Source organism: Metasolibacillus sp. (assembly GCF_025291715.1).
GTDB classification, from domain to species: domain Bacteria; phylum Bacillota; class Bacilli; order Bacillales_A; family Planococcaceae; genus Metasolibacillus; species Metasolibacillus louembei.
The window spans coordinates 1-49,166 of the sequence record NZ_JAMBIZ010000031.1; the positions used below are offsets into that span (position 1 = coordinate 1).

The 49,166-nt window shown below is 36.4% G+C and carries 47 protein-coding genes; 2 read left to right on the plus strand and 45 right to left on the minus strand.

From position 1 onward, the window contains the following. Nucleotides 1–119: 119 nt before the first annotated feature. The 7 genes from M3Z76_RS15840 to M3Z76_RS15870 form a co-directional block, all read right to left on the minus strand. Nucleotides 120–1,373, minus strand: a complete 1,254-nt coding sequence (locus tag M3Z76_RS15840) for a murein hydrolase activator EnvC family protein (RefSeq protein ID WP_363319877.1) — start codon at nucleotides 1,371–1,373, stop codon at nucleotides 120–122. A 19-nt stretch (nucleotides 1,374–1,392) separates the two neighbouring features. After that, the gene (gene ftsX / locus M3Z76_RS15845) at nucleotides 1,393–2,289 is read right to left on the minus strand and encodes a permease-like cell division protein FtsX (protein WP_293926764.1); all 897 of its coding nucleotides are present in this window, start codon (nucleotides 2,287–2,289) and stop codon (nucleotides 1,393–1,395) included. Beyond that, the gene (ftsE, locus tag M3Z76_RS15850) at nucleotides 2,279–2,965 is read right to left on the minus strand and encodes a cell division ATP-binding protein FtsE (RefSeq protein WP_293926767.1); all 687 of its coding nucleotides are present in this window, start codon (nucleotides 2,963–2,965) and stop codon (nucleotides 2,279–2,281) included. The genes ftsX and ftsE overlap by 11 nt, the downstream gene beginning before the upstream one ends. Before the next feature lie 259 nt (nucleotides 2,966–3,224). Further along, nucleotides 3,225–4,424, minus strand: coding sequence for an SHOCT-like domain-containing protein (locus M3Z76_RS15855; RefSeq protein ID WP_293926770.1), 1,200 nt, complete (start codon nucleotides 4,422–4,424; stop codon nucleotides 3,225–3,227). A gap of 84 nt (nucleotides 4,425–4,508) precedes the next feature. Beyond that, nucleotides 4,509–7,376 (minus strand): excinuclease ABC subunit UvrA, encoded by a 2,868-nt coding sequence (uvrA, locus tag M3Z76_RS15860; protein WP_293926773.1) that lies wholly within the window; start codon nucleotides 7,374–7,376, stop codon nucleotides 4,509–4,511. 7 nt (nucleotides 7,377–7,383) lie between these two features. Beyond that, entirely contained in the window at nucleotides 7,384–9,366 is a 1,983-nt protein-coding gene (gene uvrB / locus M3Z76_RS15865) for an excinuclease ABC subunit UvrB (protein WP_293926776.1), read from the minus strand. A 190-nt stretch (nucleotides 9,367–9,556) separates the two neighbouring features. Beyond that, nucleotides 9,557–9,817: an IDEAL domain-containing protein gene (locus M3Z76_RS15870; RefSeq protein WP_293926779.1), complete on the minus strand. Its 261-nt coding sequence runs from the start codon at nucleotides 9,815–9,817 to the stop codon at nucleotides 9,557–9,559. Between the two features lie 184 nt (nucleotides 9,818–10,001). Here M3Z76_RS15870 and M3Z76_RS15875 point away from each other — a divergent pair, with 184 nt between their 5' ends. After that, a complete protein-coding gene (locus M3Z76_RS15875; protein ID WP_293926782.1) occupies nucleotides 10,002–10,496 on the plus strand; it encodes a competence protein ComK in 495 nt (164 codons plus the stop codon). Nucleotides 10,497–10,567: 71 nt separating this feature from the next. On the opposite strand, the gene prfB is transcribed toward M3Z76_RS15875, so the two are convergent. The 26 genes from prfB to M3Z76_RS16005 form a co-directional block, all read right to left on the minus strand. After that, nucleotides 10,568–11,672 (minus strand): peptide chain release factor 2 gene (prfB, locus tag M3Z76_RS15880; protein WP_293926951.1). Its coding sequence is split into 2 segments (ribosomal slippage): nucleotides 10,568–11,599 and nucleotides 11,601–11,672, totalling 1,104 coding nucleotides; the frame shifts between segments, so codons are not numbered across the junction. A 74-nt stretch (nucleotides 11,673–11,746) separates the two neighbouring features. Continuing rightward, nucleotides 11,747–14,254: a preprotein translocase subunit SecA gene (gene secA / locus M3Z76_RS15885; protein WP_293926785.1), complete on the minus strand. Its 2,508-nt coding sequence runs from the start codon at nucleotides 14,252–14,254 to the stop codon at nucleotides 11,747–11,749. A 187-nt stretch (nucleotides 14,255–14,441) separates the two neighbouring features. After that, nucleotides 14,442–15,347 (minus strand): nuclease-related domain-containing protein, encoded by a 906-nt coding sequence (locus tag M3Z76_RS15890; protein ID WP_293926788.1) that lies wholly within the window; start codon nucleotides 15,345–15,347, stop codon nucleotides 14,442–14,444. A gap of 59 nt (nucleotides 15,348–15,406) precedes the next feature. After that, complete coding sequence (hpf, locus tag M3Z76_RS15895; protein ID WP_293926790.1) at nucleotides 15,407–15,952, minus strand: ribosome hibernation-promoting factor, HPF/YfiA family; 546 nt, start codon at nucleotides 15,950–15,952, stop codon at nucleotides 15,407–15,409. 107 nt (nucleotides 15,953–16,059) lie between these two features. Beyond that, nucleotides 16,060–16,455, minus strand: coding sequence for a PilZ domain-containing protein (locus tag M3Z76_RS15900; protein WP_293926793.1), 396 nt, complete (start codon nucleotides 16,453–16,455; stop codon nucleotides 16,060–16,062). Between the two features lie 207 nt (nucleotides 16,456–16,662). Beyond that, the gene (gene fliS, locus M3Z76_RS15905; protein ID WP_293926796.1) at nucleotides 16,663–17,067 is read right to left on the minus strand and encodes a flagellar export chaperone FliS; all 405 of its coding nucleotides are present in this window, start codon (nucleotides 17,065–17,067) and stop codon (nucleotides 16,663–16,665) included. A 98-nt stretch (nucleotides 17,068–17,165) separates the two neighbouring features. Further along, nucleotides 17,166–17,708 (minus strand): competence protein ComK, encoded by a 543-nt coding sequence (locus tag M3Z76_RS15910; protein WP_293926798.1) that lies wholly within the window; start codon nucleotides 17,706–17,708, stop codon nucleotides 17,166–17,168. Nucleotides 17,709–18,050: 342 nt separating this feature from the next. Further along, nucleotides 18,051–18,443 carry a flagellar export chaperone FliS gene (fliS, locus tag M3Z76_RS15915; RefSeq protein WP_483310181.1) on the minus strand — a complete coding sequence of 131 codons (393 nt, stop codon included), beginning with the start codon at nucleotides 18,441–18,443 and terminating at the stop codon, nucleotides 18,051–18,053. A 27-nt stretch (nucleotides 18,444–18,470) separates the two neighbouring features. Continuing rightward, the gene (gene fliT / locus M3Z76_RS15920) at nucleotides 18,471–18,830 is read right to left on the minus strand and encodes a flagellar protein FliT (protein WP_293926803.1); all 360 of its coding nucleotides are present in this window, start codon (nucleotides 18,828–18,830) and stop codon (nucleotides 18,471–18,473) included. Nucleotides 18,831–18,842: 12 nt separating this feature from the next. Then, entirely contained in the window at nucleotides 18,843–21,209 is a 2,367-nt protein-coding gene (fliD, locus tag M3Z76_RS15925; RefSeq protein ID WP_293926806.1) for a flagellar filament capping protein FliD, read from the minus strand. Between the two features lie 26 nt (nucleotides 21,210–21,235). Further along, nucleotides 21,236–21,631: a flagellar protein FlaG gene (locus M3Z76_RS15930; protein ID WP_293926809.1), complete on the minus strand. Its 396-nt coding sequence runs from the start codon at nucleotides 21,629–21,631 to the stop codon at nucleotides 21,236–21,238. Between the two features lie 159 nt (nucleotides 21,632–21,790). After that, nucleotides 21,791–22,732, minus strand: coding sequence for an NAD-dependent epimerase/dehydratase family protein (locus M3Z76_RS15935; protein WP_293926812.1), 942 nt, complete (start codon nucleotides 22,730–22,732; stop codon nucleotides 21,791–21,793). An 18-nt stretch (nucleotides 22,733–22,750) separates the two neighbouring features. Continuing rightward, nucleotides 22,751–23,887 carry a glycosyltransferase family protein gene (locus tag M3Z76_RS15940; RefSeq protein WP_293926815.1) on the minus strand — a complete coding sequence of 379 codons (1,137 nt, stop codon included), beginning with the start codon at nucleotides 23,885–23,887 and terminating at the stop codon, nucleotides 22,751–22,753. Between the two features lie 22 nt (nucleotides 23,888–23,909). After that, nucleotides 23,910–25,019, minus strand: coding sequence for an N-acetyl sugar amidotransferase (locus M3Z76_RS15945; protein ID WP_293926818.1), 1,110 nt, complete (start codon nucleotides 25,017–25,019; stop codon nucleotides 23,910–23,912). A 103-nt stretch (nucleotides 25,020–25,122) separates the two neighbouring features. Next, entirely contained in the window at nucleotides 25,123–25,797 is a 675-nt protein-coding gene (locus M3Z76_RS15950) for an acylneuraminate cytidylyltransferase family protein (RefSeq protein ID WP_293926821.1), read from the minus strand. Further along, entirely contained in the window at nucleotides 25,794–26,840 is a 1,047-nt protein-coding gene (locus M3Z76_RS15955; RefSeq protein ID WP_293926824.1) for a nucleotidyltransferase family protein, read from the minus strand. Before M3Z76_RS15955 ends, M3Z76_RS15950 begins: the two co-directional genes overlap by 4 nt. Before the next feature lie 4 nt (nucleotides 26,841–26,844). Then, complete coding sequence (locus M3Z76_RS15960; RefSeq protein WP_293926826.1) at nucleotides 26,845–27,471, minus strand: acetyltransferase; 627 nt, start codon at nucleotides 27,469–27,471, stop codon at nucleotides 26,845–26,847. After that, the gene (gene neuB, locus M3Z76_RS15965; RefSeq protein ID WP_293926829.1) at nucleotides 27,461–28,537 is read right to left on the minus strand and encodes an N-acetylneuraminate synthase; all 1,077 of its coding nucleotides are present in this window, start codon (nucleotides 28,535–28,537) and stop codon (nucleotides 27,461–27,463) included. Before neuB ends, M3Z76_RS15960 begins: the two co-directional genes overlap by 11 nt. Further along, a complete protein-coding gene (neuC, locus tag M3Z76_RS15970; protein WP_293926832.1) occupies nucleotides 28,534–29,661 on the minus strand; it encodes a UDP-N-acetylglucosamine 2-epimerase in 1,128 nt (375 codons plus the stop codon). Before neuC ends, neuB begins: the two co-directional genes overlap by 4 nt. A 3-nt stretch (nucleotides 29,662–29,664) precedes the next feature. Further along, nucleotides 29,665–30,819, minus strand: coding sequence for a LegC family aminotransferase (locus M3Z76_RS15975; protein ID WP_293926835.1), 1,155 nt, complete (start codon nucleotides 30,817–30,819; stop codon nucleotides 29,665–29,667). Beyond that, nucleotides 30,816–31,853 carry an NAD-dependent 4,6-dehydratase LegB gene (locus M3Z76_RS15980; protein WP_293926837.1) on the minus strand — a complete coding sequence of 346 codons (1,038 nt, stop codon included), beginning with the start codon at nucleotides 31,851–31,853 and terminating at the stop codon, nucleotides 30,816–30,818. Before M3Z76_RS15980 ends, M3Z76_RS15975 begins: the two co-directional genes overlap by 4 nt. Beyond that, complete coding sequence (locus M3Z76_RS15985) at nucleotides 31,837–33,054, minus strand: motility associated factor glycosyltransferase family protein (RefSeq protein ID WP_293926840.1); 1,218 nt, start codon at nucleotides 33,052–33,054, stop codon at nucleotides 31,837–31,839. The genes M3Z76_RS15980 and M3Z76_RS15985 overlap by 17 nt, the downstream gene beginning before the upstream one ends. Continuing rightward, entirely contained in the window at nucleotides 33,054–33,401 is a 348-nt protein-coding gene (locus M3Z76_RS15990; RefSeq protein WP_293926843.1) for a hypothetical protein, read from the minus strand. The genes M3Z76_RS15985 and M3Z76_RS15990 overlap by 1 nt, the downstream gene beginning before the upstream one ends. Then, entirely contained in the window at nucleotides 33,398–35,125 is a 1,728-nt protein-coding gene (locus M3Z76_RS15995) for a motility associated factor glycosyltransferase family protein (RefSeq protein ID WP_293926846.1), read from the minus strand. The genes M3Z76_RS15990 and M3Z76_RS15995 overlap by 4 nt, the downstream gene beginning before the upstream one ends. A gap of 1,086 nt (nucleotides 35,126–36,211) precedes the next feature. Beyond that, a complete protein-coding gene (gene hag / locus M3Z76_RS16000) occupies nucleotides 36,212–37,027 on the minus strand; it encodes a flagellin Hag (RefSeq protein WP_293926849.1) in 816 nt (271 codons plus the stop codon). A 76-nt stretch (nucleotides 37,028–37,103) separates the two neighbouring features. Then, a complete protein-coding gene (locus M3Z76_RS16005) occupies nucleotides 37,104–37,916 on the minus strand; it encodes a flagellin N-terminal helical domain-containing protein (protein WP_293926852.1) in 813 nt (270 codons plus the stop codon). A 272-nt stretch (nucleotides 37,917–38,188) separates the two neighbouring features. On the opposite strand from M3Z76_RS16005, the gene M3Z76_RS16010 reads away from it, so the two are divergent. Next, nucleotides 38,189–39,544, plus strand: a complete 1,356-nt coding sequence (locus tag M3Z76_RS16010) for a transposase (RefSeq protein WP_293926855.1) — start codon at nucleotides 38,189–38,191, stop codon at nucleotides 39,542–39,544. 242 nt (nucleotides 39,545–39,786) lie between these two features. On the opposite strand, the gene csrA is transcribed toward M3Z76_RS16010, so the two are convergent. From csrA to M3Z76_RS16070, 12 genes are all read right to left on the minus strand, one after another. After that, nucleotides 39,787–40,008, minus strand: a complete 222-nt coding sequence (csrA, locus tag M3Z76_RS16015) for a carbon storage regulator CsrA (protein ID WP_293926858.1) — start codon at nucleotides 40,006–40,008, stop codon at nucleotides 39,787–39,789. Then, nucleotides 40,009–40,452: a flagellar assembly protein FliW gene (fliW, locus tag M3Z76_RS16020; RefSeq protein ID WP_293926861.1), complete on the minus strand. Its 444-nt coding sequence runs from the start codon at nucleotides 40,450–40,452 to the stop codon at nucleotides 40,009–40,011. Nucleotides 40,453–40,469: 17 nt separating this feature from the next. Next, nucleotides 40,470–41,036 carry a DUF6470 family protein gene (locus tag M3Z76_RS16025; RefSeq protein ID WP_293926864.1) on the minus strand — a complete coding sequence of 189 codons (567 nt, stop codon included), beginning with the start codon at nucleotides 41,034–41,036 and terminating at the stop codon, nucleotides 40,470–40,472. A 57-nt stretch (nucleotides 41,037–41,093) separates the two neighbouring features. After that, a complete protein-coding gene (flgL, locus tag M3Z76_RS16030) occupies nucleotides 41,094–42,014 on the minus strand; it encodes a flagellar hook-associated protein FlgL (protein WP_293926866.1) in 921 nt (306 codons plus the stop codon). Between the two features lie 39 nt (nucleotides 42,015–42,053). Beyond that, nucleotides 42,054–43,634: a flagellar hook-associated protein FlgK gene (flgK, locus tag M3Z76_RS16035; protein WP_293926869.1), complete on the minus strand. Its 1,581-nt coding sequence runs from the start codon at nucleotides 43,632–43,634 to the stop codon at nucleotides 42,054–42,056. A 56-nt stretch (nucleotides 43,635–43,690) separates the two neighbouring features. Next, nucleotides 43,691–44,185 (minus strand): flagellar protein FlgN, encoded by a 495-nt coding sequence (locus M3Z76_RS16040; RefSeq protein ID WP_293926872.1) that lies wholly within the window; start codon nucleotides 44,183–44,185, stop codon nucleotides 43,691–43,693. A gap of 27 nt (nucleotides 44,186–44,212) precedes the next feature. Continuing rightward, nucleotides 44,213–44,473, minus strand: coding sequence for a flagellar biosynthesis anti-sigma factor FlgM (flgM, locus tag M3Z76_RS16045; RefSeq protein ID WP_293926875.1), 261 nt, complete (start codon nucleotides 44,471–44,473; stop codon nucleotides 44,213–44,215). Nucleotides 44,474–44,666: 193 nt separating this feature from the next. Then, complete coding sequence (locus M3Z76_RS16050; protein ID WP_293926878.1) at nucleotides 44,667–45,080, minus strand: TIGR03826 family flagellar region protein; 414 nt, start codon at nucleotides 45,078–45,080, stop codon at nucleotides 44,667–44,669. A 64-nt stretch (nucleotides 45,081–45,144) separates the two neighbouring features. Continuing rightward, the gene (locus M3Z76_RS16055) at nucleotides 45,145–45,741 is read right to left on the minus strand and encodes a ComF family protein (RefSeq protein ID WP_293926881.1); all 597 of its coding nucleotides are present in this window, start codon (nucleotides 45,739–45,741) and stop codon (nucleotides 45,145–45,147) included. Next, nucleotides 45,707–47,038 carry an ATP-dependent helicase ComFA gene (locus M3Z76_RS16060; RefSeq protein WP_293926883.1) on the minus strand — a complete coding sequence of 444 codons (1,332 nt, stop codon included), beginning with the start codon at nucleotides 47,036–47,038 and terminating at the stop codon, nucleotides 45,707–45,709. Before M3Z76_RS16060 ends, M3Z76_RS16055 begins: the two co-directional genes overlap by 35 nt. 205 nt (nucleotides 47,039–47,243) lie before the next feature. Then, on the minus strand, nucleotides 47,244–48,086 hold the full coding sequence (locus M3Z76_RS16065; RefSeq protein WP_293926886.1) for a DegV family protein: 843 nt from the start codon (nucleotides 48,084–48,086) through the stop codon (nucleotides 47,244–47,246). Between the two features lie 180 nt (nucleotides 48,087–48,266). Further along, nucleotides 48,267–48,788 (minus strand): DUF4440 domain-containing protein, encoded by a 522-nt coding sequence (locus tag M3Z76_RS16070; protein ID WP_293926889.1) that lies wholly within the window; start codon nucleotides 48,786–48,788, stop codon nucleotides 48,267–48,269. Nucleotides 48,789–49,166: the final 378 nt, after the last annotated feature.

Genomic DNA, 49,166 nt, shown 5'->3' on the forward strand with positions numbered 1-49,166 from the left:
TCTTGGCTAACCTCTACTTCTGTCTTCGGGGTTCGGGACTTGCACCCTATAGTTCATGCGCATGCTGGGCGCACATACAAAGGGCTGTCAGGAAGCGCCTGCTTCTGACAGCCTATTGCTTATAGCGGAATATAGCGTAGAGGGTTTACTGAGCCTACACTTTGTCCACGCCATGGTCCAATATGGATTTCAAAATGTAAGTGTGGCCCTGTCGAACGACCTGTACTACCCATCGAGGCAATTCTTTGCCCCTTAGCTACCGTCTCGCCTACCCCTACATTAAATCCACTTAAATGCGCATATACCGTTGTGAAAATTTGCCCATCAATTGAATGTGTTAAAATCACAACATTTCCGTATGAAGATAATGGTCCTGCATATGACACAACACCATCTGTTGCTGCCACAATTGGTGTTCCTGTCGCATTCGCTAAATCGACACCGTAGTGGAATTCTGTACCGAATCCAATATTACGCCATCCATAGCCAGATGTTAAACGACCACTTGTCGGCTTCGTCCAAGTTCCAGATGAGACAACTGGAATATTGTTGCTAGCCATTTCACGTCGACGCTGTAATTCCTGTTGACGTGCAATTTCTGCAAGGCGATTTTGCTCTGCAATAATTTGCTTTTGTAGCTCTTCATCTACTACTAATGCCTCTGAATACTCAGCCTCTAGCAATTTCTTCTCTTTTTTCAGCTTTTCTTGCTCGCGCTCTAGCTCATCGATTAAGGTGTTTTTATCCTTTTTCTGTGCATCTAAAGAAGCGCGCAAACGCTCAAGTTCAGCTTGATTTTCTTCTAATTCCTTTTTCTTATTTTCCAACAATTGCTTCTGCTCTTCTAAGCTTTCAATATCTCGCTGCTGATCACGCATAATTTGACGGTCTGCATCCATCAATGTACTAACTGCCGAAAATCGGTCAATAAAATCTACAAAGCTATTTGCCCCCAGTAGCACATCCAAATAAGAAACTGTGCCATTCGACTGAATTGCACGTAGTCGCTCACGTAGCAATTCATCTCGCTTCTCAATTTTCCCTTCGAGCTCAGCAATTGCTTTTTCAAGCTCAGCAATTTCTTTATTCGCCACTTTAATTTCTTCAACAACAGCATCTATTTTCTCGTTCGTTTGCACAATTTTTTGATCAAGCTCTTCAATTTGTGCTAATATTTTTTGCTGTCTATTTTCATTCGTTTTAATTTCATTTTTCGTTTCATCAATTGAGTTTTTTAAATTTGATTTTTGTTGTTCGATTTCATTTTTTTTGCCCTTTAAGTCATTTAACGTATTTGCTGAAACTGCTGGCATTTGCACAATAAGCAAAAATGCTAAAATGACCATTAGCCATTTAAATGGTGCTGACTTCAATCCAATAAGCTCCCTTCAATTAAACTCGTAAAAACTTACGCACAGACATAAAGCTACCCCATACGCCAATGAGTATACCAATTCCGATAATTAAAATGTTTACTTGATAAAGCAACGGAGTAGTAGGTAAAATTTGCAGCATTTGCCCTTTTAAACGAGGCAATAACAGTTGATAAATATTGTAATAGCCAATTGATACGACAATCATCGGAATCAATGAGCCTAATATACCGAGCCACATGCCTTCTAAAACAAATGGAATACGCACAAATGAATTTGTCGCACCAACAAGCTTCATAATTTCAATCTCATCTCTTCGTGCAACAATCGTAATACGAATTGTATTTGAAATTAAAAACATAGCTGTGAATAGCAGACCTAAAATCAATACAAGACCTACATTTCGCCCCATTTTAATTGCATTGAAAAGCTTCTCTACTTTTCCTTCACCGTATTTGACTTCATATGTATTATCGAACTTATCAATCGCCTTTGCTACATTTGCCGTTTCGTGTGGATTGACCGCCTTTACATATAAAACATTATGCAACGGGTTATTTTGCTCATATAAACTAAGCTCGTCCCCAAAATCTTTAATTAGCTTATCAAGCTCCTGCTCCTTTGAAGAATAAACAACTTCCGCTACATCTGGTAAGTTGTGAATTTCATCAATTAGCTGATCCTCAGCGAGCTTTGCCTCTTCGGTATCTGCAATAATATCGATATAGACGCGAATTTCAACATCATTTTCTAAATCTGTTGCCACTTTATTTAAGTTCATCATAATAATCGAAAATACACCAACAAGTAACAATGTAACAGTGACTGCACTAATCGAGGCAAAAGTCATCCAGCCATTACGCCCTAATGATTTAAAGCTTTCTCGGAAATGTCGGCGAATTGTTCTACCCTTCATAGCCGTAGTCACCTCCATACTCATCACGGGCAATCATACCGCCTTCAATTGCAATTACCCGTCGACGAATTGTGTTCACAATTTCACGGTTATGTGTTGCCATGACAATCGTTGTGCCACGTGCATTAATTTCTTCAAAAATGCTCATAATTTCCCACGATGTTTCAGGATCCAAATTCCCTGTAGGCTCGTCCGCAATAACTACTTTCGGCATGTTGACGATGGAACGAGCAATAGCAATACGCTGCTGTTCCCCACCAGATAATTCGCTTGGCAGCATACGCGCCTTATGCTTTAAGCCAACAAGATCTAGAACTTCCAGCACACGTTGACGAATTTTTTTAGGCTGCTCTTCGATTACTTCCATGGCAAAAGCCACATTTTCATAGACAGTTAAGCGTGGCAATAACTTGAAATCTTGAAAGACAACACCAAGCTGCCTTCGCATTCTTGGAATGCGACTTTGCTTTAACGTTGTTAAATTTATACCATTGACAATGACATCACCAGACGTCGCTTTTTCTTCACGATACATTAATTTTATAAATGTAGACTTACCTGCTCCACTCGGACCGACAACATAAACGAACTCACCTTGTCGTATATCAACAGTAATACCGTTAGAAGCGACAACACCATTCGGATATTTTTTTACAACATTGTTCATTTGAATCATTTTTTTACCACCTAAATTTTGTTATATCACAAGTTGACATTTCTTTTACTCTTCCTCATTATAACATTGTCTACGTATGATGCTATTACATTTTCATGTCAATCTTACTTGAAATTCACAGCTATAGTGAAAGCACTTAGTAACGCCGTTTCACCTTTGTTACAAAGTTTTTCTAATGTAAAATAGCTGCGACAAAATATTACACAAAAAAAGCTGTCTGAAAAGAAATTATCTTTTCAGACAGCTTGCACATAGCTTATTAATTATTATGGTAACGTACAATTACTGAGCCTGTACGTGTTTCCCCAATTAATTTTAAAACAGGTGCACCTTCAACAGTTTTGCTAAAATGTGCTGTTTTCAGTAAAAATTGATCTTCACTTGTGCTAACAGCTACGTCTTGCAAACCAACATCCGTTTTACCGAAGTTTGTTGTCACACGACCATCTAATGCCACGTTTTTCGGTACATATAGCTCGACCGTTCCAGCAACAGTAGAGCCTTTTAATTTACGCGCATGTTCAGAGGCTGTTGTTAAAGTAACCGCTCCATTGACAGATTCTGCTTCAATTTCTTGAATGTCTCCATCAATATAAATACGCCCATTAACAGATTCAGCCTCTAAATCTTCACCTTTCACTAAACGTGCTTCAATCATACCGTTACCAGAATTTAAATCCGCACGTTGGAATTGTACGTTTTCGATGCGTAGTGCTCCATTATACGTTTTTAATTTCAATAAAGTTGATTGAATATTGCTCGCTGTAACGCCACCATTTAATAAACGTACGATGAAAATATCATAATTTTTTTCTGGTACATATACACGTAAATCAACAGAAGACATTTTGACAGCTGTTGCAATCGTGAGCTTACCGTCTCGCAATGTCACAAAGTCATTAGTAAATTTAGCAATTGTTTGCTCTTCATCATTATCTGATTTCACTACTTTGACATTTGCTTCTACTAAAATTTTATCATCTGCTGCTTTTTCAATCGTCAGCTTACCGCTCGGTAAATCTACTTCGAAGCCCTTCACTTCTTCAGCATCGTATACATAAGTTTTGTTGAACTCTACTTTTTCACCAAAAGGAAACTCGAAATCGAATTCCTTCACTTTAGAAAAAGCACCGTTCATTAAGCCCATCATACGATTGCTAAATTGAGATAAATCCTCTTTTAAATCATTCATAAATTCGTTCATTTTTTTATTCGCTTCTTTATCGTTGAACGCTTTATTAAATAGATCCTCAAAGCCTGTTGATTTATTCTTTGCTGAATCAGTAGTTTTATTATAATCATTACTTTTCTCTTGCTGTTCTTCCACTTTAGGTGCAACAGGCATCGTAGCTTGTACAGGCTCGTCTTTCCCTAATCCTTCTAGTAATACAATGGCCTCTTCTGCTGAAATTGTTCCGTTCTCAACTAATTTTAAAATACGTTGGCGTTCATTTTGCATATTAAAAAGCCTCCTCTAATTTGTATACTAAGTTATACGATGCAAGTGGAAAAAGGTTTCAAATTTTAGCGAAAACCTTTACTATTAGGCTTGCGTTAATGCCTCAATTTGTTGTGCCATACGTTTACGGTCACGCTCTAAAATCGGCTGTAAATAGTGCCCTGTATGACTTTTTTTATTTGCGCAAATTTCCTCTGGCGTACCTGTTGCAACAATTGTCCCACCTTTGTCGCCACCCTCTGGGCCTAAATCAATCATATAATCTGCCGTTTTAATGACATCTAAATTATGCTCAATCACTAGCACTGTATCGCCATTTTCCACGAGACGCTGTAGCACCACTAATAAACGTGCGATATCATCTGCATGTAAGCCTGTTGTTGGCTCATCTAAAATGTAAAATGACTTGCCAGTTGAACGGCGGTGCAATTCAGATGCAAGCTTGACGCGCTGTGCCTCTCCACCTGATAGTGTTGTCGCAGGCTGTCCAAGTTTCATATAGCCCAAACCAACATCAACAATCGTTTGTAGCTTGCGATGGATTTTTGGAATGTTTTCGAAAAAGACAACCGCATCTTCAATTGTCATATCTAACACATCTGCAATATTTTTATCTTTATATTTCACTTCTAACGTCTCACGATTATAGCGCTTGCCATGACATATTTCACACGGCACATAAACGTCTGGTAAAAAGTGCATTTCAATCTTAATAATGCCATCACCACGACAAGCCTCACAGCGACCACCCTTGACATTAAAGCTAAAGCGTCCTTTTTTATAACCACGCACCTTAGCCTCATTCGTCACTGCAAAGACATCACGAATATCGTCGAAAACCCCTGTATATGTTGCTGGGTTAGAGCGTGGTGTACGCCCAATCGGTGATTGGTCAATATCAATGACCTTTTCAAGCTGCTCTATGCCTTCTACCGCCTTATGGGCACCAGGCTTCACCTTTGAGCGATTCAATTTCGCTGCAAGTGATTTATATAAAATTTCGTTAATTAATGTTGATTTCCCCGAGCCAGATACACCTGTTACTGCAATAAATACACCTAATGGAATATCAACATTCACTTTTTTTAAGTTATTTTCAGTTGCACCTTTAATCGTTAGTTTGCGACCATCTGGCTTACGACGCTCAGCTGGCAACGGAATAAATTTCTTGCCACTTAAATATTGCCCTGTTAAGGAAGCGTCATTGTCCATTACTTCTGTAGGTGTCCCTTGTGCAACAATTTGTCCACCATGCACACCTGCCCCTGGCCCAACATCAATAATATAATCTGCTGCCAGCATCGTATCCTCATCATGCTCAACAACAATTAATGTATTCCCTAAATCACGCATGCTTTGCAATGTCGTAATTAAGCGGTCATTATCACGCTGATGTAAGCCAATGGAAGGCTCATCTAAAATATATAAAACGCCTGTTAAACGAGAGCCGATTTGTGTTGCTAAACGAATACGCTGTGCCTCTCCACCAGATAAAGTACCCGCTGCACGTGATAATGTTAAATAATCTAAGCCAACATTCACTAAAAAGCCTAATCGCTCATGAATTTCGCGCAAAATTAAGCGCGCAATCTGCAAATCCTTCTCCGATAATTGCAAGCCATCAAAGAAAGCATTCGCCTCTAAAATAGAAAACTTCGTCACTTCGCCAATATGCTTATCATTTACTTTGACAGCTAACGTCTCAGGCTTTAAACGATAGCCTTTACATGATGGACATGGCTGCTCCGCCATATATTTCTCCATTTGCTCACGTACATAATCAGAGGACGTTTCACGAAAACGGCGCTCTACATTGTTTAGCACACCTTCAAACTCCGTTAGTTGACTACGCTTATGTCCAAATTCATTTTCATAGTTGAATTGGATTTTATCTTTCCCAGAGCCTTTTAATACTTTATCCATTTTTGCTTTCGGTATATCTTTAATTGGTACATCCATCGGAATATCATAATGATCACATACCGCCTTTAACAATTGCGGGTAATATTGTGAGCTTGTTGGCTCCCATGGTGCAATAGCATGCTCAAGCAATGTTTTATTCCAATCAGGCACAACTAAGTCGATATCTACTTCTCGCTTCATACCTAGCCCATCGCACGATGTACATGCACCAAACGGACTATTAAATGAAAACATACGTGGCTCTAGCTCGCCGATTGAAAAGCCACATTGCGGACATGCATGGTGCTCGCTAAATAATAGCTCCTCATGCTCCATGACATCGACAACAACACGCCCTTCTGCTAGGCGTAATGCAGCCTCCAATGAATCGCTTAAACGCGCAGCAATGCCCTCCTTCATCACAACGCGGTCTACTACTACCTCAATCGTATGCTTTTTATTTTTATCCAACTCAATATTGTCATCTAAATCACGCAGCTCACCATCAATGCGCACACGTACATAGCCTTGCTTTTTCAAATCCTCTAATAGTTTAACATGCGTTCCTTTACGTCCTTCAATCATCGGTGCAAGTAGCTGCATTTTCGTACGCTCAGGATATTCCATTAAACGGTCTACCATTTGCTCAACAGTTTGCGATGTAATTTCAATGCCATGTGTTGGACAAATAGGCTTGCCGATACGCGCAAATAGCAAGCGCAAATAATCATAAATTTCCGTTACAGTTCCAACAGTGGAGCGCGGATTGCGGCTTGTCGTTTTTTGATCAATGGAAATGGCTGGTGATAAGCCTTCAATTGTATCAACATCTGGCTTGTCCATCTGTCCTAAAAACTGACGAGCGTAGGCAGATAACGATTCAACGTAGCGACGTTGTCCTTCCGCATAAATCGTATCGAATGCTAATGAAGATTTACCAGACCCTGACAGCCCCGTTAAAACAACGAGCTGATCACGTGGAATGGTCACATCTATATTTTTTAAGTTATGTGCACGTGCACCTTGTACAACGATTTCTGTATTTTTCAATTGGAATCTACCTTTCTGCCTTTAATTCGAAGATCGTATCTCGAAGCTCTGCTGCACGTTCAAAATCAAGCGCCTTTGATGCTTCCTTCATCTCTACTTCCAATGAGGCAATCAATTTGTCAATTTCAGCTTTCGTTAATTTCTTACCTTTCGTCACCTTCGTTACGTATGTTTCCTCTTCCTCCGCAACCTGTGTTGCACGAATAACATCTGGAATTTTCTTAATAATCGTTTGCGGTGTAATGCCATGCTCCTCGTTATAGGCTGTTTGAATTGTACGACGACGTTGTGTTTCATCAATTGCCTTTTGCATGGAGTCTGTCATTTTGTCCGCATACATAATAACGTGACCATTTGCATTACGTGCGGCACGTCCAATTGTTTGAATAAGTGAACGCTCTGAGCGCAAGAAGCCTTCCTTGTCAGCATCTAAAATAGCGACAAGCGACACTTCTGGAATATCAAGTCCTTCTCGCAGTAAATTGATACCAACTAATACATCATGCGTTCCTTTACGTAGCTCCCGAATGATTTCAATACGTTCTAATGTTTTAATTTCAGAATGCAAATACTCTACTTTCAAGCCAATTTCCTTCAAATAGGAAGTTAAGTCCTCAGACATTTTTTTCGTTAATGTTGTAACTAAGACGCGTTCATTGCGCTTAATCCGTTGTTGAATTTCATCAATTAAATCATCAATTTGTCCCTCAATTGGGCGCACATCAATTAACGGGTCTAGTAAGCCTGTTGGACGAATAATTTGCTCAACCATTTCTGGCGTATGCTCAATTTCATATGGTCCAGGCGTTGCAGAAACATAAATCGCCTGACTAATTTTTGAATCAAACTCTTCAAATTTTAACGGGCGATTATCTAAAGCAGATGGCAAGCGGAAGCCATGCTCCACTAGCACTGATTTCCTCGCTTGGTCACCGTTATACATCCCGCGTACTTGCGGTAATGTTACGTGGCTCTCGTCAACAACAAGTAAAAAATCATCTGGGAAATAATCAAGCAATGTATAAGGCGTTGCACCAGATTCCCGCAATGTTAAATGGCGTGAATAGTTTTCAATACCTGAGCAAAAGCCCATTTCTTTCATCATTTCTAAATCATAGTTCGTGCGCTGTTCTAAGCGCTGTGCCTCTAGTAGCTTATCTTCCGCACGAAACTTTGTGAGCTGCCCTTCTAGCTCAACCTCAATATTTTCAATCGCTTTACGCATTTTTTCCTCGCGTGTAACGAAGTGAGATGCTGGGAAAATCGCAACATGATCACGCTCTGACAAAATTTCACCTGTTAATGCATTGACTTCTCGAATACGATCAATTTCATCTCCGAAAAACTCCACACGAATACAATGTTCGTCACGTGATGCTGGGAAAATTTCCACAACATCGCCGCGCACGCGAAACGTTCCACGAATAAAATTAATATCGTTGCGCTCATATTGTACATCGACAAGGCGGCGTAACAGCTCATTGCGCTCAATTTCCATTCCTGAGCGAATGGACACGACCATCTCTCGATATTCCTCAGGCGAACCTAAACCATAAATACAAGAAACAGAGGCAATAACAATGACATCGTTGCGCTCGAATAAGGCGGATGTTGCTGAATGTCGTAGCTTATCAATTTCATCGTTAATGCTCGAATCTTTTTCAATATACGTATCCGTTTGTGGTACGTACGCTTCTGGTTGATAGTAATCATAATAGCTAACGAAATATTCCACCGCATTATTCGGGAAAAATTCCTTGAATTCACTATATAATTGCCCCGCCAGTGTTTTATTATGTGCCATTACTAAAGTAGGCTTGTTCACTTGCTGAATGACATTGGAAATAGTAAATGTTTTCCCTGTACCCGTTGCCCCTAATAACGTTTGGTGACGTTTGCCATCCTGCACCCCTTTAACTAGCTCCTTGATAGCATTCGGTTGATCGCCATTTGGTTGATAAGCTGATTGTAAATCGAAAGTTTCCGTCATGCTTTTCCGTCCCTTCTTGCCAATCTTGTTAGTTGTATTTTAGCATATTCATTTTCAAATATCGACAATTAAGCGAACATATATTCCTCGGATATTTATATCGCTGTATTTTTGACCAAAACAAAAACAGCACGTTAGATTTCCTTTCTCTAACATGCTGCTCTATTTATGTTGCAACCCTTTAAGTGTTTCACATAAAGGCAATGCTTTCTTCATTTGGTTGTTCCTCCAACTCACGTAATTCATTTGTATAAGCGTAAAAATCTCGTTCATTCCTTTCATCTAGTGCCACATCGATTAATTCTTTTAAGTTTTCAATTCTTTGCAATCTTTGAAGCCTACTTAAAAATAAGTCCAAATAAATATCGCTCAATAACTGCTCACATTGATTTTTGTTTCCTTGCTGACCTACTGCCCTTAAAAACTCAGTGTATGAATAGTATTTATCCATTTTAATCACCTCGATGCTCTTTTTTCTATTATATAGGAGGTAAATTCAATTTGCAATATTTTCTGATAATTTTATCTATTCAAATTAAAATGCAATTTCATTATTGAGTTTATCACTAAATATGTATTATAATGGATATTGTAGAGGATGTAGGCTATTCAATTTTATTGAAGGAGGTCTTCGTTTGAATCAAAATATGAAGCATGTAAAATCTTATCATATTACAAATGCAACTTATTTGCTTTTACCAATACCAAAAGGCAAGCGAGTAGTACATACTCTCGTCTTTGATAAAACTGGTTGCCTCTATGTTTCACAAAGCCCTATGAAAATTATTAATGCCTCTTGTAGGCAAATGGGAAGCAGCTATCAATCTGCTAAAGAGCTTTCCAAACAATACTTCGGCGAAAATAAACATAAACTCCCCATTGTAGTCGCCATGACCTACGGAGACCCTTATGTTATGTTCCCTTTAATGTCTCCCAAATCTCCTTTAAACGGATGGGTATCATTCAACTCCTTAATTAATATCCGAGATCAAGAAGGTCAAATTAACGTCACATTCAAAAATTTTGTAGATTCCAATTTAGATATTCAATATACATCTTTTTGTAAGCAATATGTCCATGCAGCAATGTTACATAAGCATTTAACAGCTAAATGGAAACATTTTGTTTAACTTATTTTTTCTATATCCTCTACAAAAAAAGGGGCTAACTGAAATGCTCATTTCAGTTAGCCTTAAATCATTTATTTCACAATACGTGAGCGTAAGTATGCATTAATAAATGCATCAATATCGCCATCCATAACCGCACCAACATTCCCAGTTTCTTCATTTGTACGGTGATCCTTCACCATCGAATATGGGTGGAATACATATGAACGGATTTGCGAGCCCCAGCCAATTTCCTTTTGCTCACCACGAATTTCATCTAGCTGTGCCTGCTGCTTTTCAATTTCTAATTGATAAAGCTTTGCCTTTAACATTTGCATCGCTTTTTCACGGTTTTTAATTTGCGAGCGCTCCGCCTGACATTGTACAACGGTCCCTGTTGGTGTATGTGTAATACGAACTGCCGAGTCTGTCGTATTAATATGCTGACCACCTGCACCTGTTGCACGATATGTGTCAATTTTTAAATCCTCTGTGCGCACTTCAATTTCAATCTCTTCATTGAACTCAGGCATTACCTCACACGATACGAAAGATGTATGACGACGACCTGAAGAATCAAACGGTGAAATACGTACAAGGCGATGCACACCTTTTTCCGATTTTAAATAGCCATATGCATTATGCCCTGTAATCGATAATGTAACTGATTTAATACCGGCTTCCTCACCTGGTAAATAATCCATCGTTGATACTTTAAAGCCTCGCTTCTCTGCCCAGCGTGTATACATACGCAGCAACATAGAGCCCCAATCCTGTGACTCGGTTCCACCTGCACCTGGATGCAGCTCTAAAATAGCATTGTTTTTATCATATGGATCAGATAATAGCATTTGCAATTCAAAGTTTTCCATCTTCTCCTGCAACTGCCCAAGCTCAGTTTCTAACTCCATTTGTAAATCCTCATCAGGCTCTTCACGCAAAAGCTCCAATGTCATTTCTAAATTTTCATGTGTTGAAACGAGCTCATTATATTCGTTAACAATTGCTTTAATACCATTTGCTTCGTTAATAACACCCTGTGCTGCCTGCTGATCATTCCAAAAATCAGGCATTAGCATCATTTCATCTAGCTCTTGAATACGCGCCTCTTTGTTTTCTAAGTCAAAGAGACCCCCTAAAGTCAGCTAATTTTTCCGCTGTATTTTCCAATATGTTTCTTGCTTCTGCTAATTCAATCATCCTTATTCCTCCATTAAGAAGTAAGAAAGGAAATCGAAAGCAGCTGCTCTCGACTTCCATTCCCTACCTGTTTAATTCGCTACACCATGGCAGTTTTTATATTTTTTACCGCTACCGCATGGACACGGATCGTTACGTCCAATATTTTCAGCTTTACGCACAGGTGCCTTTTTCTTCGGTGCTGCTTCCTCTTTTGGATTGACAGCTTGCCCTTTTGCCACCTCTTCACGCTGCAAATTACTGCGGATTTCAGCCTTCATTGCGTATTTTGCAACATCCTCACGAACTGCTGCAACCATATCCTCAAACATTGCGAAGCCTTCTTGCTGATATTCACGCAATGGATCTGTTTGACCATATGCACGTAAATGAATCCCTTGACGCAGTTGATCCATCGCATCAATATGGTCAATCCACTTCGTATCAATAGAGCGTAGTAAAATAACCTTTTCAAATTCGCGCATACGCTCTGGCGTTAGCTGCTCTTCTTTTTCATCATAACGCTCTTGTACAGCTGCATAAATTGTCTCAATCATCGCTTCAGGTGTTTTGCCCTGTAAATCACTGACTGTTATTTTGCCTTCTTCAAGTAAGTTGGCTGCAATATAGTCTTCAAGCGACGCTAAGTTCCAATCTGCCTCTTCACCTTGCGTATGAAGTGCTACTGCGTGTTCAATTGTTTCGCGAATCATTGTCTCTACAAGCTCACGCATATTTTCTGATTCAATCACATCTTGACGCTCTTTATAAATTACTTCACGTTGTTGACGTAGCACATCATCATATTGTAACAGGCGTTTACGTGCATCAAAGTTATTACCTTCCACACGTTTTTGTGCTGATTCAACCGCTCTTGAAACAATTTTTGATTGGATTGGCTGTGAATCATCCATCCCAAGCTTTGTCATCATTGATTTCATATTATCAGAGCCGAAGCGACGCATTAAATCATCTTCTAAAGATAGATAGAATTGCGTTACCCCTGGGTTCCCTTGACGACCAGAACGTCCACGTAGCTGATTATCAATACGACGTGACTCATGACGCTCTGTACCGATTACTGCTAAACCACCAAGCTCTAGCACACCTTCACCAGGTTTAATATCCGTACCGCGTCCCGCCATATTTGTAGCAATTGTCACAGCGCCTTTTTTACCTGCATCTGCAATAATTTCTGCCTCACGCTCATGATTTTTCGCATTTAATACATTATGCGGAATTTTATGCTTTGTTAATAAAGTTGAGATGATTTCAGACGTCTCAATCGCAACAGTCCCAACTAATACAGGCTGCCCCGCTCTATGACGCTCTGCAATATCAGCTGCTACCGCCTCAAACTTCCCTTTCATTGAGGCATACACTAAATCCGGTCGGTCATCACGTGCGATTGGCTTGTTCGTTGGAATTGCCACAACATCCATATTATAAATATTGCGGAATTCCTCTTCCTCTGTTTTCGCTGTACCCGTCATACCAGACAGCTTTTCATACATACGGAAGTAGTTTTGGAACGTAATCGTCGCCATCGTCATTGATTCATTTTGAATTTCTAAGCCTTCCTTTGCCTCAATTGCTTGGTGCAAGCCATCTGAATAGCGGCGGCCTTTCATTAAACGACCTGTAAAGCCGTCAACGATTACTACTTCACCCTCTTGTACAACATAGTCAACGTCTACATGCATTGATACATGTGCCTTTAACGATTGGTTAATGGCATGGTTTAAGCGAACATGCGTTAAATCAAATAGGTTATCGATGCCAAATGCACGCTCCGCCTTTTCAATCCCGCTCTCCGTCAATGTTACGCCTTTTGTTGATTCATCATAGTTATAATCTTCCTCAGCCTTTAACATGCGTACAAACGCATTGGACTGCACATAAAGCTGCGCTGTTTTACCCGCTTGTCCAGAAATAATTAACGGTGTACGTGCCTCATCAATTAAAATCGAGTCAACCTCATCGATAACAGCAAAATGTAATGGACGCTGTACGCGTTCCTCTTTATACAGCACCATATTGTCACGTAAATAATCGAAGCCTAGTTCATTATTTGTCGAATACGTAATGTCTGCCGCATAAGCCTCACGCTTTTCATCCTTCGATAAGCTATTTAAGTTTAAGCCTACCGTTAAGCCTAGCCATGAGAAAAGCTCGCCCATCTCCGTCGCATCACGACTTGCTAAATATTCATTGACCGTTACGACATGTACGCCTTTACCTGTCAGCGCATTTAAATAAACAGCTAATGTAGAAGTTAATGTTTTACCTTCACCTGTTTTCATCTCTGCGATATTACCATCATTTAAGGCAGCAGCCCCCATAATTTGCACGCGGAATGGGTACATACCTAATACACGACGCGCCGCTTCACGCACAACGGCAAACGCCTCTGGCAATAAGTCATCAACCGTGTCGCCATTTCGGAAACGTGTTTTGAATTCTTCTGTTTTTGCCTTTAAAGCATCATCTGATAATGCTTCCATTTGGCTAGCAAATGCTTCAACAGCATCCGCCTTTTTCTCTAAACGTTTTAATTCTTTTTTATTAAAGTCAAACATCTTGTTCAATATATTTAACATGTATTTTCACTTCCTGTATTTTCTCTACCCCTCATTTTAGCATTATCTGTATGCATGGTGCAAACATTCATGAATTATATAATTTCGAAGAGCTGCTGTGATTTTATTGGCGGCTTTCGGGGTTCTATTGGCGCTTTTTGTGATTCTATTAGCGCTTTTCGAAGTTCTATTGGCGTTTTTGTCAGTTCTATTGGCGGTTCCACAAAATATGATACTTTCTAAACCTTTTCTCCCCTGTATAAGGTAATCCAAGCTTCTTTAATAAGCGCTTCGCGGCATGAATCGAATCGATGCCTAAAAATGTTCTAAACTGCCCGTTTGAAATCCATTCGTCTACTAATAACCAATAATCACTTAAAGCCCGTCGCAACAAAGTACCATCATCTTTCAACACACAAGCAGAACAAATAAAATAACCATGCTGATAGTGCATCTGCCCTGTACAGTGATGACATAAAACGCCTCCTCGCATAAGAGAAACATCTGTATTTAATTTTGGCTTCAGTGAAACTTGCATTTGAAGTAATTGCTGGAGAAGTTGATCAAGTTGCTCATTTGTTAAAAGAGGTGGGAAAGAAGAAAGTAGCTCACGCACATAAAATTCTAGCCCGCTACTATGAATAATCGGTGCATTTTGTGGTATACGCTCAATAACTGTTTTAGGATGAGCTAAAACGACCACATACAAAATCGGAAGCATCGGTATACACTGCGCAAGCATACGTTGATGACGCTGCGCTTGATTAAGTGGATTGCGAAAGCCTTGTACAGTGCCATCTTTCAACTTGCGCGTAAATTGATGTGTCGTGCTATCAATTTCAATATGCCCTACAATATTTTTGATTTCTAAAATGAGAAGGAATTTATTACAGAGAAAAATTGTATCAATCTGATGCGAAGGAGTTTGAAAATCGTGGAGTAAAAAATAAGGTTCATGTAGCCTCATATCGTCCCATTGACGATCAACATAAAATTCACCTACTAGCCCTTGCTGCACGCGAATCAGTTCATCTTGAAATTCAAGAAAGCCTCGACGAACTGCCGCTGTCAGCATCGCTTCTCTCATGGATTCTTCACGTGGTAAAACAATCACATAATTCCTCCTATCTAATAAGGCTACTAGGAAAAAACCCTAGCAGCCCTTTTTAAAATTTAATTTGTTTCAATTAAGCCATATTTGCCATCTTTACGTTTGTAAACGATGTTTGTGCTGTCTGATTCTGCATCTGTGAAAATGTAGAAATCGTGACCTAGCATGTTCATTTGTAAAATAGCTTCCTCTTGATCCATCGGCTTTAAGTTAAACTGTTTTGTACGAACAATTGAATATTCCTCTTCCTCAGCAGGTTCGCTTTGTGTAACATTTGCAAAGTATATGCCTGCTCCCTCACGCTCACGGAACTTACGATTTACCTTTGTTTTATGTTTGCGGATTTGGCGCTCTAACTTATCAACAATCAAATCAATAGCTGCATACATATCGCCGTTGCGTTCTTCTGCACGAAGCGTTAAATTTTTCATCGGAATTGTTACTTCTACTTTTGTTTGTTTATCGTTATACACTTTTAAGTTAACGTTAGCGCTTGCGTTCATATCATCGTTGAAATAACGCTCCACCTTCTCGATTTTATTTTCAACATACTCACGAATCGCTGGAGTTACCTCGATGTTCTCTCCACGAATATTAAAGTTTAGCATATGAACTCCTCCTTCATTTAAGGCTATATTAATTTATTTCGACATTGTAAAAAATTCTCCTTCTTTTTTTAAAATTCTTTTTTCAAATATCGACATTTTTTATGGTGCTAACTTTTTGTGAGCTTTGCCTCCTTCACCTCTCTTCGACGTCTTATTTTCAATTCGCTAATAATTAAATCCTCAAGGGAAGCTTGATCCTGAAAGACGATGCCATAATGTTTACCACTTCCAAAATCCTTTGTCCAAACAATTTCACCGATCCCAACAATCACACTGGAATCTAAAATAAACTGAACCTCAAGCAATGGAACTGGAGAATTCCCTTCATTAAAGTTTGTTTCTGCAAACATTTTTATACCATGTGGGCTAATATCTAATATACTTGCCTCAAAAATCTCCTTATCACCCTTGGTTATAGCTTGACCATTTATAAGCATTTTCACTTTTGCTTGAATAGGCTCATCGAATGAAAAACGAAAGCCTTCTGTTCTTTTAAAAAACATTAAATCTCTCCTTATCTACATACGGACGTTTTATTGTTACTTTCATTATTCAACAAGTATCTATAATCGTCTATCATCTTTATTACTATTTCACTAACAGGACTTTATAACTAATTAAAAACAACTAAAATATAGCGAAATAATTACAAGGGATAATATGTAAAAATCCACAAAGCTCCTCTTTGCTTTGTGGATACGATTCGTCATTTATACTTCATTTGTATTGCTATACTGCTGCTGACGTGTAATTTTCAATACTTCCTTCCACGTATCGCGGAATTCCGTCACGAGACCTTCCACTTCCACTACAATCGCTGTATCATTTTTCGTGTTCGCTTCAATAAGACGTCGGTTTATATATTCATACAATGGAAGCATCTGCTTGGAAATTTCAATATCCATATTTAATGTTGACATAAGTTCGGCAATAATAGCCTGTGCCTTTATTATATTCGTATTTTTCTCTTCGAAATTTTTCTCTTCAATCGCTCTTTTAGATTTCGTTAAAAATTTCAAACAACCATTATATAACATGAGCGTTAATTCACCTGGCGATGCTGTTGTAACGCTATTTTGCTTATACGCATTAAATGCAGATGTATGTGCTGACAATGGTTGACATCCCCTTATCCAATCTATTTGTTACTATTTTACATGATATTTCATTAGATTAGCTAGTAAAAAAGCAACAGTTTTGTGAAAGGATAGTTTTAATAGAGAGACAAGGTATCCGTTAAATTAATCGTTTCATATTCTGATAAACGCTCTAAAACAGTCGACGACATATGCTGTGTACGCTGCTCCATTTTTGCCTTTAGTAGAAGAGCTTGGTCAACGCGTTTTCTAAAAGCTTTATAACGAACTGGAACGAAATAACTTCTACCATTTGTTAAAATAAATCTCGTACATCCATTTCCTGCATCCTCATAATGGGTTAAGCAATGTAACGCAACCCACACGCTCGATGGCGAAGTAATTGATTCAGTTGGAAACCAATAAATATTTTGTGCAGGATTGATAGCAATAGGATACACATGAACATTCCCTAAAATTGCACGCGATCCATCCCTTGCACCTCTATAGCTCGATCCAAAATGGTTCAAATTATACTCTAATAATTTCTGTTTCGACATTGCAACATGCAAAACTCGCTGCTTCTCAACAACAATTGAGTAAAACTCACCATATTCATTTGTTCCTTCAGCTAACATAACTGTTTCAATAGTAAAAATATAATTTTCTAATAAATTCATAATGCTCCCCCTTACCTTATACAAAAAATATAAAATGAGTATTCATTGCACCAAAAATCCTGAAAAGATATACTTTTGAACTATCAATTATGCTTTAATCGACAAAAAATATTTCCCCCCCTCCTTTTATTGCCTTAACACAAAATAAATATAAACAAAATCACCTCAAATAAGTAAAATAATGTAATATTTTAGTGATTTTTATATATATTAAATCATTCATTTTGGCATGTCTATATGTTTTGTTAAAAAATCTATAAATCGACAAATGTTTTCAAAATAAGACAAAGAAAGACCGCATAAACGCAGAGTAATATCTGGTTTATACGGCCTTTTTATTAATTAAACTTGCTGTGTGCCACCAAATTGCTGTTGACGTGTAATTTTTAGAACTTCCTTCCATGTATCACGAAATTCTGTTACTAACCCCTCTACTTCATCAACAATCTCTATACTATTTTGAATATTGGCTTCAACTAGACGATGATTCATATACTCATACAATGGCAACATTTGTTTAGAAATTTCAATATCCATATTTAGTGTAGACATCAGCTCTGCAATAATTGCTTGAGCTTTTTGGATATTCGTATTTTTCTCTTGAATATTTTTCTCTTCAATAGCGACTTTTGCTTTGCCTAAAAACTTAATACACCCATTGTATAGCATTAACGTCAATTCACCTGGTGAAGCAGTTGTTACACTATTTTGTTTGTATGCGTTGTAAGCGTTCATTTGTGCTGTCAATAAAGACACTCCTTATTATTGCTTATTGTCGTAATAACGTCCATCCATTGTGCTAACGCTTGAGTAAGGATTGATATATTGTTTTTCATTCTTCTTTGCATTATTTAGCTCTTTCATATCCTCTTTCACAGCCTCCATCACTTTGTCGAGTCGTTCACGGATACCTTTGTCGAGCTCTGCTAGCATTTGATGTGAGCGGTTAGCTTTATCAAATTTAAAGCCATCAGCTAATAAATTTTGCATAAAACCGCCTCGCTCTTCAAGCAATATACTAATCTGCTCGATATAGCTATTACGGTCTTCACCTGAAGGAATTTCCGTCAAATGTTGATATAGTTTAGCCGAGGTTTGTAATAAATGCTGAAGTTTATCCATTAGTTAAACTCCTTACTGTTGTTGACCTGAAAATAACATTGCTGATTGTTGATTTGCTTTATTAATTGCAGCTTCCATTGCACCGAATTGTTTCCAGTAACGTGCTTCTACATTTTTCAACTTATCTTGCCAGGTTTTAATTCGACTTTCTAAATCCTGCAAGTTCTTACCAATAGAGTATTGGGCATCTGTCATTGTTGAGCGTCCAGCTTTTTTCTCAATAGAAATTTCAAATGATTTCATTGAATCACGTAGTTTATCTAAATAGCCACGTGTATCAACAGTTTTAGAAATAACATTCCCATTTTCATTTACTTGGATAACATCTTCTTTTTTACCATTTGAATTTTTAAATAGGCGTTCTACTGCATCTGGATCTTCTTCTAATGCTTGACGTAATTTCGTTTCATCAATTTCCAGAGTACCGCCCTCATTATAGTTTTTAGATGTTGTAATACCTACACTAAATAATGTATTAAATTTAGAATCCTCTAATCCTGGGTTAGATTCATAGATGAGAGAGCGCATTTGATTAAGCCCTTCACGAATCAACGCATCATTACGAAGTAAACCACTTTTCGCTTTTTCTTCCCATAGCTTAATTTCATTTTCTTTCATCGTCTCTTTTTGTTCAGATGTTAAAGGAGCATAATCACGATATTTTGATTCAGTAGTTTGGTCTTTTAAATCTTTAATTAAACCATTGTAAGTATTAACAAAATCTTTAATTTTCTGCATCATATCATCTACATTTGTAGTAGATGTTAATGTTACTGGTGTTGCTGAAGCTACCGGCATATCCGCTTCGGCAATTTCTCCTGGATCACCAGTTGTATAATCAGTCCCCTTTTGTTGCTTATACGCCTCTTTAAAATTAGTGAGAGCAGTAGCCTGTCTATCTACTAATGATTGATATTCAGCATCTTTCACATTTTTATCTCCAAGCTTTGCGTTACGATTAAGTTGTGCAGTTCCTAAGTCCGTCATTTTATCTAAATCCTCATCCGATAATTGACGTAAATTAGATTTTTGAGCACTATTTAAGCTTGCTAGCTTAGCAGCCAATGCTTTTTCATCATCAGATCCATTTGACCAAGTAGCGATTTGAGAATTGAAATCTTCTTCTGTTGATGGATTTATTCCTTTTAGTAAATTCTTCTCATCAGCTGTCAGTCCACCTAAAAACGATGCCCCTAATGAATCATACATAGATTGCGCAGATAGACTTTGCAATTTATCATGGTCAAGTGACTTCATTGCATTAAATTGGTCAAATGTCACATTCGCATCCTTTAATTTTTGCTTAAGTGCTTCATCTCCTGAAGAATCTAACCAATCTTGTAACTCTTGTTCACTTGTAACTACGCTACTACTAATTGTGCTTACTTCACCTACACTTAAACTACGAGCTAACAATGGATTATTAATAGTAGCAAATGCCGTTCTATCTCCTTCTGAAATGGATACTGTACCTAGAAATGCTGTTTTAGCGCTGTTATAATCTGTTTCTGCATCATTATAAGCGTCAGTAGCTGTTTGCTTAGCATTTCCAGCATCTATCAATTGTTGGCTATATGCAGCTGAAGTTGTATTTTTCCATTCTCTATAGGCTGCATTATACTTTTCAGCATTAGCTCGTTCACCATTAAATGTTGAGTTCAAAGTAACACTATATCCATTTACAGTAAATGTATTAGTAGAACGTTCTGTTGCAATACCGTTTATTTGAAAAATTGCATTTTTGCCTTCGCGAATACTCGCTCCAGCTCCAGTTGTAAGATTCATACCACCTGTATTTCCTACAATTTCGATATTTCCCTTACCTGTATTCTTTGCTGTAAATGAAAAGCGCCCATTTTCAAAAACTGCTGATACACCTGCCCCACTTTCATTTACTTTTTTGACGAAGTCATTAACCGTCATATCATTCGTAATATCAATTTTTGTTGTCTCACTAGCCATTGTTCCATCAGCTTGAACTGCTCTAAATTCAATAGTACCAGAAGTTAGTGTATTCATTTTTGTAGCACCATTAGCATTCACTTGTCCACTTGTGATACGTGCAGCTTCAGCTAATTGAGATACACCTTCAATTGAAAGCGTTCCTGTCGCTTTACCTGTTGCCACAGCAGAAACTAAATTTGAATTTGAGCTCGATGCTGTTTTGGAATTCAAAGTTTTTAACACTAGATTGTCAGCAATATACGTATCAAATGTTTTTAATTTCTTATTTACATCGCGATAAGCATCTCGTTGCCATTCATAACGTTGTTTATTTTGGAAAAGTTTATTTAATGGTGCCCTTTCAGCCGTCATTAATTTCTTTACTAATTCGTCTATATCCATACCAGATGCTAATCCGCCAATTCGCATTACCATATTCATTCCTCCACTTTAAGGTATATTTAAATTTTCTTATCTACAATCATGCCAAAAAATTTCTGCATTTCATAAAAAGCATCAAGAAGTTTTTTAGGTGGTATCTCTTTTATCACTTCTTCTGTTTCCCTATCCACTACGGTTACATAGTATCGATCTAAGCCCTCATGATATTGAAATTTTGATGAATTGTTATGAACTTCTAACATTTTGTTCATTTTTTCAACTATTTCTTGCACTTTTGTACTCTTTTCACTTTCAGTGTTTAGTTGTTGTACTTGTTCACTAATAGGTATTGCGTTCAAATTTGAAATTGTAGTCTCACTTTCTTGATGTACTACTTTTTCTACGATAGGTTTACTTTGAGATATTGGTTTGTTTATAGTCACTGAGTTCGTATCTGCATTTCCTGTAATACGCATATTTTCATCCTCCTTGAATCTAATACAGATATCCATATCCTTATTATTAGTATCGGATAAAAAAAAAAGAATTTCAGTATTTCTATCAAACATCAAGAAAAAATGAAATTCTAGCTTTAATTTATTTTGCGATATTAGTGCAACTTTAGTTTTATATTCTTATTTATTTTGCTCTAATTGCCATTCAATTGTTTTTTGTAGACCCTTATTTAATGTATACGCAGGAGAAAATTTCAATTGATACCTCATTTTCTCAATATTCATTACACGTCTTCTCAAATTATCAATATCTCTTTTTTCAATAGATTGAACATCCGATTTCGAGTCAGTTAAATTAATAATTATACTTGCTAGTTGATTTATTGAAGTTTCAATTCCTGTACCGATATTATAAGCCTCACCAATTGCTTTATAGCTTTGAGCAGCTAGAATAGTCGCTCTACATGCATCTTCTACAAACGTAAAATCTCTAGTTTGTTCTCCATCTCCATGTATATTCAACATAGAGTTTTTCAGAGCACTATCTATAAACTTCCCAATAACACCACTATAAGGATTACTGGATCTTTGATTATAACCATAAACATTAGAATATCGAACTACAGTAATAGGCAGGTTATATGCTTCATAAAAAACTTTCGCATAGGCTTCCCCAGCATATTTACTAACAGAATAGAAATTTAAAAAACTAACACTATCTTCTTCATTAATTGGTAAATACTTGGGATTCCCATAAATTGAAGAAGTCGATGTGTACAATACCCTTTTAGCAAAATTATTTTTAGCTACCTCTAATACATTAAATGTTCCTTGAATATTTGTTTCCATATCCTTTCTAGGATCTACAGCACTTGCTATAATATTTCGTGCAGCTAAATGATATATCATGGCATCCTTTGTAATATATTTATTTAGTAAATCACTATTTAACACACTTCCTTCCACAAACTCAACATCTAAACCTTTTAAGTTTTCTATGCTACCTGAAAATAAGTCATCAATTACAATGATTTCGTTATCAGTATTTTCCCTTAACATTTTCACTAAATTTGACCCAACAAACCCTGCGCCACCTGTTACAACTATTCTTTGCTTTTGCATAACTATTATACCTACCTTCTAGTGTATCTCAGCTTCTAATATTTCTATCAATGCCTTCGCTCGCTCATTCCATGTATGCTTATCTATAATTGCTTGTACAGCATTATGCGAAACTCTACTTAGTTCTGATTCATTTTTTAATATTCTTGTTATTTTTTGAGGAACTTCTTCAATTTGATTAAAGTTATAAAATAGCAATTCCTCATTTTCTTCAAACAACTCTTTTAAATATGGTGTTTCATTTGTTAATACTACAGACTGAGCAGCCATACCCGCAAATACTCTTTCATGTGTTCCATCTTTTGCGATACCTGCAATATTTAATATAATTTTTGAATATCTCATTATCTCTTGTAATTTCCAATAATTTACTCCACTACGAATAATTGCATTATCATACTTCATAATCACTGAATTATCCCATCCATTACCATAAACATATACCTCTATGCCTGATTTCAAAATAGCTTCTAATACCTCCAAACGTCTTACCGCATAAATATAGCGCCCAATATCGCTTATTAGTGGTGTAAAAGTGTCTACTTTAAAATCCACTGACCTTTTGTACACTTGCTTTAGCCATTTGTCTATCTCATCAATATAATAAGATTCACTTTGAGATAAACATTTTTGTGTTACATCTTCAAAAAGTTTGAGTAATATTTCATTTTCTTTCCATCTTTCTTTACAACTTTCAGGATCTATATAGGTACCTGAAAATAAAACATCAATCGTTTTATCATATTTCTTCGCAGTTATCTCCTGCGCTGCATGAGGTAACATATACACATAGTTTGGCATTTTACAAAATCTATCTAAAGAGTAGATATCATTTCTATCAACTATTGTAAGTATATCAGTAGATTTAAGTTGATTTATTCTAGCGATATGGTCAATCGGATGGTCAATCAATATATATATATATGGACATTTTAATAGTTCAGAAAACCCTGATTGTAACATATATCCATTAAATGCAATAACCGCTTCATATTCTTCCTGCAAGTACATAGACAGAATATGGTCATCTAGTATTTTTAAATCTAAAATTGTTACGTCTATACCTTGCTTTTCAAAACCTACTGCCAAGGCATCCGTCCAATATCTCAATAAATTATATTGTGATTGACCTTTTAAGATTAATATCTTTTTCATATTCTGAAGTCCCCTTGCTCACTTAATTCCAAATAGGTTTTTTTAGCTGCCATTCACCAAATTTATTTTTTTCAAAAAGATCTGTATTGTAAAATTGTTCAACAATAGAATAAAATTCAGTGAGGCGGTATCCAAGGAATTCACAAAACTCTTGAACAGCTCTTTGATCAACTTTATGATCATATTTTTTGACTAATTGTATACCTGTTTCTCTATCAATAATTCCATATCTAATATATTTTGAAGCGTAATCTGTTGCACTTGCATGTCCAAATTTAGGATATTTCAACCAGGGGTGAATTAAATATGCTGGTGTATCAATTTGATCAAAATTTTCAAAGGTATGTTCTCTTGTCCATTCATGTGTCAAATCTTTGAAGCCATTTTTCTTAGCAAAAATATAATTCGCATAGCTACTCCATCGGACAAAATAACTTAAATAAATTGGTTCTAACTTATCAATTTCTTCTTGTGTTGGAGGATTACAAAACATTAAATCATTTACGCTGATATTTTCATCTAGTAACTCCTCATATGGAATATCTGAAGCAACACCATTGTTTAGCTGATTTTTAGCAGAGCTTGTTTCCACCCTATCCTCTCCCCCATATTCATAGCTAATATTCTCTCCATATACAATTAATGGAATATTAAATTTATTTGCAATATGTAAAGGATATGTATAAATTAACCTATCAACATACCACGTTGGTTTCCCATAATTTTCAAATGTCTTTTTCATAATTGCTTTTTGGGCTTTTATGTTTGGCTTCAATGTAATTAAATGACATCCAAATCTTTCAGAGAGATTTTTTAAATTGTGTTTCCCAGCATTTGTCATCTCGAAATTATCTTCCACTGATACTAGTAAAGGATTCATATTCATTATTTCTTTAAAATAATGTACTTGGAAATGGCTATCTTTTCCGCCACTTACTGCTATAATACAGTCATACTCCCCTTCACTTTTTCTTCTATACTTATCGCATAAAGCCTCTAATTCTTGTTGACGCATAGCCCAATTAGTTCTATCTTTTTGTTCTTCGGCTCTACAAGCTTGACAAATACCTTCATCATCAAAATAAATTCCCGGCCTTGTATTAGGCATTACACACTTTTTGCAATATTTCATTATTTCTCCACCTTTTTGTTATTTTTTAAATCAAATAACTTTTCCAAATAAAACTTTATATATAAAATTTTATTTCATCTCAGCTATGAAAAAATTTAGCGAATTAAGATGATTTCATTAAATACTCACATATGATAAAGTCCAATTCTGTATCAATATCACATGAGCGTTCACTAGGCATTTGATATGCCACCGTATTTTCATTTATAAAACTTTTTGTTTGTTTCAAATCTCTAATATTAGCTACATAAACAGCTCCATTTAGTGTATAGACCTTAGGTAAATCTTGTCGTCTACCAATGAGAGGACTTTCTATTAAATGCTGCATATTGTTAGCGCTACTTAATGTATACATCCAATATGGCGATTCTGTCACCTCACAAACACTTACACAAAAGCCCTTTCCTTCAATAGCTTTCTTAATACAACCATCTATATCTTCTGGTTCCCTTAATGGAGAAGTAGGCTGCAATAATACAATATAATCAAAGCCTGGACATTGTTCAATCGCATGTAGAATAGTCTCTATGCTAGTAGTTGTATCTTCTGCCAAATATGCCGGACGAACAAATGGTACTTCTGCGCCGTATTTTTTAGCCACTTTTATTATTTCATCATCCTCTGAAGACACAATTATTTTATCAATGTATTTTGATTGTCGAGCAGTTTCAATTGTCCAAGCAATTAATGGTTTTCCTACAAGATTACGAATATTTTTTCTAGCAACGCCTTTAGAACCACCTCGTGCTGGGATGACTGCTAAAACCTTTGGATTCATTGATTCAGCTCCTTGAATTCATTGTTTGCTCTATTAAAATCATTGATTTGGCCAATATCTAACCAATATTCATGAATTGGGAATACAGATATTTGTTTTTTTTGCTCCATTAATTGCTCAAATAAAGTTGGCATATCATAAAATTGATTTTTAGGTATAAAATTGAAAATCTCAGGATTCAAGACATAAATACCTGCATTAATAAAACTTCGATGTATAGGTTTTTCTTTAATACTAATCAAATCTGCTCCCTTTGTTTCGATAACTCCATAAGGAATTTGATATTCATACTCTCTTACACACATTGTTGCGACAGAATTATGCTCCATATGAAATTGCATAAGCTTTTCAAAATTGATTTGCGTCAATAAATCACCATTCATCACGAAAAAAGGTTCTGATGGTCTTTCGTATAGTAAGGACAAAGCCCCTGCCGTTCCCATACGCTTATTTTCCTCAATATACTTGATTGTTACACCAAAAGCTTCTCCATTTTGAAAATAGTCTTGAATAATTTCCTTTTTATAATTAACAGAGAAAATAAAATTTGTATAACCATACTGTTTAAAACCTTCCACAATTGTTTCTAATATAGGTTTATTCCCTACTTTTAGCATAGGCTTAGGTATATCATTTGTCAGAGGCCTAAGTCGAGTTCCTAATCCACCTAACATTAAAATAACGGTATTTTTATTTAGTGATTGTTCTATATTATCTATAAATAATATGTCCACAACTCTATTATTTTCATCTACTATAGGTAATTGCTTCAAATGCTTCTGATGCATAAATTGCTTATATTTATAAGGCTTCTGTCCACTCTTTAAAAAAATTGGATGTGCATTCATTATAGTTCCAATTGATACATCTAAGCCTTCTCCTCTCAAAATACCTCGACGAATATCTCCATCTGTAACAGTGCCAAGTAAATGTTGTTCTTCATCTACGACAACAGCAAACTGTAAAGAGGAAGCATCTATAATTTTCATAGTTTCTAATAATGTTTGATTCCTCATCATCAATATTTGTTTCCATTTCTCCATCTCATCATACCTCCTTTGCAGGTACACCTAATGCAGTTACTCCACTATTAATACTCTTCACAACTACAGAACCTGCGCCAATTAAACAATTAGTCCCAATCTCAATTCCCTGAATAATCGTAGCCCCTGTTCCAATATGTGACCCCTGTCGTACATGGACATTTCCAGATAGCTTTGCTCCTGGCGCAATATGTACATCCTGCTCAATATGACAATCGTGATCAATGACTGCTCCAGTGTTTATAATAGTGTTATCGGCAACTTTTGTATTAGTTTGAATAATAGCCCCTGCCATTATTTGCACTCCTTGTCCAAATATCACTGATGGAGCAATCATAGCAGATGGGTGTATTATATTTTTAAATACATAACCTTGTATGTTGAAACAATGAAATATGTTTTTGCGCAATGATGCAGGGCCAACCATACCTACCCCTAGCACTAATTCAATATCAGTTGTTGAGTAATTCAATATCACTTCATCATTTCCTAAATACTCAAGCGAAAATTGATTATTCTCCACTGTAGGTGCAGTAAAACCAAGTATTTTTTCTCCCTGTGCTAAGAGAATTTCAGTTAATACTGAGGCATGTCCCCCATTACCAATGATTATAATTTCTTTACTCCTCAATTAACTCATCCTCACCATAAGACTTTTTAGCAATCTCTCCAATATATGACCAATATTTCGCAGGTGAAATACCATTTCCTGGTCTTTTTATAGCCATATTACTAGTTGAAAATACTTCGCCTCTTTTAATTGGCTTTTTAGCTACCAAGCTTTTTCGTGCTGGTATACGATTTTCTAACTCCGAATCAGTTGGTCGCTTTATCCCATCACCTAATGCTTGGTCGATTTCTCGGATTCCCTTAACCATCTGCTTTAGCTCATCTGGATTCAATGAGGCTACATGATCCGGACCTTCCAAATCTTTATTTAATGTAAAATGCTTTTCAATAACTGTTGCACCCATGGCAACAGCTGCAATCGGTATATGAATACCTTCAGAATGATCAGAAAAACCTATCGCTAATTGAAAAATTTGCTTCATCTCATTCATTGCATTCAAATTAATCAAAGCAGGAGGCGTTGGATATTGTGTTGTACAATGAAGCAACGTCACATACTGTTTCAATATATTTTTAGCTTGTTCTTTTTTATAAAATTGCTGAACAAGCTCTACCGTAACAACTTCAGAAGGCTTTGCTAAACCGTATGCAATAAAGGCTAACGCTTCATGAATTTCTTCAATTGTTGCCATGCCAGTTGATAAAATAATAGGCTTTTGTTTTGTAGCCATATAATGAATAAACGGTGCATTCGTTAATTCACCTGAGGGAATTTTGACAATTTCCATCTCTAATTTACCTAGTAAAAAATCGACACTCTCAAAATCAAAAGGTGTCGATAAAAATGCGATATTCTGAGATTGACAAAAAATTTGTAGCTCTGTGAATTCTTCATAGCTTAGCTCTAATTTTTTTAACATAGCAAATTGCGATGTTGCCTCACCTAAGTTATTTACTTGATAATTAGCTTGCCTTGCTTCTTTTATGACTAGATTTTCCGCCTTAAATGTTTGAAATTTTACTGCATCAGCTCCTGCTTCCTTTGCCACTGTGACGAGTTCTTTTGCCATTTCTAATGAACCATTATGATTCACGCCTGCTTCTGCAATGATATATGTTTTGTTCATAAATCGTAAAACTCCTTTTTTATAGAAAATGACGGCACTTCTTTTAAAATAGTTAGTATTTTTTCTGATACATGACCATCACCGAAAATTTGGTCATATACACCATTAAATTTTCGTGCCTTTTCAATTGTACGATAAATCTCATCTGTCTGGAGAGTTGTATTGAATACAGAATTAGGCTGCTCTCGCCCCTCTTGTCTATTTCCACAATTCACCGTCACTGTTGCTAAATACGGTACTTCAATTAGCCCACTTGATGAATTGCCTAAAACAATCTCTGCATGCTGAACAGCACTTAAATATTTCAACTGTCCTAATGAATCATATAATTTTGCATTGGGGTGGCTTTTGGTGAAATTTTGGATTGCTTTGTTAATTCTACGTCCACCATTATCTGCATTAGACTTTGTAAACAGTAAATTAGTAGTTGGATAATGTTCTAAAGCCTTTAACAAGTTAAAAATACCATCTATTTCACCATTTGTTTCAGGATGATAGGTAATCAAAAACAGTGGTTGTTCTTTAGATAATTGCAATTGCTCAAACAGCTCATCTTTTTCCAATAGCTGTAATCCCATAATATTTTCAATACCAATTGCACCAACATTAAATACCCGCTCAGGAGCCTCTCCAAGCTGAATTACACGTTTACGATGTGATTCAGTACTTGTAAAATGCCATGTAGCCATTTTACTAATAGAATGGCGAATCGCATCATCATATGCTCCAAATGTACATTCACCACCATGAAGATGCGCAGTTGGTATTTGCATAATTAGGGCAGATTGCGCAGCAGCTAGCATTTCAAATCTATCTCCCAAAATAATCATTAAATCTGGTTGCAAACGAGCAAGTGCATCTGCAAAACCAATTGTTGCAAGTCCCATTGACTTTACTACACCTAGGGCAGTATCTGTTGATAATAACATTTCTACTTTTTCATCAATCTTAAAACCATCAAGTTCAATCTGCTTGTAAGTCTCTCCAAACTCAGGTGATAAATGCGCACCTGTCACCAATATTTGTAAACAAAAGGCCGTATCTTGTTGAAGCTTTTTCAATAAAGGAAATAGTAGTCCATACTCTGCTCTTGTTCCTGTTACAACACAAATTTTTTTCTTCACGCATTATACCTCATTCGTTGGCGTACTGGGAATATTAATCACATATTGTTTTAATTGCTCTGTTACATATAAATCCATTCTTGGACAGCCTTTATACATATCAAGTTCATGTAATGGGGCCCAAATAGGACGGCTCATCACGCCCTGTTCATTTAAAAAACCTAGTATTTCATCACGATTATACTGTTTATCAAGTAAAAGTACTTGCAACCAATAATTACTCTTTGTATCAATCGGTTCTTTAAATAATTGAACACCTTCAATATTCTCTACTAGTCTTTCATAAAATTGTGTTAAATAACGCTTTTGTTCAATAAATTGAGGTAACTTTTCCAACTGTGCACAGCCTAAAGCTGCATTAATATTAGGCATACGGTAATTATAGCCTATTTCATCATGCACAAACTCCCACTGGTGTGGTACTTTAGCAGTTGTTGTCAAATGCTTTGCATAATCAGCAAGCGTCTCATCATCTGTTAAAATCACCCCACCGCCACCTGTTGTAATAATCTTATTCCCATTAAAACTCATGGCGCTAACTTTTCCAAATGTTCCTGTATGCTTGCCTTTATAATAGCTACCAAGTGATTCTGCAGCATCTTCTACTAGGACAAGCTTATATTTATCACATAAAGCAACAAGTTCGTCTAACATACAAGGATGGCCAAATGCATGCATCGGCACTAAAGCTTTAATCCGACGATTTGTTTGTTTATTATAAAGTTCATCATTACGCAGCTCTGTGATTTCCTCAAGATATTGTGCTAATTTAAATGGGCTGACGCCTAATGTTTCTTCATTTACATCAACAAAATGAGGAATAGCCTGTAAATAGGATACGGCATTTGCAGTTGCAATAAAGGTCAAAGATGGTATTAATACTTCATCATTTGCCTCCACACCAACAATTTGCAATGCAATATGCAGGGCAGCTGTACCATTGACTACGGCTACGGCTCGCTTAACACCTACAAATCTAGCTAAATCTTCCTCAAATTTTGTCACATAGGATCCAACAGAGGACACCCAACCGGTTTGCACACAATCTGTCACATAGTTGATTTCTTTTTCATTAAATGTTGGCTCATGTAATGCCACAAAATCTTTTCCATATAAACTTTTAATATTATCAGTAAACTCTGTCCATTGCTTATTCATATATTATAAACATCTGCCTTATAATGAGATAAATTTTTAGGATTTGTAAACCATTCAATTGTTTCTTCCAAGCCTTTATGTAAGCCATCTTTATCACCAAATTGTGGAACCCATCCAAGAAGCTCTTTTGCTTTTTTATTCTCTGCCCAAAGACGTTCTACTTCGCTTTTTTCTGGACGAAGACGTTGTTCATCTGTTTCAATTGTTAAACTAACACCCATAATATTTGCTATCATTTTGGCAATTTCTCCGATGGATACTTCATAATTCGAACCAATATTGATAACTTCACCTACTGATTTTTCAGAATTCATAACAGAAATAAAGCCTTGTACCGTATCTTTCACGTAATTAAAATCACGTGTTGGACTAATTGCACCTAGTTTAATTGTCGTTTTTCCACTTGCTAGCTGGCTAATAATTGTTGGAATAACCGCGCGTGCTGATTGACGTGGACCGTATGTATTAAACGGACGAATAATCGACACAGGTGTATCAAATGAACGATAAAATGATAAAGCCATTTGGTCAGCACCAATTTTAGAAGCTGAATATGGTGATTGTCCTTGTAATGGATGATCTTCATCAATCGGTACATATAAAGCTGTTCCATATACTTCACTCGTTGATGTATGCACTATTTTTTCCACACCTAATTCCCTAGCTGCTTGTACTACATTTAATGTACCAGTTACATTCGTATCTACATATGTTGCTGGCGAATGATAGGAATAAGGGATTGCAATAAGTGCTGCTAAATTTAGGACATACGTACAGCCCTTCATCGCTTCTTTTACACCATATGGGTCACGAATATCTCCTGAAAAAATATCTAGTTGTGATTTAATCTCCTGCGATGACTGGTCAAGCCAGCCCCATGAATTGAATGAATTATAATAAACAAATGCTCGTACATCATAGCCTTCCCGTACTAATTGCTCTGTTAAATGAGAGCCAATGAAACCATCAGCTCCTGTTACTAATACTTTGCCTTTCAAAACTAGCTCCCCTCCCTTACTATGGTAATGTCTCATACATTGATAATATTTCGCTCTCGCTAATATACGGTATATTAGCAATTTTAGCTCCATGCCATGCTGTGTTATAAATATTCATATTACACTCTATTACTTCTTGTTCAAACCATCTTCTAAAAACAGTCCAATCTGCTCTTGTATTTATGAATTCCCCACTGTTAGCTACTATTTTGTGATATTTATATTGACTAGCAATAGCTGTATAAGAAGGCGACAGCTTAGAATGGGTATAATTATCTTTAAAACCCAAATCTTGACCAAACAGCAGTATTGTCTCAAATTCCATATATCGAAGTAAAGATAGTCCGATTGTGGATACAGAACCACCTACTTCAAATAAATCTAAGTGGTTTTGTTCTGCGTATGCCTCTGATAAATTATAGCCTTTTTGAAATAAAATACATTTGTCGCCTTTATGCATATTAATTAACTCACTATTAGCAGTGGAAAGATAAAATAGCATCCCTTCATATCCCACATTCTTCATTTGCTCTATAGTAAGTGGAGAGGCGTCTGAAACTATCACTGCATTAGGCTTAATTTGTTTTGCAAGCAACGGCTTTAATGCAGCTCCAACACAAAGGATATAAAATTTATCTTTTATTTTTTCTAAAGTGGTTATCGTTTCATCAAGTGATGGTCCTGCTGCAATCAAACATGCATATTTCTCTTTAAATTGCCCTTTAAAAGAAGTAGAAAAAATATGTTTATTCGCTAAGTTTTGTATAAAATTTTGTTCCATTAAAAGCGCTGAAGACTGATAACTCATTTGTCTTTCCTTTATTCCTTCCAAAAATTCATATAAAGGATGGGAAATACCTATGGCCTTCATCCATGGTAGTGGAATAATAAATTGCATATCATCTAATACCTTTTTATTTAAAGTATGAGCATTTACAATTTCAATATTTGACGCATTTAAGATATTTTCATTTGCTATATATTTACGTGCAAAAGTCAGCTCCTTGGTTGAAAACGGCAAAACAACAACCAATTTCTCTCCCGCAAGTTTTAAAATTGCCTCTAAATGATAACCTAAACCTAAGCCCACCAAAAAATAACCTGCTGCGTTTTTATCAAATTCTTTTTGAATAAATGCTTCTGCATCACATCTAGGCTTATACTTACTATAGATGTTGATATTGTTTAACATTAATGTGTATTCACCATTCTTAGCTAAACCAATCTCGTAGTTCACTAGAGTATTCTCACTTTATTTACAACAAGTTCTTCAAAAAAAGGAGCAATTTCATATTCAAACATATCTGCAACTAATACATAATCATTTATTTCAAGACCCATATTTATTTCACTTAAAAATTCTTGAATTTTCTCAATTTCCAATTGGGCATTAATATGGCTTCTCGCTAATAGTATCTTTACATCAATAAGCCAAAGAACTCCTTCTGAAAATGCAGTAATGTCTGAAAGTGCCTCTGAAATTTTATCTGTTCTCAAGCACTCTGCAATATATAAAGCACCTACTGGGATTTTCTCCATATATTGATTATAGCTTTCAATTGTTTCATTTATAATATTATTCATATTATCTCTCCTTGCGTTAATTGCCTATTAGCCATTTCAATAACTTCCTTCACATAAATCTCTGTCTGTTCTATCACATATAATAATCCACTATACATCAATATATTTTGCTTGTATATTCTATTAAATTCATCCACTTTTGTTTCCTTTTTACTTGGTTTGAAGTTTGTCATTATATCTAAAATAAGTGGATCTGCAATTCTTTCTAAAATAACAAGATTAAAGTTTTTTTTGAGCTTTTTATCAATCTTATCTAGTGTTTTCAATATTTTAAGTGTAAAAGTCGACGTAGCTTCAGTTGCCTTTACTTCTTTGAGTGCAATTTTGATTTCTACTTTCATCTCTTTGTATATAGACAATTCCTTTTCCATAGTATTGATAAATGAAGATAATTTTATTGAATTATGTTTAAAAGTAATATTTTTCTCTTGCACTTTTTCTGATGAAGGCTGTATATATGTTGTGCAGAATTCTACAAAGGGTATTTGCTCCATACCAATAATTTTTGCTCCCCCCTCTGTACAATTGTATATTGCATTATTATAAATTTCAGTTTTCAAAAATGCTTCAAAACTTTCTTTCATTGGTAAATATTCATAAGTTGTGTATACCTTATCTCCAAGGTATCCTTCAATTTCTAACAACTCTCGACTATTAAGTATTTCCTCCTCGTCAAATAATTCAGAATTTCTATTATTTTTAGCATGTAGTTCATTATTAGTATAAGCCAAATCTTGACCTATTATAGCAATTGGTCCGCTACTTATTAGCGTAGCTATGTGTAAAGCAAAATTAGCAACTGATCCCCCACCAAAAACCACAGGGAATTTACTACCTATTTTACTTTTAATGTAATTTTGTAACCTTTCCTCTTTCATTGGAATAAATGCTATTCTTTCGCCTCTATATTCTTCTTGTATTTTATAATAATTACCAACAGAATATACTAATTTAGCTGATTTTGTTTGTAAATTTTTGAAGTGTATTAGGTTTTCTGGTGCCCCATCAATTGATACGATATAATCAGGTTCTATACCAGCAGCTAGTAATGAATTAATTGTAGATCCTGCTGAAATAATGATACAATACGGTGCTATTTCTTTTAATTTTGGAAGTTGCTTAGTTAATGATGGTCCACCTGATGCTATAATAACTGGTAATGTATATGCTCCTATTAACTCCTGCAAAGAAATATCTTCACACATAAATAACAAATTTTTCACATAATTTTCCTGCCACGATTTACTAAATAATCTTATTGTATTTTCATTAACCAGTAATGTATTTTGATAATCTTTCACAATTTTCAATAATCTTATATACTCTTGTTGAAATAATTTATCATAATTTGGTGAACAAATCACCTTTATTTTCCTTTCAAAGTTCTCTGTCTGTAGTAATAATTGTTCTTTGATTTTATTTTCATCCATAGATTTAATCACAATACTATTAACCTGTGGTTTTAGGCTTTGTTTAAGTTGATTAAATAATGGATCTACGACAATTAAATTTCCTTTTTGCTCTAATAAATCGGCTATTTCATTTCCTATATATCCCAATCCATTACCAAAAAGGATATGTATATAATCTTGTTGAACCTCTCGCTTTGCTAATTGTTTAGCTTCTTGTAATGGTGCGTATTTACTATGTAGTAAATAACCATTTACCATAACTGTATCTAAACCTGCTTTTGTTTGTAAATACTCTATATTATATTCTGACAAAATTTTCACCTCTATTTTATATCGGTATTTCATAAAAATAATAAAGTAGCACTTCAGGCTCTTACATTCTTAAAATTAAAAATGTTGAGGTGAATTTATTTTAAATAAAATTCATTTCTTATAATCATTTTGATTTTCATACTGTTAAATTCAATACGATTTTTGCTTTAGAGTTAGTGAAACATCTGAATCTATAGATATCTCATTACACCATTTTCGTTTTGCTGTTAATCCTTTTCCAAAACTATTTGAATACACCTAACATAAAATTTCTATCTGCCATTTCGATAATCTTTTTAACACTGTCTACTTTGCAGTAAAGGTCTTTTAATCTTCTTTTACTTTCTCGTCATCTTATTTTTTATGTCACAATGACAAACAATTCATAATAAATGTTTTCAGCTCATAAACTTTTAAAAAAAAGTAACTTCCACATAGTACTTTAAAGTCTTTTATTGTTTCTCGCCTGCAATTTTGCAAGCTATAAATTGATTCTCTCATTTCCCAATTAATTAGAATTTCCCTACACCTGTTCTTCCATTGTATCCATCTATCGTAATAGATTTTGGTATTCCCACACTAGCCACTAATTCTTCCACGGTTGCTTCATTAAATATTTTCTCTTTAATTGCATGAATACGCAACGTTTAATGATCTTCTTTCACAAACCGTTGATAACGGTTTTTTCAGTAAATCACTTACCACCAACCAACATGTAACATCGATGTTGATAGCTATATTAAATGTTCAAACAATTTGAGATGTTTCATTTTCTATATACAATCCTTATGTATTTTCACTATCATTTTGCAACAAGATGAGCAATAAATCATTATCTCTGACTCTCACTCTTTTATTATCCCAATCTTTTCCTTGGTAATATCATGTTAAAATCCATATATCACATCTCACCTATCTATTGCTTGTCTCTAGTCAATTCAAGTGTATAAAAAGTGTGTTTATACTTTTTTAATTCCCCAACAAATATTATAAAACCTAAATAAGCAAGCCCTCACCCTTCCAAATATAGTAAAAAGGATGCCCAGGAAATTTTTATTTTCCCGACACCCTTTAGATTTATATTGATTATTGTAATAATTGAAGAACGCCTTGTGGCTGTTGGTTTGCTTGTGCTAACATTGATTGCGCAGCTTGCATTAAGATATTGTTCTTAGTGAAGCCCATCATCTCTTTTGCCATATCTGTATCACGGATACGTGATTCTGCTGCTGATAAGTTTTCTGATGTTGCACCTAAGTTGTTAATTGTATGTTCTAATCGGTTTTGAATAGCACCTAATTTTGAACGCTCATCTGATACTGTTGTAATTGCTGAATTGATAATTGTAATTGCATCATTGGCAGAGCCTTGTGAAGTAATTACTACACCTGCAGATAAACCTAAAGCACCTGCTGACATATTAGCGATAGAAAGTGTAATTGATTGACCAGAGTTCGCCCCAATATGGAATACTTTCCCTTGGAAGTCGCTGTTTAATAGTTTTTGTGTATTAAACTCTGTGTCTGTTGAAATACGTGTGATTTCTGCAGTCAATGCTGTAATCTCTTTTTGTAAATCTGCACGGTCTGATGTTACATTTGTATCATTTGCAGATTGTACTGCTAATTCACGCATACGTTGTAAAATCGCATGTGTTTCATTTAATGCACCCTCAGCAGTTTGAATTAAAGAGATTGAGTCTTGCGCATTTTTTGTAGCCATATCAAGACCACGGATTTGTCCACGCATTTTTTCAGAAATTGCTAAACCAGCTGCGTCATCACCCGCACGGTTAATTTTGTAACCTGAAGATAATTTCTCAAGATTTTTAGATGCTTGAGTATTGTTGAAAGTCAAGTTACGGTGTGTGTTTAATGCTGAAATATTGTGTTGAATTCTCATAATAGAATTCCTCCTTGAATTTTTTTATATAACCCACATCCTTGTGGATTAGATTAAATCTATTGTTCTAATTTAATTATTGTAATAATTGAAGAACGCCTTGTGGCTGTTGGTTTGCTTGTGCTAACATTGATTGCGCAGCTTGCATTAAGATATTGTTCTTAGTGAAGCCCATCATCTCTTTTGCCATATCTGTATCACGGATACGTGATTCTGCTGCTGATAAGTTTTCTGATGTTGCACCTAAGTTGTTAATTGTATGTTCTAATCGGTTTTGAATAGCACCTAATTTTGAACGCTCGTCTGATACTTTTGTAATCCCTGAGTTAATTGTTGTAATTGCTGTGTTAGCTGCGGCTTGTGTAGAAATAGAGATTGCTGAAACACCTACTGCACTTGCAGCCATACTACCAATAGTAAGAGTAATTGATTGACCTGCATTAGCACCAATATGGAATACTTTACTATCGAATGAACCTGTTAATAATTTTTGCGTATTGAATTCTGTGTCTGTTGAGATACGTGTGATTTCTGATATTAAAGCATCAACTTCTTTTTGCAAATCTGCACGGTCTGATGATACGTTTGTATCATTTGCAGATTGTACTGCTAATTCACGCATACGTTGTAAAATCGCATGTGTTTCATTTAATGCACCCTCAGCAGTTTGAATTAAAGAGATTGAGTCTTGCGCATTTTTTGTAGCCATATCAAGACCACGGATCTGTCCACGCATTTTTTCAGAAATTGCTAAACCAGCTGCGTCATCACCCGCACGGTTAATTTTGTAACCTGAAGATAATTTCTCAAGATTTTTAGATGCTTGAGTATTGTTGAAAGTCAAGTTACGGTGTGTGTTTAATGCTGAAATATTGTGTTGAATTCTCATAATAGAATTCCTCCTTGAATTTTTTTTATATGACCCACATCCTTGTGGGAAAGTTCAGTCCTAGTAGTAAACGCTACTGTGACCTTACATAATATATATCGTATAATCTTTTAAATGTTTAATAGTTTTTTAAAAATTTTTTAACTGAGTTAATTTCATAATTCTAACCCCTGTCCTATCAAGGGGTTTCAAACAATAAAAAACGGGCACCTCCCCAATTTGGTATAATTTTTAGTGACCAAACCAAAATTTAACCAAGAGGTGAATGCCCTATGACTATTGTAAAACAAATGAGTCTATTTGACATCCAGCAATTACTCAATATGCAAAGTTCTCGTCGTTTTGATGCGATTTTCGCCACAATCGATATCCAACCGATTGGTCAATTGTTTTCGAAAAAGACGATGCGTGGCGCTCCGCGCGAGTTAAACTACGGTGCCATGATTCGGTCACTCATCATCCGTATTGTTGAGCGTATTCCTACGATGAAGGATTTGGTCAAACGTTTAGCGAACGATGTCTTATTCTATCTGGATTGTGGCTTCCTTTTCTCAGACGTTGTTCCTTCGGAAGCTTCTTATTCACGTATGATTGATGTGATCAGTCAATCAAATGTAATGGATTATATGCAAGATCAGCTCATTCAAACTGCCTTCACAGAAGGTTTTCTTTGCGATGAACAGATCGCGATGGATGCCACACATTTTGAATCACGTGACGCATCGAAACCTTCTGAAAAAAAGGAAAAAGCGCTACCTAAGAAACGTGGTCGTAAAACGAAAGAAGAACAAGCTGCTTATTTAGCTGAACAAGCCAAAATCGAAGCCAACTTAACGACATACGAAAAGACATTAGAAGCACAATTAGCTATTCCAGTTGAAACACTGTGGCAAGATATGCCGATTGAACCCCATTGGGGCATCAAGAAGAATAGTGATGGCAAAAATACATTCTGGTACGGTTTTAAAGGACATCTCGCTGTTTCAACGAAGAGTCAGTACATTGTGAGTCGCATCATGTCTTCCGGTAATTTATCGGATAGTAAAGCGGCGATTCCATTACTCAAAAAGTTAGCTGTTCTCTTACCTGAGCAGTTTCAAACCGCTTTGTTTGATGCGGGATACGATTATGAACCGATTTATCGACAAGCATTCGCACAAACGATGCGTGTCATCATTCCTTATAATATTCGGAATGAAGGTGAAATCGTTGGTTTTGATGAACATTTCCGACCCACTTGTGTGCGTGAGCATAGCTATCGTTTTGATAGTTTTGATGAAAAGTACCGTACGCTCAAATTCACACAACCAAAAGAATTTGCAACATGTCCGCTCAGAGACGATTCCTTGTGTCAAAAAGTGTTTAAAATCCGATGTGAAACAGATATTCGGAAATACACCTATCCTGCACGTGGCTCTGAATTATGGAAACATCTTTACAAAGAACGTACCGCTGTAGAACGTGTAAATGCCTATTTAAAAGGGTATTTCCAATTAAATAATGTCCGTCATCGTTCGGGTCGAAAGGCAAAACTGCACTTCCATTTCGTCACGTTTGTTTATAATGCCTGTAAATTAGCAGTAGATCGCATGAATGTGTTACTAAATGAAAAACAACAAGCAGCTTAATTTTTAAAAACGCAAGTTTTAAAATGGGAGCCGTCTAAGCTCCGAAAAAATCGATTTATGAAATTGATTCAACTATTAAAACCTTAAGTGTATGCCATTTCATTTATTTTATAAATTTCAGCTTAAAGTATGAGTTATACAAGCTTTACATGCGAGATGAAAACAGAGAAGGGGGAATTTAAACATCCTTAAATTCCCATTATTTACTTTTATAAACCAATTATAATTATTAGTCTCCGCTATTATTTATTCAGTTTAAATTTATTCAACAGTTCATTTGAGAATGTTAATGCCTCTCTATTTTGTTCCTGTATTGCTTCAAATACTTCAGCACGGTGAACTTTTACTGCTTTTGGGGCTACAATACCTAGCTTCACTTGATCTCCTTCAACAGCTAGAACCTTTACCTCGATTTGATCACCAATCATAATCGATTCGCCTATTTTTCTTGATAATACAAGCATTTATTTAGCACTTCCTTCCATCGATCCAATGGGATGGCGCAAAGGATAACGCTTACTATCCTGCAAAACAATTTGTTTTCCTAATTTTTTCTTTGTATTAATGATGATTGGGGCTAATAAATTCATTGTTGATTCTGAGAATGTTTCTTTTAATGTAACGATTGTATAAGCAATAACATCCTCTTCTTCTTCAACTTGCAAATCTATTTTTTCTTCTTCGCTAATTTCAAACATATAGTCCTTTTTAAAAGCGAATGGGTATGCCAGCACAAAGCCCAATTCTTGTTGTTCCACAGATTGTAGTACAACTAATGGCAAATCTGCATCTAGTGGTAGGAGAACAAATTTATGCACATCTAAAAAACCTGGTAAGCCTGTTTCAAATGTTAAAATATTTTGTTCATCAATTTCTATTTGTCCTAAAAACTTTGTTTCAATATTCATTTTGATGCCCTCTCCTTTTAACCAATAACGTCAATATCTACACGTGGTCTTTGTATCATTGTACCCGTTACTTTACCAGGTGTATAGTCGTGGATTGGCTTGTTCACCTTTACGTCAATGTTTGGTTGATTGCGTTGGATATTTACATCTACTGTCGCAGGTTTATATTTTATTTTTACTGAGCCAATTGAAGGTATAAATTTAATATTGTACGGCCCTGGACGCTTTGGACCTGTATTTTGTACTGCAATTTGTTGAATAACAGCCCCCTCTTGCCCTTTGCCTGCACTCAGCATCATTTGTCGACCTTCACGTATACGTCTTGAAATTCCTTTCATCATTTCTTGATGACCTTCCTGTGCATAACGCTTAATCATCTCACCTGTTGGATAATAGCCTAAATCTCTTCGGGCATCTGATGAATCGATTGATAGCTCACCTTTTCTCGTATGAATTTCTAACGTTGCCGCAGGTTGTGCAATAGATTGCTGTGCTCTAGGTTGCTCAATATGCTGTACAGGCTTATGAATTTGTAAATCTATTTGAATATCTGTTGTTTGAATTTGAATTTGTGGTAATCGCATTTATTTCCCACCTTTCAACAAAAGCGTTTGAACAATTTGTTCAAACGCTTTGTATTTTTATCGCATGAAATCTACTAATGTTTGCTGGATAATTCTTGCACCAACTGACAATGCTGCTTGATGAATTGATTCTTGTGTAACAAGCTCTGTAATTGTTCCAGCATATTCTGTGTCTTCATTCATAGACATTTGCTTTGTTGTTGAGATTTCATGCATATCTAAACGCTGTTCCATTAATTCTACTCGATTTTGGCGCGCACCTACATCAGCACGTTTTTCAAGGACTACATTTTGCGCATTTGCTAAAGTTCCATTGGAGCCCGAAGCCAAATCTCCAAGTAATCCTCCAATATACGTTCCGTTATTATTAACAGCTCCTGTTTCAAGAGCATCTGCAATATCTGCCATTAAATCATCGATATCTTCAAATAACTGCTGCCCTGGCGTATTAATGTTAATTCGTACTGCTTCAAAAACATCTATTTCAATTTCTTCATCAAGCCCTGTTGCACCTATTAGAGCCGGATTCTCCACACCATTTTCGTACAATGGCATGTCTGTATGCGTACCAGAGAAAATATATTTATTTCCAATTTGTGTATTTGCTATATCTTTTAAATGATTACGAATTTGTTCAATTTCCTGCTTCATTTTATTGCGGTCATCTTCTGTATTTGTGTCATTGGCTGCTTGTACAACAAGCTCTTTCACACGGTTCAAAATATCGCCTGCTTGTCCTAGCGCCTCATCTGTTGCATCCAACCATGTATTCGCCTCACCAATATTTCTCTTATACTGATCTGTTCTATCAAGTTCTGTACGGTAAGCCATGCCTTTGATTGCAACAACTGGGTCATCAGATGGGCGGTTTACTTTTTTACCAGTGTATAGCTGTTCTTGTAGCTTGCCCATCTTGCCATAGCTTGTATTTAAATTGCGAAGCATATTGCTTGAAAGCATTGATTGTGTAACGCGCATTTTGTTGCTCCTCTCCTTCAGTTACTTATTTGTATTGTTCTATAGACCTACTCGTCCCATACCGTTGATAATTTTGTCTAATGTTTCATCAACGACTGTAATCATACGTGCGTTTGCGTTGTAGGCTTGTTGGAATGTAATCATATTTGTCATTTCTTCATCAAGCGATACAGAGCTTTCAGATGCACGTTTGTTTTCAATTGTTAAACGTAGTGTAGCTGAGTTGAATTCTTGACGAGTTGCCTCTTGTCCAATAACACCTAAATCACCGATTAAGGATTTGAAGAAGCCTTGGAATGTTGCGCCACCTAAGTTATAGCTCGCTGGGTCTGTTTGCATTTTCGCGATAGCTAAAATGTTTTTGTTATTCCCTAATTCTCCTGCTATGTCAGCTGCTGCAACTTCTTCTGGCAGGATACCATCTCGTACACGGATAGTTTCTGCTGTTGTACCATCAAAGAAATTAAGACCTGCGTTTCCATTCTTATCAAAGCCTGCTTGATGTGCTGTATTAAAAGCAGTTACAAATTCTGCTACCAATTGATCAAGCTTCGCTAAATTTTCTGGGTATAGCCCTTTTACTTGATTTGTCACAGGGTCTGTATAACCATATGAGTTAATTAAGGATAGCAACTTACCTTTTCCCTTTTCAAAAGTGTCATAGCCGTACGATGCACCTGTTGGTAATGTAGCACCAGATAAAAGCTTGTCTGGATCACTTTGTGTAATGGCATCTGCTGGCCAGTCAATACGCATCGCTTCGAATGGGTCAAGTGGTGTATCTCCATTTAGTGGAACTCCGCCATTTTTGACTACACTAATTTCTGCTGCATCTCGACCATGTACTAAAATAATTGGTGTAGCACTACCAACTGGTGTGTATGTAACTGTTAAGCTACCTTCTGCTACTGCACTTGCATTGCCCCCTGAATGAACACGCTCAACTGATACTGGCATATATTCATTTAATTTATCTAGTAATACATCACGCGCATCATATAAATCATTCGTTACATAGCCACTCGGTTCCACTTCCATTATTTGCTTGTTAATTGCTGCAATTTGTCTTAATAGTGAATTGACTGTACTAACAGATGAATTAATTTCAGAGCCAATATTGCTTTGAACTGTTTTTAATTGTTTATCCGAGTAGTTAAATGCCTCTGCTAATGCACGGCCTTTAGCAATCATTACTTGACGCGCGGCAGAATCTTTTGGATCTGTTACGACATCCTCCATCGACTTCCAGAAGCTATCGAAGGCTTTATTAATTCCAAACTCTGATGGCTCAGCTAAAATGTCTTCCATTTGGGAAATTGCTTTTGTTTGTTCTTCCCAATAGCCGAGTTTATTAGTTTCTTGACGGTATTTAATGTTTGTAAATTCATCACGTATACGCTGAATTGAGTGTGCTTCAGCTCCCGTACCTAAGTGCCCTGGATATTTAGGTGAGTTTAAACCTGGATGTGGATATCCTGGCATTGCTTGCATATTGACACGTTGACGTGAGTAACCAAGTGTATTTGCGTTGGAAATATTGTGTCCCGTTGTGTAAAGCGCTGTTTGCTGTAGGAATAGTCCTGATTTACTTGCTTCTAGCCCCATAAATGTTGAACGCATAGTGTTCCTCCTATCAATTCAAGCAAAAACGCTTGTAATATTTTATTACAAGCGCCTTATGCTTGCGAGTCGTAGTATGTTACTTTTCTTTGATTTGCTTGGCCGCGCACTTCGTCACCTGAGTAGTTGAATGAATCGGAGCGCTGTGGTCGGAATGGTTCTAATTGGATATTAATAATTTGTAGTGATTGATAGACAAGCTTTTGGTTTAAATCGTTTCGTGCTTTTAGCTCTGTTAATAATGTTAGCAGACGGTCTCTTGTGGCGATTAGCTGCTGTTTTTCCTCGTCGCTATCAATAGCATCAATTAGCTCTGCTACAGTTGGTGTGTCAGTGTAAGCAATTCCTTTTGCTCGTAGGTAATCCGTTACCATCAACTGACGCTGTTGTTCAAGCGTGTTAATTGCTGCTACATGCGCCTGCTCGGTTTTAATGAGCTCATCTAGCGCTGCTATATCATTTATTTTTATAATGTCTGTTTTTTTTAGCGCAAGCTCCAATAAGCTTTTGTGCATACGCTCTAGTTTTTCCAGTATTGTTAGCACTGACATATGTTATATGCTCCTTTAGTGCAAATTTTAGAAACGGTAATATTTCAGCATATCCTCTGCTACTTGTCGGGCATTCACTTTATATTCACCTGACTGAATATCAGCTTTTAGCTGCTGTACACGTACCGCGCGTTCTGTATTGTAATCAGCTGTGACTTGCATTTCTTTTGCGGCTGAAGAAATTTCAATTTTGTCTGCAAAAGATGCGCCTTGCTCTGTTTGTTTGACAGGTCGTAGCTGTGGTTTATATGAATTGATTGCTTTTAAATTAATTGGATTGATTTTCATACATCATCCTCCTCTCAAAGTTCTTCTACATTATATTTCGGTAATGTTTAAATATTGTTTAGCCTATAATTGTAATAAAGTGAAAGCTAACAATCGAGCTTTTACAGACAGTTACCACCCGCCTTTTTCCAAGGCTTAATGGGGGATAAAAATAACACAGGCAAAATCGCAGTTGATTTCGCCTGTGTCGTTTTTATTTCTTTTTGGCAGCTAAATATGTGCCGCGCTCAGCTTGGGCAATATTATCTCGGAATTCCTTCGCAGCATCAAATGTGCGTAAATCAGATTTTAAGTCATTTTGGCAATTATCACAAAGCTTGCCTGTTGTCGTAAGACGTCCACAATTGTCACACGGATAGCCTAAATTCGGGAATGTCGCTGGATGTAGCCGCCCTTTACGCACCCATTTGTATAGTAAATCTTTGCTTACACCTGTTGCTTCCTCAATGCGCTCCACATTGGCTGCGCGGTTTTCGCGTTTACGTAAAAAGCGATAGACGATTTGATATAAGTCTTCTTCTTTTTGTGCACATTTATGACACACGTCACGCAAGCCTGTATAATTAAAAAACTCATTGCATTCTGGACAGTTTCTAATCTCCGCCATAATATTTCCCTCCTAAATGCCTCGCTTCATTTCTTTCATTATACAATAAATAATTAATATTTTGTCATCCTTTTATTAAGACAATGGCACTTACACTTTGTGCCCCTGCATCAAGCAGTGCTTTTTTAGCATGCGCAATCGTTGTTCCTGTCGTCAAAATGTCATCTATTAATATATAGTGATTCATCTCTAGCTCCTTATTACAAGTAAAAAGTGGTGCTACTTGCTGACGCTGCTCTTTGCTTTTTCCTACCTGTGTTTCTATCGTTGTTTTTTCTAGTAAGTGTTGAAAAGGAATTTCCGCTGCGTGCAGTAATTCATCAATATGTGCAAATGTGCGCTCTTTCTTTTTTAATGGATGCATCGGAATTGGCACAATCGTTTCTTGACGATAGTTTAAGCATTCATGTATCTCCTGACGAAAAATCTTTGCTAAGACAATATCTTGTGAAAATTTATACTGGTGGAGAAATTGTTTCATCATATCATTGTACTGATAGAGTGCTATGATGCCATCTTTTTCATAATGGGCTCTTTCAAATTTCTCCTCACATCTTTCGCAAATGACAGGTGGCCAGCTACGTTCAAATAGTGTTTTCCATGTTATCACCTGCTGTAGCTCTCGTTCACATAGTAGGCAATTGTGTACTTCCTTGTCCATATGCCACCTCATTTAGTCGTTCAATTTCTGATTTAGCTTCATCCATTTCTAACGAGATTCCGTGATGAAAAAAGACGATATCACCAGTCGGATATTCACGGCTACGCCCAACACGCCCCGCAATTTGAATCAGTGCACTTGCAGTAAAAATGGCACTTTCTGCCCCAACAACTGCTACTTGCAAATTTGCAATTGTAATGCCTCTTTCTAAAATAGTCGTCGTAAGTAAGCCATGGATTTCTCCATTGCGTAGCTGCAACACTTTTTCTTTACGCAGTGGATCCTCTGCATGGACGCCTAAAATATTTTCACAAAACAATGGCAAGGCTTGCTCTATCATGTCAATAGTCGGGAAAAAGATAAGAAAGGGCTGTTTTCTAGTGATACATCGCTCTACCCATTGCTGTAGTTTTTTAGGGAGCTTGCCTTTTTGAATTTGCTGTTTGTAGCGAAATAATGATTGCAAGCGTGGGACAGGTAATGGATGGTTATGATAGCGCTTTGGGATAAAGGAGTACCCCTCTCGCTGCTTTAAAAGTTGTGGTGATGGTGTTGCTGTCACGTAAGCAATTGGAGCATCTGCTTTTTTTGCCTTTAAGACAGCTTTTTGCAATGATTGATCAAATGTGTATGGGAAGGCATCTGCCTCATCTACTAGCATGACATCAAAGGCTTCGTGAAAACGGTAGAGCTGATGTGTTGTTGCAATAATGAGCTGTGCATAGCCTTGTTGTGCTGGGGCATCTCCATATAGTTCATGGATTGTTGTCGATGGTAGTACTTTTCGTAGTCTTGGAGCTAATTCTAATACTACGTCCGTACGTGGTGTGGCGATACAGACGCGTAAATTTTGTTGTAGCGCTTCGTATATAGGAAGAAAAAGAATTTCTGTTTTTCCAGATCCACAAACTGCATGCAGGAGATGCGAACGTTTTTGTGCAATGCTTTCGATTAGCTGCTCGGTTGCCTTTGCCTGCAATTCTGTCAGTGTGCTTGTCCAATGAAGTTGATGCTTTTTGATATTGCGTTTGTGAGGTCCATTCCATGTGAAGAGCTGTGTACAACTCGCTACACGCCCCATTGTGATACAGTGGCGACAGTATGTGCAAATCCGCTCACATTTAGCGCAGCGATAATGAATAAATTTAGCTTGCTTTGTGTTGAAGCAACGATTACAGCGATAGTGATTTTTCAGTAGTTTTTTTGTCATTGAAATGGCTTCATGCTTGATAAATAAGTCTCTTTTTATATAGTTATCAATTAAGTCTAGGGAGTAAGGTAAGTCTTCACGGCGCATGATACGTCCCTCCATAAAGTTAGCAATTTGAAAATTGAGAAGAAAGCCTTTGTAATGCGCTTTTTTTGTTCTTTTCAATATATGGGATCATCTCCTTTATAGATTTATTGGCGCTTTTGTGAGTTTTATTGGCGCTTTTACACATTTTATTGGCGAATGCTAAAAAATGCCTGGAAAAAGTAGCTTCCAGGCACTCGGTTCATCATTATTTTTTCAGCCAGCCTACCGCTAATGCACCTTCACCTAAGTGTGTGCCGATCACTGGGCCGAAGTAGCTTAGTTTAAAGCTAACGTTTGGATGCGTTGCCTGTAATTGTTTCATCCATTCAGCTGCTTCTTCCTCACAGTTGCTATGGATAACAGTTGCTTGCAAATCACCATGCTGCTCTATCGCTTGAGCTAATAGCTCTTCAACACGACGTAGCGCTTTTTTGCGCGTGCGAATTTTTTCAAATGGCACGATAACTTTATCAACGAAGTGGAGCACAGGCTTCACTTGAAGCAAGCCACCAATTAATGCTGCAGCAGCTGATAAGCGACCACCACGCTGTAAATGTGCTAAATCATCAACGACAAAATAAGCTCCTAATGTTGGTCTTATGCTTTCTAAATGTGCGATAATTTCTTCTACAGTGGCACCTTGTTCCACCATTTTCGCTGCCTCTAATACGTACATTCCTTGTGGTGAACAAGCAATTTCACTGTCAAAAGCTGTGACCTTAATGCCCTCAACCATATTACCAGCCTGTACTGCACCGCTGAATGTGCCACTAATACCGCTTGATAAATGAATGGAAATGACTTCATCATAGTCTTTAGCAAGCTGTTCAAATAGCTCGACAAATTTGCCAACTGGGGGCTGTGTTGTTTTTGGAAAAACTTTAGAGTTTCGCACTTTATCATAAAATTCAGAGGCTGTAATTTCGACCTCTTCCTCATAGATGCCATCTTCTAAATTAACGCTTAGAGGAATCATATGAATATTATAGCGACTGCGTTCCTCTTCTGTTAAATAGGCTGTACTATCTGTTACAATTGCAATTTTCATTAATACTTCCACTCCTCTACTATCATCAATTACGCCTTAGCGCAATTGCGTCCAGATTTTTTATCTGTGACATCCGCCAGAGGCTTATGTTGATTCAATAAATATGGGGACATTTTACACTGAATCAACATAATTCTACCTTATGTAGCTATAAAGTGGAACATAAAATTAAATTTCTGCTTATTCATTACCAATATAAAACACGCTTGTTACTTTCCATGCTCCATCTTCATTTACTAGGACGGTAACTTGGCGACCTTTGCTTGAAAGCTCTGTATCCGTTTCATCCTCTATCATATTGATGTCTAAGTTCGCATAAACTTGCGCTTCATTGTCATCATATTTCACAATCGTAATATCGCTTGCCTGACGATTGATTGTATATGCATCAAAGGCTTTTTGTGCCTCAACTAAATCCTTTTCATAATCAAAGCCTGTGGCATTTTGAGAAAGTGTCGCACTATAGCGTTCCATATCCTCTTCGTTAAACGATGCAATATATTCATTGAAAACAGCGATAATTTTATCGCGCTCTTCAGCTGGCACGTTAGCAGCTTCTTCAATTTTGTCACCCATCATTTCAAAGCCAACCGTACCCTCTTCAATTATTTCAGCCGTTTGTTCTGCGCTTAACGGTTCTTCTTTGTTTCCGCATGCTGCTAATGTTAATACAGCCATTAGCATAATCAACCATTTTTTCATTTCTTCAAAACCTCCTGCGCACATATTGTAGCATATCTTATGCATATCTGCTTATTTGATATTTCGTCTCATATAGACGTACTAGTTCATTGGAGGTTTCATCTTGATTTCAAAATAATTATGGCTTAACATAGTTGCATTCAGTTTTTTGAACTGACAAGGATGATTTCTATAAAATCTTTGCCATTTTATTTGTAGGTTTCCCTGATTTATTTGCGGTTTCTCGAATTTATTTGCGCTTTTCCCGATTTATTTGCGACTTTCTCGAATTTATTTGCGCTTTTCCCGATTTATTTGCGGCTTCTCGAATTTATTTGCGCTTTTCCCGATTTATTTGCGGCTTCTCGAATTTATTTGCGCTTTTCCCGATTTATTTGC

Excerpts from the sequence above, each read along its gene's own strand:
- ftsX (WP_293926764.1), bottom strand. The coding sequence starts at position 2,289 with ATGAAGGGTAGAACAATTCGCCGACATTTCCGAGAAAGCTTTAAATCA.
- ftsE (WP_293926767.1), bottom strand. The coding sequence starts at position 2,965 with ATGATTCAAATGAACAATGTTGTAAAAAAATATCCGAATGGTGTTGTC.
- M3Z76_RS15855 (WP_293926770.1), bottom strand. The coding sequence starts at position 4,424 with ATGCAAAATGAACGCCAACGTATTTTAAAATTAGTTGAGAACGGAACA.
- uvrB (WP_293926776.1), bottom strand. The coding sequence starts at position 9,366 with ATGACGGAAACTTTCGATTTACAATCAGCTTATCAACCAAATGGCGAT.
- M3Z76_RS15870 (WP_293926779.1), bottom strand. The coding sequence starts at position 9,817 with ATGGATAAATACTATTCATACACTGAGTTTTTAAGGGCAGTAGGTCAG.
- secA (WP_293926785.1), bottom strand. The coding sequence starts at position 14,254 with ATGTTAAATATATTGAACAAGATGTTTGACTTTAATAAAAAAGAATTA.
- hpf (WP_293926790.1), bottom strand. The coding sequence starts at position 15,952 with ATGCTAAACTTTAATATTCGTGGAGAGAACATCGAGGTAACTCCAGCG.
- M3Z76_RS15900 (WP_293926793.1), bottom strand. The coding sequence starts at position 16,455 with ATGTTTTTTAAAAGAACAGAAGGCTTTCGTTTTTCATTCGATGAGCCT.
- M3Z76_RS15910 (WP_293926798.1), bottom strand. The coding sequence starts at position 17,708 with ATGAATTTATTAGAAAATTATATTTTTACTATTGAAACAGTTATGTTA.
- fliS (WP_483310181.1), bottom strand. The coding sequence starts at position 18,443 with ATGAACGCTTACAACGCATACAAACAAAATAGTGTAACAACTGCTTCA.
- fliT (WP_293926803.1), bottom strand. The coding sequence starts at position 18,830 with ATGGATAAACTTCAGCATTTATTACAAACCTCGGCTAAACTATATCAA.
- fliD (WP_293926806.1), bottom strand. The coding sequence starts at position 21,209 with ATGGTAATGCGAATTGGCGGATTAGCATCTGGTATGGATATAGACGAA.
- M3Z76_RS15930 (WP_293926809.1), bottom strand. The coding sequence starts at position 21,631 with ATGCGTATTACAGGAAATGCAGATACGAACTCAGTGACTATAAACAAA.
- M3Z76_RS15935 (WP_293926812.1), bottom strand. The coding sequence starts at position 22,732 with ATGCAAAAGCAAAGAATAGTTGTAACAGGTGGCGCAGGGTTTGTTGGG.
- M3Z76_RS15940 (WP_293926815.1), bottom strand. The coding sequence starts at position 23,887 with ATGAAAAAGATATTAATCTTAAAAGGTCAATCACAATATAATTTATTG.
- M3Z76_RS15945 (WP_293926818.1), bottom strand. The coding sequence starts at position 25,019 with ATGAAATATTGCAAAAAGTGTGTAATGCCTAATACAAGGCCGGGAATT.
- M3Z76_RS15950 (WP_293926821.1), bottom strand. The coding sequence starts at position 25,797 with ATGAATCCAAAGGTTTTAGCAGTCATCCCAGCACGAGGTGGTTCTAAA.
- M3Z76_RS15955 (WP_293926824.1), bottom strand. The coding sequence starts at position 26,840 with ATGGAGAAATGGAAACAAATATTGATGATGAGGAATCAAACATTATTA.
- neuB (WP_293926829.1), bottom strand. The coding sequence starts at position 28,537 with ATGAACAAAACATATATCATTGCAGAAGCAGGCGTGAATCATAATGGT.
- M3Z76_RS15975 (WP_293926835.1), bottom strand. The coding sequence starts at position 30,819 with ATGAATAAGCAATGGACAGAGTTTACTGATAATATTAAAAGTTTATAT.
- M3Z76_RS15980 (WP_293926837.1), bottom strand. The coding sequence starts at position 31,853 with ATGAGACATTACCATAGTAAGGGAGGGGAGCTAGTTTTGAAAGGCAAA.
- M3Z76_RS15990 (WP_293926843.1), bottom strand. The coding sequence starts at position 33,401 with ATGAATAATATTATAAATGAAACAATTGAAAGCTATAATCAATATATG.
- hag (WP_293926849.1), bottom strand. The coding sequence starts at position 37,027 with ATGAGAATTCAACACAATATTTCAGCATTAAACACACACCGTAACTTG.
- M3Z76_RS16005 (WP_293926852.1), bottom strand. The coding sequence starts at position 37,916 with ATGAGAATTCAACACAATATTTCAGCATTAAACACACACCGTAACTTG.
- M3Z76_RS16010 (WP_293926855.1), top strand. The coding sequence starts at position 38,189 with ATGACTATTGTAAAACAAATGAGTCTATTTGACATCCAGCAATTACTC.
- csrA (WP_293926858.1), bottom strand. The coding sequence starts at position 40,008 with ATGCTTGTATTATCAAGAAAAATAGGCGAATCGATTATGATTGGTGAT.
- fliW (WP_293926861.1), bottom strand. The coding sequence starts at position 40,452 with ATGAATATTGAAACAAAGTTTTTAGGACAAATAGAAATTGATGAACAA.
- M3Z76_RS16025 (WP_293926864.1), bottom strand. The coding sequence starts at position 41,036 with ATGCGATTACCACAAATTCAAATTCAAACAACAGATATTCAAATAGAT.
- flgL (WP_293926866.1), bottom strand. The coding sequence starts at position 42,014 with ATGCGCGTTACACAATCAATGCTTTCAAGCAATATGCTTCGCAATTTA.
- flgK (WP_293926869.1), bottom strand. The coding sequence starts at position 43,634 with ATGCGTTCAACATTTATGGGGCTAGAAGCAAGTAAATCAGGACTATTC.
- M3Z76_RS16040 (WP_293926872.1), bottom strand. The coding sequence starts at position 44,185 with ATGTCAGTGCTAACAATACTGGAAAAACTAGAGCGTATGCACAAAAGC.
- flgM (WP_293926875.1), bottom strand. The coding sequence starts at position 44,473 with ATGAAAATCAATCCAATTAATTTAAAAGCAATCAATTCATATAAACCA.
- M3Z76_RS16050 (WP_293926878.1), bottom strand. The coding sequence starts at position 45,080 with ATGGCGGAGATTAGAAACTGTCCAGAATGCAATGAGTTTTTTAATTAT.
- M3Z76_RS16055 (WP_293926881.1), bottom strand. The coding sequence starts at position 45,741 with ATGGACAAGGAAGTACACAATTGCCTACTATGTGAACGAGAGCTACAG.
- M3Z76_RS16060 (WP_293926883.1), bottom strand. The coding sequence starts at position 47,038 with ATGCGCCGTGAAGACTTACCTTACTCCCTAGACTTAATTGATAACTAT.
- M3Z76_RS16065 (WP_293926886.1), bottom strand. The coding sequence starts at position 48,086 with ATGAAAATTGCAATTGTAACAGATAGTACAGCCTATTTAACAGAAGAG.
- M3Z76_RS16070 (WP_293926889.1), bottom strand. The coding sequence starts at position 48,788 with ATGAAAAAATGGTTGATTATGCTAATGGCTGTATTAACATTAGCAGCA.